This window comes from Streptomyces sp. NPDC002499, from assembly GCF_053595415.1.
This window is the reverse complement of sequence record NZ_JBSFXO010000001.1, coordinates 739,586-793,681: the sequence shown is the minus strand read 5'-3', so window position 1 is coordinate 793,681 and position 54,096 is coordinate 739,586. Positions and strand designations below refer to the sequence as shown.

Below are 54,096 nucleotides of genomic sequence, written 5' to 3'. Positions count from 1 at the left end.
AGGGCGGGGGAGACCGTGGGGTCGGACGGGGAGGGCTGCAGGCTCTCGGCGCGCAGGTACCCCTTCCCGTTGGTGTCGATGTCGAGGACACCGAGGGCGACCTGGGTCGTGGGTTCTTGCTTGACCGGGGGGTGTTCGAGTGTGGTGGTCATGATGGTGTGTCCTTTCGAGGACGGCTGGCATGTGACATGCGAAGGAAGGGGATGCCGCGAGAGGGAAGGCGGACGTGCGCCTTCGGCGGCGAGAGAAACAGCACCTCGGGTACGGCACAGCTGTGCCGGTCACGAAGTGGTGCTGGAAAGCCGGTGCGCCGGCCTGGTAACGGCGGGCGGTTCGGCGAACTGAAGGGGAACTGGCACCGGCGCCCGGAAGGGGGCGTACACAAGTGCTAGGAGGACCGTAGCACACGGCCCTCGGCGGTGTGAGCCGTCAGCGGGTGGCGAGGAGGCCGTACAGGAGCGGAATCCTGGGCTCAGGGAGCCGCCACCAGCCGGAGGGGGTGCGGACCATGTGCGGCCAGCGCGGCCACGGCAGCTCGTCGCTCTCCGTCAAGCGCTGGATCTTCATTCCTGCATCCGTCAACGCGTTGATGACCTCGCTTATTCCGTGCATCCACTCGTAACTGTCGGTGGCTTCCTCGAGCGCCGGGCCGTCGGTGTACGTGTGCGTGCCGTCTCGGTGCACCGCGCCCGCGCCGCCGAGGTAGTCGTGGCGCAGCAGCAGCTCGGGGCCCTCGCCCGGACCCGGCTTCGGGCCGAGGGAGTTGAGCAGCGGGTGGAACTCGCAGATGTACAACCGCCCGCCGGGGCGCAGGAGTTGAGTCATCACGCCCGCCCAGCGCGTCAGGTCCGGCAGGTAGCACAGCGCGCCCTTGCCGGTGTACACGACGTCGAACTGCCGCCCGTCCAGGGCCTCCACGGCGTCGTACACGTTCGCCTGCACGTACTCGACGTCCAGCCCGGCCTTCGCCGCGATGTCACGGGCGGCCGCCACCGACGCGGCCGAGAAGTCGAGCCCGGTGGCCCGGGCGCCGCGCTGCGCGAAGGCGATCGTCTCCGTGCCGAGGTGGCACTGGAGATGGAGCACGTCCTGTCCGGCCAGCTCACCGAGGTCCGCCCACTCGAAGGCGCCGAACCAGCGGGCCGGATCGAGGTCCTGGTCGAGGCCGTAGAACCGGCTGGCGAGATGGACGGGGGTGCGGGCGTCCCAGTTCGCCTGGTTGGCCCGCATGAACCGGGCCTGCTCGTCGGTGGTCATGAAGACCATCCAACCAAACGTCCCCGGCTCCGCGCCGCATACCAGCCATACGAACCCCCGATGCCCTTTCGCGGACCTACTTCTTGTTCCGGCCCAACCCCCTACCTACGCTGCCACCACCGCACTCCGGCGGGCTTGGACAAGGGACTTGGGCAGTCATGGGTCGACTGGCCGGGAAAATCGCTTTCATCAGCGGGGCTGGCGCATCGAGCTGCTCGCCCGCCCCGGACCCCCTGACCGCCGCCCTCACCGAGGGATACGGGCACTTCGCGGTCACCACCCCCGAACTCGACCCGGTCTACGCCGCTGTGGTGGCCCACGAAGCCGGTGAGGTCATGAAACCCGGCCCCTCTCCCGAACTCGGGGTGCGCATGGCCTGGGTCAGTGACCCCGAGGGAAATCTCATCGAACTCATAGAGAAATTCGACCCCGTAGCGAAGAACGCAGAGTGAGGGCACCGCGATGACGGAATCGATCTCCTTGAAAAAGCTCGACAAAGGGACGCTCATAGCGTGTTGTCTCGCGGTGGCCGCGGCACAGCTGTGCATTACGGTGCCCTCACCGATCAACGGCAATATTCAGGCGGCTTTCGGCGCCTCTGGCTCTCAGGTCGCCTGAGTCACGTCCGCGTTCATTCTGCCCACCGCGATTCTCGAGCTGAATTTCGGCGTACTCGGTGACCTGTTCGGCCGTAAACGCCTTCTGGTACTGGGCGGGTTCATCCTGGCGCTCGGTGAACTCCTCAACGCCCTTGGCCTCACCGCCCTGCTGTGGGGCATCATCGAGGGCGGTGACCGCGGTTGAGGCAGCGAGGCGATCGTCGGCTCGCTCACCCTGGCCGGCATGTTCGGCTTCATCGGCACCGCGTACTGCGTCTCCATCCGGCTCGGCGCCGTGATGCACCTGAGCCCGCTGAGGGCCGGAATGCCGTTCGTGATCCTGTAGTTGATCCCGCTCCTGCTGGCCCCGGTGCTGAGCAGGATGCTGACCCGGGTCGAGCCGCGCTGGCTGCTGATGGGCGGTCTGCTGCCGATGGCCGCCGGTCAGTTCTGGATCGCCGCGCTGCCCATCACCTCGACGTCCCTCGCGGCCTTCATCGGCCCGGTGCTGCTGCTCGGCGTCGGCTTCATCTGCGTCGTCTCATCGCTCACCTCCGCGGCCGTGAACGCCGTACCCATCAACATGACCGGCATGGCCAGCGGAGCGACCAGCCTGGTGCGGGAGTTCGGGCAGGCGCTCGGCCCGGCGGTCATCAGCACCGTCGCGATGAGCGCCGCCTCCTCGGTCCTGGTGGGCAGGCTCAGCGGCGCGGACGCCGGCATGGAGGCGGCCGCGGGTCCGCTAGCCGTGGTGAACGCGGGCAGCGACAACGCCCGGGCCGCCGCCCGGACCGCGCTCGGTCACGGCATGGCGTTGGGCGTGGTGATCTGCGGCTGTGCCTCCCTGGTGCCGGACGGGCATGACAGAGGGGCCGGGGTACCTGACCCCGGCCCCTCTGTCATGGGTGGCTCACGCGTACGGGTCGAAGGGGATCCCCGCCGGCTTCGCGTAGTTGAGGTTGTATTGGAAGTCGCCGTCGTCGATCTTGAGCGTCGCCGAGCCGAAGTCGGCGCTCATGAGCTTGTCGCGGAAGCCGGCCGGGTAGCCGTTCCAGCCGACCAGACGCGGGTAGAACCAGTTGCCCGTGGCGTTCTCCGCCGGCTCGTCGTTGCTGTTGGCGAAGCGGAAGCAGTGCGTCGAGACGCCGTCCTTGTGGTACACGATCTTCGGGTGGGTGCCGTCGAACCGGATCGAGGAGGCGGCGGCCGTCGCGTAGCTGCTGTGCTGCGACGCCGACACGTACTGGACCTGGTTGTTGTTGATCCACACGATGACGTGTTCCCAGTCGTGCGTGTGCCCGATCGCGGCCGGACCGAGGGTGGCCTGGTCCTTCTCGAAGTAACTGGCGTACATGACGGCGCACCAGTCGTTGTTGCACTTCTCGCGCGAGTACGTGTTGGCGTTGGCCAGTTGGGCGTAGTCGTGGCAGTGCCCGTTGACGTCGCCGCCGAGCTTCAGGCCCGGGTTGAGCGTGCCGTCGGCGCCGATGGCGGCGGTCGCGTAGCAGCCGTCACCGTCGTAGTCGTAGGCCGGCGAGAAGGTCTGCTCCAGGCCGTCGGCGTTCTGGGGGAGCAGGGTCAGGACGCTTGCGTGGGCACTGGCCGGGATCGCCACGACGAGTGTCATGGCGCCGACCGTGCCGAGGAGGACCTTGGCGAGAGATCTCAACTTGTTCATGTTGCTTCCTTGTCGCACGTACGAGCGTCAGCAGTAGAGGTTGCTGCCGGGGGTGACTCCGAGGACGGAGGTGATGCGGTTGTAGGCATCCACGCGGCTCTGGACCTGGGCGGGGTTGCGGCCGTCGCACTCAAGAGAGCCGTTGATGGAGCGGATGGTCTGGCCGAAGCCGGCGCCGTTGACCATCGCGTTGTGGGGGGTCATGGTCCCGGGACCGGTCTGGGTGTTCCAGTACCAGAGGCCGGTCTTCCAGGCCACGGCCGAGTCGTTCTGCACCAGCCAGGGGTTGTTGAGGAGGTCGATGCCCAGGGCGTCGCCGGCTGCCTTGTAGTTGAAGTTCCAGGACAGCTGGATGGGACCACGGCCGTAGTAGGCGGCCTGTCCGGCGGGGCAGCCGTAGGACTGGCTCCAGTCGCAGTACGTGGGGTAGTTGGCGGTGTTCTGCTCCACCACGTACACCAACCCACCCGTCTCATGACTGACGTTGGCCAGGAACGCGGCGGCTTCCTGCTTCTTGGTGGTGTCCGAGCCGGTGTTCGCGAAGCCCGGGTAGGCCGACAGCGCCGCGGTCAGGCCGCTGTAGCTGTAGAAGGAGTTCCGGCCCGGGAAGATCTGGTTGAACTGCGCCTCACTCACCACGAAGCCCGAGGGGTTGGTACCGCCACCGCCACTCGCGGGCGCGCTCCACTTCTGGTTCGCCCCGCCCCCGCAGGTCCAGATCTGCAGCCGGGTGCCGTTGGCGCTGTTGTTGCCGGTGACGTCCAGGCACTTGTTGGCCTGCGGGTTGACGATGTCGTTGGCCGAACTGACGACCCACTGCTGCGCGGCGGAGCCGTTGCAGTCGTACAGCTGGACGGTCGTGCCGTCCGCGGTGCCGGCACTGGTCACGTCCAGACACTTGCCGAGCGCGCGCAGGGTGCCGTCGCCGGGGTTGGACCAGGTCTGGGCGGCGGTGCCATTGCAGTCGTAGAGCTGGATGGCGGTGCCGTTGGCGGTGTTGGCACCCGCGACGTCGACGCACTTGCCGGCCAGGCCGGTGATCCGGCCGTCCGCCGCGTGGGCGGGCATGACGGAGAACAACGTTGTCATCGCGGCCGTCAGCACGAACGTGAGCACGAGCCAGACCAGAGATCTGCGTCTGGGCTGAACCATTCCGAAGGTGGGGGAGAGCATCGGATGTCGCTCCTTGGCGGTGAGTGGGGGGTTGGGGGTGAGTCCAGAGGGCACCACTGATGCGAACTGGTCCAGACCTTGGCAGGTCGGAATGGGTGCGTCAACACTTAAGGAAAGACGCGAAGTTGACGACTGGATATCGTGTCGGCATGCGGCAAAAGTCCTGCGACGGCGAGGAGGCCGACGGGCGTGAAGTGGACGGGTGCGCGCTACACCGACAAACCCACCGTCGAGGTGCGGACGTGGATCGACGCCCCGCCCGAGCGGGTGTGGGCGCTCGTGTCGGACGTCGGACGGATGCCGGGCCTGAGCGACGAACTCCAGTCGGTGGAATGGCTCGACGGCGCCACCGCACCGGCGGTCGGTGCCCGGTTCCTCGGCCGCAGCAGGCATGAGGCGCTCGGGGACTGGTCCACCACCTCGTACGTCATCGAGTACGAACCGGGCCGCGTCTTCGCGTGGGCGGTGGAGGATCCCGCGGACCCGTCCGCCGTCTGGCGCTTCCGCCTGCACGCGGGCGACGGGGGCACCGAGTTGTCGGAGTGGGTGCAGTTGGGGCCCGGTCGCTCCGGACTGTCCGTGGCCATCGGCCGGATGCCGGACAAGGAGGAGAAGATCGTGTTCGTACGGCTGCGGGAGTTCGAGCGGAACATGACGGCCACCCTGGAGCGGATCAAGCGGCTGGCGGAGACCGGCTGATGCGCACCGCGACCACCGTCGAGGCCTCCGGCGGCCACCATTGGTCCGAGCAGACCGACTTCGTCGTGGAGGCCGAGAAACTCGGACTCGACGTCTGCTGGGTGGCCGAGGCCTGGGGTTCCGACGCGCCCTCCGCCCTCGGCTACTACGCCGCCCGCACCGAGCGGATGCTGCTGGGCTCCGGCGTCATCCAGATCGGCACCCGCACCCCGGTCGCCGTCGCGCAGACCGCGATCACGCTCTCCAACCTGTCCGGCGGACGCTTCCTGCTGGGCCTCGGGGCGTCAGGCCCCCAGGTCATGGAGGGACTGCACGGCGTTCCCTTCGCCCGGCCGCTGGCCCGGATGCGGGAGACCGTGGAGATCGTGCGCCGCGTCCTCGACGGCGGCAAACTCTCCTACGCGGGCACGGAGTTCCGTATCCCGCTGCCCGACGGCGACGCCGTCCCGATGCGTCTGTCGACGCGGGCCGAGCACGCCGTCCCCGTCTACCTCGCCGCCCTGTCACCGGCCATGCTCCGGCTCACCGGTGAGGTCGCCGACGGCTGGCTCGGCACCAGTTTCGTGCCCGAGGGCGCCGCCGACGCCTACTTCGCCCCGCTCGACGAGGGGCTCGCCCGCGGCGGGCGCGAGCGGGCGGACCTCGACGTCTGCCAGGGAGCGGAGGTCGCCTTCGCCCCCGACGAGGACGCCCTCGGCGCGATGGTCGCCGGTCGCAAGAAGGAACTCGCGTTCAGCCTCGGCGGCATGGGCTCCGCCTCCACCAACTTCTACAACCGGGCGTACAGCCGCCAGGGTTGGGCCGAGGTCGCCGCCGAGGTGCGCGAGCGCTGGCAGGCCGGCGACCGGGACGGCGCGGCGGCCCTCGTCACCGACGAGATGGTCCTGGGCACGACGCTGATCGGCACCGAGGCGATGGTGCGACGCAGGCTGCGGGTGTGGCGGGACGCCGGGGTGGACACGGTACGGCTGTATCCGGCCGGGGAGACCCTGGACGCCCGGCTCGCCACGCTGGGGCGGGCGATCGAGCTGGTGCGGGAGGTCGGGGACGGGGCGTGACCCGGCATCGGTAGCCCACGAGAGTGCCCCGGGGGTCGGCTTGCCGATCGCGGTCGCCTCCCGATCACTTTCCGATCGCGTCCAGTTCCGCGATCGCGTCCGCCGGGAGCGTCAGCTCGGCCGCCGCCACGTTCTCGCGCAGGTGGTCGACCGAGGACGTACCCGGAATGAGGACGATCGAGGGCGAGTGCTGCAACAGCCAGGCCAGCGCGACCTGTTGGGGTGAGGCGTCGAGGCGGGCGGCGACCGAGTCGAGGGCGTCGTGCTGGAGCTGGGAGAAGCCGCCGAGCGGGAAGAAGGGGGCGTAGGCGATGTTGTCGGCCGCGCAGCGGTCGACGAGGTCGTCGTCCTTCCGGTTGGCCAGGTTGTAGAGGTTCTGCACGGTCACGACCGGGGCGATGGCCTGGGCCTCCGTGAGCTGGGCGACGGAGACACCGCTCAGGCCCAAGTGCCTGACCAGTCCCTCCTGTTGGAGCTCCGCGAGGGCGCCGAACCTCTCGGCGATCGACTCGTCCCCGTCGCTCTCCACCGAGCCGAGCCGCAGGTTGACGGCGTCGAGGGCGTCGACGCCCAGCCGTCGCAGGTTGTCGTGCACCTGTGCCTTGAGCTGGTGCGGTTCCTGGGCCGGCAGCCACGCCCCGGTGCCGTCGCGGCGGGCGCCCACCTTGGTGACGATCCTCAGGTCCGCCGGGTACGGATGCAGGGCTTCCTTGATCAGCTCGTTGACGACGTAGGGGCCGTAGAAGTCGCTGGTGTCGATGTGCGTGATGCCCAGCTCGACCACCTCTCGCAGCACCGCCAGCGCCTGGTCGCGGTCCTTGGGCGGTCCGAACACACCCGGCCCCGCCAGCTGCATGGCGCCGTAGCCCATACGGCTGAGGGTGAGGTCCGGGGCGAGGGTGATCGTTCCGCCGGGAGCTGAGGTGGCCATGGTGGCGCCCTTCGTGTGGTCGTCCGATGCGATCACCACTCTCCTACGGTCGCGGCCGGGTAGGCAGTACCTCCTGCTTCCTGGGACCGCCGGTACCAGGAAGCAGGTCCGAGGAGCCGGTGCCAGGAGCGCGGGCGCGGAAATCCCGTCCGATTTTCTTCCGGCGTGGTGTCGATTCGCGTCGGTGCCGTTCGTCGGCGGGGTGTAGGAAGCAAGAGACGACCGGGAGGACCCCATGAAGTACATGCTGCTCGTCTGCGGCGACGACACCGCCGACGGCTCGGGAATGGCACCCGTCGAACCCTGGGTGGAGGAGCTGGGCGACAGCCGCGTACGGCTGCACGGCCACCGCCTCGCGAAGCCCGCCGAGGCCGTCACCGTGCGGGTCCGCGGCGGCGAGGTGCTGCGCACCGACGGGCCGTTCGCGGAGACCAAGGAGTACGTCGCCGGATTCGACGTGCTGGAGTGCGACAGCCTGGAGGAGGCCGTCCAGGCCGCGGCTCGGCATCCCGTGGCGACGATCGGGGCCATGGAGGTACGTCCGTTCTGGCCGATGGAGGGGGAGGAGGACGGGGAGACACAGATCCGTCGCCTCGACGCCGAGCTGACCGAGGCGGCCCGCGAGCGCGACGTCGAGCGGATGCTGGCCTGCTACGCACCGGACGTCACCGCCTTCCACCTCGCCGACGGCCGGGAACTGCACGGTCTGGACAGCTTCCGGAAGGTCGTGGAGGACTTCTTCGGGAGCGTGACCGGCCCGGTGACCCGCGAGGTGCTGGACCTGCGTGTCCACGGGGACGAGAGCGTCGCCTTCGCCCACTCCCTCGTACGGATCCGAGCCACTCGTACGGACGGCGAGCCCCTCGACGATGTCCTTCGCGTCACCACCGGCTACCGCGACGCCGGCCTGCGCTGGCTGATCACCCACGAGCACGTGTCGCTCCAGGCCGGGTGACGACCGTGAAGTACGTCCTGTTCGTCTGCGCACCGGCGGACGACGAGGAACCCGTCCGGACAGCGGTCACCGTCCGCCTCCGCCCGCCCTCCGACGCCACCACCGTGCGCGTCCGGGGTGACGAAGTCCTGCTGGACGACGGGCCGTTCGCCCGCACCGAGGAGTACGTCGCGGGTGTCGACCTGGTCGAGGCGGCCGACCTCGACGAGGCCATCGCGCTCGCCGCGCGGCACTCCGCGGCCGGCGGGGGCGGACCGGTCGAGGTGCGGCCGGTGCGGGGGTGACCGACGGTGCCTGACGAGGAGTCGCCTGAGGTGGGGGCGCCCGATGCGGACGTCGAGGAAGCCGTCGCCGTCGCCTTCCGCGCGGAGTGGGGCCAGGTAGTCGCCACCCTGATCCGGGTGACCGGCGACTGGGACCTCGCCGAGGAGTGCGCGCAGGACGCCTTCGCCCAGGCCCTCGACCGGTGGCGGCGCGACGGCGTGCCACGCCGCCCCGGCGCCTGGCTCACCACGACCGCCCGCAACCGCGCTCTCGACGTACTGCGCCGGGAGGCGGTCGGGGCGGCCAAACTCCGGGAGGTGGCGGTGCTGGCCGGCGACGAACCGTACGACGACAGGGACAGGGCCGGATCGCCGTACGAGGACGACGACGCGAGCGGTGTGCAGGACGACCGGCTGCGGCTGATCTTCACCTGCTGCCACCCCGCAGTGCCCATCGAGGCGCGGGTCGCCCTGACCCTGCGCACCCTCGCGGGGCTGACCACCCCCGAGATCGCCCGCGCCTTCCTCGTGCCGGAGGCGACCATGGCGCAGCGTCTGGTGCGGGCCAAACGGAAGATCCGCAACGCCGGCATCCCCTACCGCGTACCGCCCGCGCACCTGTTGCCCGAGCGCACGGCGGGTGTCCTCGGTGTCCTCTACCTCCTCTTCAACGAGGGCTACACGGCCTCGTCCGGCGCGGAGCTGGTCCGGCGGAACCTGTGCGCCGAGGCCATCCGGCTCGCCCGGGTCCTGGCCCGGCTCATGCCGGACGAGCCCGAGGTGCTCGGCCTGCTCGCGCTCCTGCTGCTGCACGATTCCCGTCGGCACGCGCGCGTGGACGGCGCGGGTGAGCTGATGACCCTGGAGGACCAGGACCGCGGTGCCTGGGACCGCGCCGAGATCGCCGAGGGCGCCGCCCTGGTGGAGACGGCACTGCGCCGGGGCAGCCCCGGGCCGTACCAGATCCAGGCCGCCATCGCCGCGTGCCACACCACCGCCCGTACGGCCGAGGAGACCGACTGGGCCGACATCGCCGCGCTCTACGGAGAGTTGGCCTGCTACGTGCCCTCCGCCGTGGTCCGCCTCAACCGCGCGGTGGCCGTCGGCATGGCCGAGGGCCCGGAGGCGGGCCTCGCCCTGGTCGCGGAACTGGAGCGGGAGGGCGAACTGGCCGACTACCACCTGCTCCCGGCCACCCGCGCCGATCTGCTGCGCCGCGCCGGCCGCCTGAAGGAGGCGGCCGAGGCGTACCGGCAGGCGCTGGAGCTGGTGGAGAACGAGGCCGAGCGGAGGTTCCTGGAGAAGCGGCTCGCGGAATGCGGGGTGTAGAAGCGGTTCGCGGGGGTGGGCGCGGTCGTAAGAGCCCTCTGTGGGAGTGCGGGTCGTAGGAGTTCTACGACGGTCAGGAACCGTCGAGCGCGTTCGTGATCGCCTTCACCCCGCCGTGCGCCGCGCGGAAAGACGGTGACGATGACCGTCGACGGCACCGCGACCGCGATCACGCTCGGCACGAGTCACACCGGTGCCATCACCCTCACCGTCGCGTAAGGGCGGGCGGAGGCGCGGCCGTTCAGACGGACCGTGCCTCCGCCTCCTTGGCGATCTGCTCGAACTGGGCGCCCATGGCGGCCGCGAGGGCCTGCACACCCGACAACGGGCGGACCATGACCGTGAGTTCGTCGATCAGGCCGTTCTCGTCGACGTGGATGAAGTCGCAGCCGGTCAGCTCCCGGTCGCCGACCCGGGCCGCGAAGACCAGGGCGTGGTTGCGGCCGTCGGGGCCGGCGAGCTCGTTCTCGTAGCGGAAGTCCTCGAAGACCCGGCTGACCGCGCGCAGGATCGCCGCGGTGATCGCCTTGCCCGGGTACGGCTTGAAGACCGCCGGGCTGGTGAAGACGACGTCCTCGGCCAGCAACGCCTCGACGGCGTCCAGGTCGCCCGCCTCGACCGCCTCGCGGAACGCGCGCATCGGATCACCTCATAGTCAATTTGTTGAGTAGATGTGGATGAGAGTAATGAGCCGTTGTTGCGGTGTCCACCGGCGCGGCCCGTTCACCTAGGCTGAGCCGCATGTTCAGCCCCGAGGGACCCAGCCTCCGTGAACTCGCCGTCCAGGCGCTGTCCTCCGTCGAACGCGGGTACGACCTGCTCGCTCCGAAGTTCGACCACACGCCGTTCCGGACCCCGGACTCCGTGCTGGACGCGGTCGCGGCGGCACTGAAGCGGACAGGTTCCTACGACACCGGACTCGACCTGTGCTGCGGCACGGGGGCCGGGATGGAGGTGCTGGCGTCGGTGTGCCGGCAGAGCATCACCGGGGTCGACTTCAGCGGCGGGATGCTGGACGTGGCGCGCAAGGACCTGCACGGCATCGGCGTCCCTGAGGTGAACTGGGTGCGCGCGGACGCCCGTGCGCTGCCCTTCCGCCCCGGCTCCTTCGGTGTGGTGGTGAGCTTCGGGGCGTTCGGGCACTTCCTGCCCTCGGAGCTGCCCGGTCTGTTCGCGCAGGTCCACTCCGTGCTGCGGCCGGGCGGCTGCTTCGCGTTCCCCGTGCTGGCCCCGCCCCGGCCCACCTCTCCGGTGTTCTGGATGCTGCTCGGGTTCGACGGGGTGATGCGGGTGCGCAACGCCGTCTGGCGCCCGCCGTTCGTCATGTACTACCGCGCCTTCCGGCTCGGCGAGGTACGGCGGGAACTGGAGCGCGCCGGATTCGCCGTGGACCTGCACGCGCTCCCGGAGTTCGGCGAACGGAGCGACGGCAGCCCCCGCGTGCGGATGGTCGCGGCCCGGAAGCTGCCGTAGGACGTCCCGCTCGCCGGAGTCCGGGTGGAGCGTCGGTCGGAGGTCAGGTCCGGGGCCTGTCGGAGGTGCCGGTCGGCAGGGCGGTCGGGGCGCCGGAGTCCAGGCGGAGCGCCGGTCCGAGGCCGGCCAGTGGCCAGGTCCGGGGCCGGTCACAGGTCCGGGTCGGCAGGGGGTCCCGTTCGCCGGAGTCCAGGCGGAGCGTCGGCCGGAGGCCGGTCGAAGGCCAGGTCCGAGGTCGGTCGGCGTTCCGATTCAAGGCCCGTCAGAGATCCAGTTCGACCGGCACCCCGCCCAGCGCCAGCGCGACCCCCGCCTCCGGGGTCAACTCCCCGCCCTCGCGCACCGCTTCGCTGAACCGGGCGTGGCCGAGGGCGGCACGCAGTCGGCGCTCGTACTCGCGGTGGAAGACCGTCCGGTCGGGTCGGCCGAGCTGGGGCAGGCCTGCGGTGAGCCACAGGCGCCGGCTGACGCCGAGCAGGCGCGCGGCCAGTTCCGCCTCGCCCCGCGTGGCCTGTGCGGCGACCAGCAGGTCGGCGACCGCGGCGGCGCCGATCCGGTCGTGGACGCGCCACTTCGCGGTCAGGGCGGCGCGCGCCGACAGCAGCGCCTCGTCCGCGTGGCCGAGACCGATCCCGGCCAGTGCGACGAAGAAGTCGCCCCACGCCCGCATCCACAGCTCGCCGCGCTTGGCGCAGTCGGCGCGCAGCCGCTCGGCGACCGCCGCGCACCGCTCGAACGCGGCCTGGCCGGCCAGCAGATACGCCTGAAGGGCGAGTGTCAGCAGTTGGAAGAACTCGGCCCCGCCGTCCCCCGCGGGCGCCTGGCCGACGGCCCCGTACAGCACCGCCGAACGCGCCGACTCGCCCCGCACGGCCAGGCTCGCTCCCGTCAACGGCAGTGCGGGCACCGGCAGTCGACGTTCCTCCGCGAGCCAGACGTACGCGGCGCTCACCGACTCGGCGGCCTCCAGATCGTCCGGTACGACGGTGACCAGCCGGTGCGCCCAGACCGCGAGGGTCTGGTCGGGCCCGCCGGCCTCGGGCGCGCGCTCCAGCGCCCGCTCCAAGTAGCCACGGCCCTCCTCCGTGAAGCCGCAGGCGAACCAGAAGAACCAGAGGGAGCCGGTGAGTTCGAGCGCCGTCTCGGGTTCCGGCGCGGTCAGGCACTCCTCCACCGCGAGCCGCAGATTGGCGTGTTCCGAGGTCAGCCGCTCGGCCCACATCCGCTGGCCGGGCCCGAGCCACTCCGCCTCGCCCTGCCGGGCGATCCACCGGAAGTAGTCCCGGTGTCTGCGCCGCACCGCGTCCTGTTCGCCCAGGCCGGTCAGCCACTCGGCGCCGAACGAGCGGACCGTGTCCAGCATCCGGTAGCGCGTGCCCACCGCCTCGCCGTCCCGCGTGACGATGGACTTCTCGGTGAGCGAGGCCAGCAGGGCGAGGATCTCCTCGGCGTCCAACGGGCCGCCGTGGCACACGAATTCGGCCGCCTCGACGTCCCAGCCACCGGCGAACACCGACAGCCGCGCCCACAGCAACCGCTCCAGCGGGGTGCACAGTTCATGGCTCCAGCCGATCGCGGTGCGCAGCGTCTGATGCCGGGCCAGCCGTGGCCGCGCGGGCGAGACGAGCAGGTCGAACCGGGAGTCCAGGCCCTCCAGCAGACGGTCGAGCGGAAAGCCGCGCAGCCGCACCGCGGCCAGCTCCAGGGCCAGCGGTATCCCGTCGAGCCGGGCGCAGACCGCGGCCACGCACGCCCGGTTGGCCTCGGTGAGCGCGAACGACGGGACCGCGGCCGCCGCCCGGGCCGCGAACAGAGCCACCGCGTCGTCCCGCTCACCGAGCGGCAACGGCGCCACCGCCAGCAACTGCTCCCCGGGCAGCCCCAGCGGCTGCCGACTGGTGGCCAGCACCCGCAACTCCGGCACGCTCGCAAGGAGTTCGTGCACCACCCGCGCACACTCCTCCAGCACGTGCTCACAGGTGTCGAGGACGAGCAGCAACGGCGCGCCCGTGAGGTGCTCGGCGACCGCCTCGAGGAGCGGGCGCAGGGTCTGTTCGGTCAGCCGAGTGGCCTGGGCCACGGCATTGGTCAGCAGGTCCGGGTCCCGCAGCTCGGACAGCTCCACCAGCCACACCCCGCCCGGAAAGCCGGCCCGCGCCGCATGCGCGGCCCGCAGCGCCAGCCGCGACTTGCCCACCCCGCCCGGCCCCGTCAGTGTCACCAGCCGCGTGCTCCCCAACAGCCCCGCTATCTCGGCGAGTTCACCCCGACGGCCGATGAACGCGTTCGCCTCGGCGGGAAGGTTGCCGGTCCTGCCGCCCTGTACCGAGGCCGCCATGGTCCCCCCTCACCCAGCCGAACGCCGACACCATAACCCCTCACGGAAGGCCTGATCCCGGCGTAGCGTGGAAGCGGTCCGCCCACCGAGGGAGGTGTGGGGATGACCGTCGTACCGGCCCTGAGAACCGTGGGACAGATGCGCCAGGGAGACCATCTGCTCCTGGGCTACGACACGGACGAGGAGCGCGACACCGTACTCGCCGCCTTCCTCCTCGACGGCCTGGCCAGCGGCCATCGAGGGCTCGTCCTGCCACCGGCCGACATCCCCGCCGGCGTCGCCCTGTCCTTCCTGGAGGCGCACGGCTGCCGGGTGGACGAGGAGATCGCCACCGGCCGGCTCTGCGTAGACCCCCAACTGGCCGTCCCCGAGGGGCTGTGGGACCTCGACGAGGCGATCCGCCGTGAGGCCCGTCGCGCGGTCGGCGACGGTTTCCTCGGGCTGCGCGTGTGCACCGAGGTGCTGCGCGCCCAGGCCGGCAAGGGCCTGAAGACCCTGCACGACAGCGAGTTGCTGCTGGACCCCGTGTTCGCCTCGCTGCCGGTGCTCGGCATCTGCCAGTACGACCGTCGGCTCTTCGACGAGGCCGAGCTGGTGCCGATCGCCGGACTGCATCACGGCCGGGTCGGCGCCGACGCCGTGTGGCGCGACGAACTCCTCACCATCACCCGCACCTTCGCACCCCCGGGCCTGGCCCTCGCCGGAGAGGTCGACGAGACCAACGTCACCGCCGTCGCCCGCGCCCTGCACGCCGAGACGGCCCGCGCCCGCGCCCGCACGGCCGGCGGCGCCCGCATCCGACTCGACCTGCGCGAACTGCACTTCATCGACGTGGGCGCGCTGCGCCTGCTGGTCTTCACGGCGCTGGGCCTGTACGCGTCCGACGGCACCCTCGTGCTGACCGGCGTCGCCCCGCACGTGCGGCGGGTGATGCGGGTGGCCGGCTGGGACCGGGTGCCCGGTCTGCGCTTCGAGCCCCCAGGAGAGCCCCCAGGAGAGCCGTCATGACCCGCACAGGCTTCGTCCACCAGGCCCTGCGCTACGGCTCGGACGACGAGTTCCTCACCGGCACCGCCGAGCACGCCCGCGCCGGCCTCGACGACGGCGACACCGTCCTGGCGGTGGTGAGCGCCCACAACATCTCCCTGCTCGCCGGGGCCCTCGGCAGCCGGTCCGGGGAGGTCGAGTTCGTCGACGCACGCGACTGGTACGACTTCCCGTCGCGCACCCTCGGCCGCTACCACGCGTACTGCGAGCGGCTCGGCCCCGACCGGCGGGCCCGCGTGATCGGCGAGCCCGTCTGGACCGGCCGCAGCGCCTTCGAGACCCACGAGTGGCTGCGCTACGAGTCCCTCCTCAACGTCGTCTTCGCCGGCACCGGCCACCGGATCCTGTGCCCGTACGACACCCGGGTCCTCCCGGAATCCGTGGTGCGCGGCGCGGCCCGCACCCACCCCGAACTCGCCGGGGAGGGCGGTGCCGCGTACACGGACCCGGCGGACTTCTGCGCCGAGTGCGACGAGCACCGCCCCGCCGCACTCCCCGCCGGACCGCGCGACATCCGCTTCACCCGGGGCCGCTCGGCCGCCGTCCGCCGCACCCTCACCGCGTACGCCCGCGGCCTCGGCCTGCCCGAACAGCGGACGCACGACCTGGTGGCCGCGGTGCACGAGACCGTCGTCAACTCCGTGCGCCACGGCGGCGGACAGGGTGTCGTGCGGCTGCACAGCGACCCCGACTACGTGATCTGCGAGATCCGCGACGACGGCTCGCACACCTCCGCACCCCGACCCCGCTTCCCCGGTCAGTTGCCGCCGCGCCCACGGGCCGCGAACGGCCACGGGATGTGGCTGGTACGGCAGTTGAGCGACCTGGTCGCAGACGACCTCGACCCAGCAGGGTCGGTCGTACGGCTGTACTTCCGCCACCGGAACCCGGTCAGCCCGCCGCGGGAAGGGTGAACTCGTAGACCAGGGCGTCCTGTTGGGCGTCCACGAGCAGGTCGGTGATCTCCAGGGGGCGGGCGTACTGATCGTGCACGCGCCGGGTGACCAGGACCGACGGCGCGTCCGCGAGCCGGGTGATGGAGTCCCGGTGGTGCAGGGTCAGGCCCGCCTTGCGCATCCAGTCGTAGGTACGCCGGAGTTGGGCCGAGGCGGCGCCGTCGGCACGGTCGCGGTAGCGGCCCAGCTCCTCGACCTCCGAGAGCGCGACCGCGGAGAACGACGTCACCGCCGTACGCCGGCCGCGACCGTCCGCGTCCGCGGACTCGTAGCGGTGCACCAGGGTGGGCCGGTGCGGGGCGAGCCCCAGCGCCTCGGCGTGCGCGGGCGGGGGAGTCTCCCAGGTGACCGAGGTCCGGTCGGCGCCCGGCTCCGCGGCCCGGGCGCCGACCGGGAACGTCAGCGCGGCCGGCGTCTCGACCGGCAGCCCCGGCAGCGTGGTGTGACTACCGCGCCGGTCGGTGGCGACCAGCCCGTCCCGGCGCAGCACCTCCAGGGCCTGCCGCACGGTCTCCCTGCTGACGCCGAAGCGTTCGGCCAGCCGCCGCTCGCTGGGCAGCCGCCCGCCGGGGGGCCCGTTGCGCAGCTCTTCGAGCAGCTCCGTCGCGACGCGCCAGTACAGCGGCTGTGTTTCGGAGACCGGGTGATCGGTGCGGGCCATGCCGCGCCTCCTGTTGGTGACGTTCCGTAGCCGTGCGGGCTCATTGCGCCACAAGGTCTAGCATTGGTCTAAACCAGCAGGGAAGGGCGGTCGGCCGGTTCGGCCGAAACAAGCCCGCGCGGATCACCGTTCAGAGGGCGCTGTACAGGGCGTCCACCAGTGCCATCTTCCGCGGGTCGTCCGCGATATGAGGCCCCATGCGGTTCATGACGTAGCCGAGGGACACCCCCGCGTCCGGGTCGGCAAGTCCGCAGGAGCCACCGAAGCCGTCGTGTCCGAAAGCGCGCGGGTTGGGTCCGTAGGAGCCGTTCGGGCCGCTCAGCCACAGCCCGAGCGCGACCTCCGTCTCGTGCTCGAACCCGGCACCGAGCACCAGATCGCGGCAACTGCCCTGCCCCTCCCGGACCCGCTCGGCCGCCTCGGCGGACAGCACCCGGTGTCCGCCGTACGAGCCTCGGCCCGCGAGGACCCCGTAGAGCGCGGCGACGGCCCGTGCCGTGCCGTGGCCGTTGGCGGCCGGGATCTCGGCCGCCCGCCACTCGGGCGAGTTCGCCTCGGTCGCGCCCGCCAGGGGGTTGGTCAGCGCCGCGATCGCCACGGGCGTCAACTGGCTGAAGATCGCGGCCTGTTCGCTGGCGGACGCGACCGGCGGATGCATCAGCTCGGCGGCCCGGCCGGCCTCCTTCTCCGGCAGCCCGATCGTGAAGTCGACACCGAGCGGCCCGGTCACCTCCCGCTCCAGGAACGCCCCCGGCAGCAGCCCCGAGACCCGGCGCACCACCTCACCGACCAGGAAGCCGTACGTCAGCGCGTGGTACCCGGACACCGTGCCCGGCTCCCACCACGGCTCGGTCGCCGCGAGCCGCCGCGTGGTGAACTCCCAGTCGTAGAGCTGCTCCAGCGAGTGCGGCTCACGCAGGCCGGCCAGCCCCGCGCGGTGGGACAGCAGGTGCCGTACGAGGACGTTCTCCTTGCCCGCCGCGGCGAACTCGGGCCAGTACGCGGCCACCGGGGCGTCGAGGTCGAGCAGGCCCCGGTCGGCGAGGATGTGCGCGCACAGCGCGACCGGACCCTTCGACGTCGACCACACGTTGACCAGGGTGTCGCGCTCCCAGGGCCGCGTGCGCGCCCCGTCGGCCCACCCGCCCCACAGGTCCACCACGACCTCGCCGTCGACGGTGACCGTGACGGCGGCGCCGAGTTCGTCCCGGTCGCGGAAGTTCTCCTCGAAGGCCGTCCGCACCGCCGCGAACCGCTCGTCGCAGTCGCCGTGCACCGTGGGTTCGCGCTCCGCCATGGGGACCTCCGTCGTCCGCGCAGCCCCGGACCGCGACGCTGCGACCCGGGCGAAACCGAACGTACCGACTGGTCGGACTGGACGGAAGAGTGACGCGACGACTACCTCTCGGCGTGGCGAAAGCCGCCGCTCAGCCGAACGACCGCAGCCAGCGCAGCTTCGTCGCCTCCTGGTAGGGACCGCCGCCCTCGTGGTCGTTGAAGTCGTACACCTCGATCGCCTTGTCCTCGTGTGCCCAGGCGTTGAAGGCCGCGAACACGGTGGAGGGCGGGCAGGTCTGGTCCTCCAGGGCCGCCGAGAACAGGGCCGGCGCGCTGCCGCGGGCGGCGAAGTGGACGGCGTCGAAGTAGGAGAGCGTGCGCAGGGCGTCCTCGCTGCGGCCCCGGTGGGTCTTGAGGAACAGGCCGATCTCGCGGTAGGGGTGACGGTCCGTCAGCGTCGCCGCGCGCGGGTAGTCGCACAGGAACGGCACGTCCGGCGCGATCGCGACCAGGTCCGGGACCAGCCCGCCGACGGCGATCGTGATCCCGCCGCCCTGGCTCGCGCCGAGAACCGTGGTGCGTGAGGCGTCGGTCAGCGGGTGCGAGCGGGCGGCCTCCACGGCACGCACGGCGTCGGTGAACACCCGGCGGTAGTAGTAGTTCTCGGGCGCGTCGATGCCCCGCGTCATGAAGCCGGGGTACGCGGGCGCCCCGCCCACCGGGTCCGGGGTGCCGCCCCCGCCGCCCCAGGCGCTGCCCTGGCCGCGGGTGTCCATCACGAAGTGCGCCCGGCCCGTCGACGCCCACAGCAGGTTCTCGTGCGGCAGCCCGCGCCCGCCCCCGTAGCCGATGAACTCCACGACCAGCGGCAGCGGCTCGGTCGCGCCGGCGGGCAGCCGCAGCCAGCCCTTCACCGGGTGCCCGCCGAAGCCGGCGAACGTCACGTCGTACACCTGGACCGTGGAAAGTCCCGTGTCGACCGGCTCGAACCGGGCGTCCAGGTCGTGCTCCCGGGCCTCCTGCAAGGTCTTGGACCAGAACACGTCGAAGTCGTCGGGCTCGGCGGACTCGCTGCGGTACTCGTGGAGCTCGTCGAGGGGGAGGTCGAACAGGGCCATGCAGGACCGCCTTTGTGAAGGGACAGCGTGGATGATCACACCGTACGTGTGACCTCGGAGGACTCGCCAGGCCTTTGTCGTACCCCCTGTCTACGATGGCGCCATGACGTCAGCCGTGGATCTGCTGGTCAAGGACGCCGGACTGCTGGTCGTGGACGGGGAGCGGGAGATCCCGGGCGGCTGGGCGGCCGTCATGGGCGGTCGGATCACCGCCGTGGGCACGGCGGGCAGCGAGCCCGAGGCCCGTGCGACCGTCTCCGCCGCCGGACGGCTGGTGACGCCGGGGCTGGTCAACACGCATCACCACATCTACCAGAACCTCACCCGCTCCTACGCCCCCGCCGTGAACGGCACCCTCTTCGACTGGCTGACCACGCTCTACCCGCTGTGGGCCGCCCTCGACGAGGAGGCCGCCTACGTGTCCGCGTACGTCGGCATGGCCGAGCTGCTGATGGGCGGCTGCACCACGTCCTCCGACCACCTGTACGTCCACCCGCGCCCGAACCTCGTCGACGCCGAGATCCGCGCCGCCCGTGACATCGGCTTCCGCTTCCACGCCACCCGCGGCTCGATGACCCGCTCCGTCGAGGACGGGGGACTGCCGCCGAGGAGCGTCACCCAGACCACCGACGAGGTGCTCGCCGACAGCGAGCGGCTGATCAAGACCCACCACGATCCGAGGCCCGGCGCGCTGATCCGGGTCGCCCTCGCGCCCTGCTCGCCGTTCTCGGTGACCAAAGAGGTGATGACGGCGACGGCCGAACTCGCCGAGCGCCACGACGTACGCCTGCACACGCACCTCGCCGAGGACCGCGACGAGGACACGTACTGCCTGGAGACCTACGGCTGCCGTCCCGTCGAGTACTTCGAGGACACCGGCTGGATGACCGACCGCACCTGGGTCGCGCACTGCATCTACCCGAACGACGACGAACTGCGCCGGCTCGGCGCCGCGGGCGTCGGCGTGGCGCACTGCCCGAGCTCCAACATGCTGATCGGCGGCGGCACCGCGCGCGTGAAGGAGATGCGGGACCTCGGGCTGCCGGTCGGCATCGGCTGCGACGGCTCCGCCTCCACCGACCACGCCTCGCTCTGGATGGAGACCCGCAACGCCCTGCTCCTGGGCCGCTATCGGGGCGGTCCGGGCGCCATGACCGCGCGCGACGCCCTCGACATCGCGACCCGCGGTTCGGCGCGATGCCTCGGCCGCGCCGACGAGTTGGGGCATCTGCGGCCGGGCGCGTGTGCCGACCTGGTCGTCTGGGACCTGCACGAGGTCGCCCTGGCCGGCGCGTTGAGCGATCCCGTCGAGGCGTGGCTGCGCTGCGGACCGGCACGGGCGTGGACGACGGTGGTCGGGGGCCGCGTCCTGGTCGACCGGGGCGAACCGGTGCTGCCGGGATTGTCGGACGCGCTGCGGGACCATGGGCGGATCGCGCGGCGGATGCAAGGGGTCGGCTGAGGCGGTGGCTTGGTCGCCGGGGGCGTCTACACCCCGCGCCGCGTCCACTCCGGCTCGGTGCGTGCCCACTCCCGTTCCCACTCCAGCAGGCGGTTGTGCTGGGCCCTGTGACGTACCAGCGTGCCGCCGAGCAGCGTCAGGGCCAGTGTGCCGCCCGCCGCGCAGATGCCGAGGCTCACGGTGTGCTGCCAGATCTCGCTCACGCCCGGCGGTGGGGCGACGGCCCGGCCCTCGGAGTCGAACCACACCTTGACGGTGTCCCCGTGCCGGGTGCCCGACGGGACCCGGGCCGTGGCCGTGTGGACTCCGGTGACGGGATCGCTCCAGCGCACGTCCACGCGGTACGGGTGCTCCCGCCCGCTCTGCGTCGTGGGCAGCGTGGCGGGCGTCTTCCCCACCACCTCGGCCCGTACCTGCCGGCGTTCGGCGCGCTGGGCCGCCGCGACCGACCGTGCCTCGTCGTGCGCCCACCAGCCCACGAGCGCTCCCGCGAGCGGGGCGCCGACGAACAGCAGGACCGCGACCGCCAGTGCCGTCCACGCCTCCACGACGTCCGACCGGCGGCGCAGCGTATTGCGCCGCCACCGCCAGCCGCGCACCCGGGTTCGCATGCCGACCTCCTCGACGTGACCTGAGCCGGAGGAGCCGTACCGTGTCCGGTCCGTATCGTCCCTCGGCAGCGCCTGTGCGTACGCGTGCGTACACGCATGCTGTTACCCCGAAGTCCGCACAACGTTCAGTGCCGGACCGGCCGGAAATCGCCAAGTAGATGCTGACTGAAGGAAAATCGGCCGAGAAGCGTCAGCCGAAGCGCTCGATCCGGATCCGGTCCACCGGCTGCCCGGCTTCGACCAGCAGCCGTGAGGCATGTTCGGCGAACGCGTTCGAGCCGCACACGTAGGCCTCCCACCCACCGGGCGGCAACTCGGCCAGCAGCGGCGCCACATGGGCGGCGGCCAGCCGCCCCACCGGCACACCACGCGGCGCGCTCCGCGTGAACACGGGCGTCGTCTCGGTGCCGAACTCCCGCGCATAGATGAGCTGTTCAGGGTCGCGTGCAGACACCAGCAGGCGCAACGGCACCGACAGTCCTTGCGCCCGGTGGTGCCGGACCATCGACATCAGCGGTACGACCCCGGAGCCGGCGCCGAGCAGCAGTGCGGGCCGGTCGCCCGGCCAGGCGAAGAAGCCGCTCACCGGGCCGCGCACCTCGACCCGGTCGCCGGGCCTGGCCTCGGTGTGGAACCACCCCGAGACCTCGCCGCCCTCGACGTGGTCCAGGGTCAGTTCGATGTGCCCGGAGTCGTCGGGCGCGGACGCGATCGAGTAGTGACGCTGGGCCGTGTAACCGTCCTCGGCCGTCAGCCGCAGCATCAGGTGCTGGCCGGGCAGATGGCCCGTCCAGGCGGGCACCGCGAACCGGAAGGTGGCGGCCCGCGGAGTCTCGCGGCGGATCGCGGTCAGCGTGGCGGTCTGCCAGTCGGCGGCGGCCTGCTCGCTCACGGCGATCCGGCCGGGCACGGCGAATCGCGTCGCGGGCGTGAAGGTCGTACGACGCGTCGAAGGCGCGGAGGTCTCAGTCACCGGCGTACCGCTGCTCGGCCCAGGGGTTGCCCCGCGCGTGGTAGCCGTTGCGCTCCCAGAACCCCGGCTCGTCGTGGTCCAGGAGCCGGATGCCGGCGATCCACTTGGCGCTCTTCCAGAAGTACAGGTGCGGCACCAACAGCCGCGCCGGGCCACCGTGTTCGGGAGCGAGCGGCTGACCCTCGTACTCGAACGCGATCCAGGCCCGTCCGCCGGTCAGGTCCGCGAGCGGGAGGTTGGCGGTGTAGCCGGTGTGCGAGTAGGCGACGGCGTGGGTGGCGGAGGCGTGCGGGCGCACCACGTCGAGGAAGGCGTCCAGGGACACGCCCCCGAGCCGCACTCCGAACTTCGACCAGCTCGTCACGCAGTGGATGTCACCCGCGTACGCCGAGGCGGGCAGCGCGTGCGCCCGCTCCCAGTCCCAGGTGTGCGCCCGCTCGACCAGGCCGTCGATCCGGAACGTCCAGTCGGCGGGCGCCAGCTCGGGCGTGACCTCGGCGGACAGGACGGGCCAATCGTCGCCCGCGTCGTACTGGCCCGGTGGCAGGCCGGGATTGTGAACGCGGGGGCGTCCGGTGAAGCCTCGGGTGACGTTCATGCGGATCCAGCGGTGCGGGTGCGGAGTGCTTGCGTGTTCAACCGTACGTCCCTGTCAGGTGTGGCCCGACCACGGGTGCCCCGCGATCATTAAGGCTGTGTGAAGTGTCCCGGCCTCCGGGAATAGCCGTCCGGCGATCTTCCTTGGACGAGACGTGCCGGTTCCGGTGGCCCGGACGACCGCCGGACCGGTGACCGTGAAGGGAGAGTGGGAGCAATGCCGAAGGCGTACGTCTACACGCGGCACGGCGGCCCGGAGACCGAGGCGCTCGTCGACGTCGAGCGGCCCCGCCCGGGTGCGGGCCAGATCCTGGTGGCGGTGCGCGCCGCCGGAGTGAACCCCGTCGACTGGAAGCTGCGCGGGGGCTACCGCCGCCCCGGCGAGAGCGAGAAGACGGCCTTCCCCGTCGTGCTCGGCGGCGAGGTCGCCGGTGTCGTCGAGGAGACCGGTGAGGGCGTGACCGGATTCGCCGTCGGCGACGAGGTCTTCGGCAACACCGTGGCCGGGGGATACGCCGAGTACGCCCTGCTGCCCGCGGCGGTCACCGCGCACAAGCCCGCCGACCTGAGCTTCACCGACGCCGCCACGCTGCCGATCGCCGCGGCCACCGCGTACGACGGTGTCCGCCAGCTCGACCTGCCCGCGGGCGCCACCCTGCTGGTCACCGGCGCGGGCGGCGGCGTGGGTGCCGCGGCCCTGCAGATCGCCCGGGCCTTCGGCCTGCGGACCGTGGGCCTCGCGAGCGAGGGCAAGAAGGACTTCGTCGAGGCGCTCGGCGCCGTGCACGTGCCCTCCGGTCCTGGCTTCGCCGAGCGGGTGCGCGCCGCCGCGCCGGACGGCGTGGACGGTGTGTACGACCTGGTCGGCGACCCGGTCCTCACCGAGGCGGCCACCCTCCTCACCGACCGGTCCAAGCTGATCACCGCGGGCGCCCCGCCCCAGACCGTGGCCGACCTGGGCGGCTCCCGCGTCGAACGCGCCCGCACGTCCGCCGTCCTCGACGAACTCGCGCGGCTCGTCCTGGCCGGCGAGTTGGACCCGCATGTCACACAGACCTTCCCGCTGGCGCAGGCCGGTGAGGCGCTGCGCACGGTCGAGGACGGCCACGCCCGGGGCAAGATCGTGATCGAGGTCGCCGGATGAGCGACGTGAACGGTACGGACGCGAGCGGCGCGACCGGTTCGGGCGCCGGTGGCCCGAGCACCGCGGTCGGCACGGCCCACGTCCTCGACAACCCCGCCCTCGGCGCCCTGACCGGCCCGCACGCGCACTTCGCCGAGCGGCAGGGGCGGGTGCTGCGCTACCCGGCCGACGTGTCGCCGTGGCTGGCGCTGCCCGAGGACCCCGACGCCGAGGACTGGGCGGATGTCGCGGCCCTCGCGGGTCCCGGCGCCGAGATCGCGCTGCCGGGCTTCCGGGGCGAGGTCCCGGAGAGCTGGGAGGTCACCTTCCGGATCGACGGCGTGCAGTTCGTCGACGACGGCCTGGCCACCGCGCCGGAACCGGAGGCCGTCCTGCTCGGCCCCGCCGACGTGCCCGAGATGCTCGACCTGGTCGAACGGACCAGGCCAGGACCCTTCCTGCCGCGGACCATAGAGATGGGCACCTACCTGGGGATCCGCCGTGACGGCGCGCTCATCGCCATGGCGGGGGAGCGGCTGCACCCGCCCGGCTGGACCGAGATCAGCGCCGTCTGCACCGACCCCGCCTTCCGCGGCGAGGGCCTGGCGACCCGGCTGATCCGCGCCGTCGCCCTCGGCATCAGGGAGCGCGGCGAGACGCCCTTCCTGCACACGGGAGCACAGAACACCACCGCCATCCGGCTGTACGAGGCCCTCGGCTTCCGACTGCGCCGCAGGATCGTCTTCCTCGGGGTCCGGGTGCCCCAGACGCTGGGTCAGTCCGCGGCGGTACCTGCGTTGTAGCGCTCCAGATAGCCGGCGAACCGCTTCAGGTCCTCCTCCGGCCAGTCCGCCAGCCGCTCCCGGAAGGCGGCGCGGCGGCTGCGGGTGACCTGGGCGAGGATCTCCCGGCCCGCGTCCGTCAGGTGCAGCGTCTGGACCCGGTGGTCGTCCGGGTCCGGGTGCCGCCCGATCAGCCCGGCCCGCTCCAGCGCGGACACCTGCCGGCTGACCGTGGACTTGTCCAGCGCGTAGTGCGCCGCCAGGTCGGTGGCCCGGCAGCCGCCGCTCTCCTCCAGATGTCCGAGCAGCGTGTACGAGACCAGCGACAGCTCGGGGTGCATCCGCCCGGCGGAGGCCCGGGCCCGGCGGGCGAACGCCGTCATCTCGTGCTGGATGACCTCCACGGCCTCGGCCGCGTCCATGGGACCTCCCTCATTCGCTCACCTGGTTGCACAGTACAACTGGGCCGGTGGCCGCCGCCCTTCGGCCGTTCCCGACGCTGGGGTAGGGTGTGCGGGTCCGGCCGGGGTCCGTCCCGGCCGCCGTTCCTTGGAGGTGAGACCCATTACCGCTGTTCAGGTCGGGTGCTCTCGCCTCGTAGCGACGACACGGATCACCGCTCGCCGGTGACCGCGGGAGCGCCCTTCGGATCACCGAAAGGCTCTCGGCTTTCATGCCCCTTCACGCTTCCCCCGCTCTGCTGTCCACAGTGGTCACCGCCCTGCGTTCCGCCGGCTGTGTCTTCGCCGAGGACGAGGCGGAGCTGATACTCGCCGGCGCGCGCACACCGGACGAGGTCACCGCCCTCACGGACCGCCGGATCGCCGGCGAGCCCCTCGAACAGGTCCTCGGCTGGGCCGGCTTCCACGGACTGCGCGTCACCGTCGAACCGGGCGTCTTCGTGCCCCGCCGCCGCACCGAGTTCCTCGTCGACCAGGCGGTGGTTCAGCACCCGCACGCGGCGGTGGTCGTCGACCTGTGCTGCGGCTCCGGCGCGGTCGGCGCCGCCCTGGCTGCCGCACTCGGCGCCGTGGAACTGCACGCCGCCGACATCGACCCGGCGGCCGTGCGCTGCGCCCGCCGCAACATCGCCGCGTACGGCGGTCACGTGCACATCGGCGACCTGTACGAGGCCCTCCCCGCCTCGCTGCGAGGCCGGGTCGACATCCTCGCCGCCAACGTCCCGTACGTCCCCACCGACGAGATCGCCCTGCTGCCCGCCGAGGCCCGCGACCACGAACCGCGCACCGCGCTGGACGGCGGCTCCGACGGACTCGACCTGCTGCGCCGGGTCGCCGCCGAGGCGTCCGACTGGCTCGCCCCCGGCGGCTGCCTGCTCGTCGAGACCGGCGAGCACCAGGCCGACGCGGCACTCGCCGCTTTTGCCGGCGGCGCATTGACGGCTCGGCTGGCAACGGACGAGGAGTTGTACGCCAACGTCGTCATCGGCGTCATGGGCTGACAGACCGGGTCCTGTGGTCGTGCGTCTTCGACGGTCGCGCCCCTGGTGGCTGCCTGCACGTCGATGCGGTCGAACATCAAGCCGACGCGGCACTCGCCGCCTTCGGCGAGGCGGGCCTGACCTCCCGCCTCGCCACGGACGGCGAGTTGTACGCCAACGTCGTGATCGGCGTCAGGACCTGACGGGGCGGGTCACGTCGTGGCGCCGCTGTTCGACGGGGAGGGCGGCGCGGAGGGGGAGGGCGGCAGCCAGCTGTGCGGGCCGCCTCGGTCCGGGCCCCCGCGCCGGTCGCCGTCCGGGCCGCCCTTGTGGTCCCAGGTGCCCATGAGGGCGTTGGTCGCGGTCCTGGTGCCGTCGTCGGCGCGGGTGCCGGCCAGGAAGGCGGTCTCGCCCTTCTTGAGGTCGTCCGCGCCGGAGCCCTTGGTGCCGTCGTGGAACACGGTGGCGTCCGAGGGCACCGTCCAGACCCACGCGGCGCCGTCGCCGCTCTTCACGGTCACCTGGTCGCCGTCGACCTTCTCGACAGTGCCGCGCTGCCAGACCCGTACCACCCACTTGCCGGTGTCCTGGTCCTTGACGGTCGCCTCGCCGTGCGCGCCCATGCCGCCGAGCCCGAACCAGCGGCCGCCGCCGTGCCGCTCGCCGGGACCGTCCGGCGACGGGGACGCCGAGGCCGACGCGGCCGCCGGCGAGGCGCTCTCGCCGGAGCCGCCGGACGTGGCCGCGAAGGCGACCGTGCCGCCGACGGCCAGGACCGCGACGGTGGTCGCCGCGATCACCGCCCGCGCCCGGCCGGACCGGTGCCGCCAGACCCGGTCCCAGGTGGGACCCGGTGAGCGCTCGGCGCCGCCCGGGCCCGTCATCACTTCCCAGTCGGATGTCTCACCGAAAGGCCGCTCGGGCGGCTCGCCCCCGGCGGTGGGTTGCTGGTCCGGTTCGTGCGTCACGGCAAGCTCCCATCGGCCCGGCACCCCTGTGCCACGCCTAGCTGTGATTGTGGGATGCGCCCGATAAGGAGCAGGTAATCAAGAGCTGTGAGAACGGCTCCGCGGTCACTCACGTCCGTCCTGTTTCTGCACGCGCGCGATGAGCAGAGCCACGTCGTCGGAGTTGTCGGGCTGGTGGAGCGTGCGCAGCAGGAGGTCGCAGACCTCCTCCAACGGTCGGTCGGGGCCCTCGAGCAAGGACAGCAGCGCGTCCAGGCGTTCGTCCAGGGGATGTTGGCGGGTCTCCACGAGTCCGTCGGTGTAGAACACGAGCCGGTCGCCGGGTTCGAGGTCGATCTCGGTCGTGGAGAAGGCCACCCCGCCCACGCCCAGCGGCGCTCCGGTGGGCAGGTCGAGCAGTTCGGGGGGCCGCCCCTCGCGCAGCCGGACCGGTGGCAGATGCCCCGCGTTGGCGATCCGGCACTGCCGCAGCTCCGGGTCGTGGACGGCGTACACACAGGTCGCGATGGAGTGGTCGAGGTCCTGTGTGATGCGGTCGAGGTGCTCCAGGAGCCGGGCCGGATCCAGGTCGAGGGAGGCCAGTGTGGTCGTCGCGGTGCGCAGCCGGCCCATGGTCGCGGCGGCGTTGATACCGCTGCCCATCACGTCGCCCACCACCAGCGCGGTCTTGCGGCCGTCCAGCGGGATCACGTCGAACCAGTCGCCGCCGACCTCGGTGGTGGCGCCGGCAGGCTGGTACCGGGAGGCGACCTCCAGGCCGCCGATCACCGGCGGGTGGCTGGGCAGCAGGCTGCGCTGAAGGGTCAGGGCGGTGTCGCGGGCGTTCTGGTACCAGCGGGCGTTGTCGATCTGCACCGCCGCCCGCGCCGCCAGCTCCCGCGCGAGCAGCAGGTCGTCGTCGCTGAACGACAGCGGATTGCGGGTGCGCTTGAGGTCCAGGGCGCCGAGCACCTCGCCCCGCGCGATCAGCGGCACCGCCAGATAGGAGTGCACGCCCGCCCGGGACAGCAGTTCGGCGGCCTCCGGGGAGCGGGCGATCCGGGGCAGGTCGTCCGCCCCGACCCGCGCCACCAGCACCGGGGCGCCGGTCCGTACGCACTCGGTGACCAGCCGGTCGGGTCCGTACCGCGCCACCTGCCCCGGCGGGTCGGCCGCCCGCAGGGCCTCGGGCGCGTCCTCCGCCTGCACGGCCAGAGCCCGGATCACCGCATGCTCGGCGGGACCCAGGCTGCTGCGCCGGCCGTCGACCACCGCCTCCAGCAGGTCGACGGCCGCGATGTCGGCGAGTTCGGGCACCGCCACGTCGGCCAGTTCGCAGGCGGTGCGGTCCAGTTCGAGGGTGGTGCCGATACGCGCGGAGGCGTCCGCGATGAGCGCCAGCCGCCGGCGCGCGGCCTCGGCCTCGACGCCCGCGCGGTGCTGCTCGGTGATGTCCACGACCGATCCGGCGACGCCGATGACCGTGCCGACCGCGTCCTCCAGGCGGTAGAGCGAGATCGTCCAGACGTGCTCGTCGTCCGGATCGGCCGGCGTACGGCCGACGGTCTGCCGGTCGACGATCGGACAGCCGGTCTCCAGCACCCGCCGGGCCGCCGACTCGATCGCCTCGACGTCCAGATGCGGCAGCACCTCGCGGAAGGTGCGGCCGATGTGCGCCGCGGCCGGAATGCCGTTGATCCGCTCCAGCGCCGGATTGACCGAGACGTACCGCAGATCGGTGTCCAGCACGGCGAGCCCGACCGGCGACTGCGCGACCAGCCGGGTGGACAGGGCCACGTCCCGCTCAAGGCGCCGTACGGTCGACTGGTCGGCGCACAGGCCGAGCGCGAAGATGTCGCCCTGCTCGTCCAGGAGCCGCATGTTGCGGAACTCCACGAGCCGCGTGCTGCCGTCCTTGCGCCGGATGGGGAAGGCACCGGCCCAGCTCTGCCCCGTGAGCATGACGTCGGCGAACAGCTTGACGACCAGGTCGAGATGCTGCTCGTCGACCATGATCCGGGCCGCGTACTTCCCGAGCGCCTCGTCCGCGGAGTAGCCGAACAGCTCCTCCGCCAGGGGGCTCCACAGCACGATGTGGCCCTTGGCGTCCAGCACCACCGAGGCCACGCGCAGCACGTCGAGCAGCCCGCTCGGTCCTACCGACCCGTCACTCCCGGCCGGTGGAATCCCAGGTGCTCTCATTCCACGCACCGCCTTCGCCCCTTCGACGCGGCACGCCGTCCCCCGTGCCGACACCCCTGTTCTACCGCGCTCAACCGTCTCTGTGACGCTTTGGCCGCTCTCCTCCACCATCTCTCAACACGGCCACGGACGTCCGGTGAAGCCGTGACGACAGTACCCGCGAGGGGCTGTCGCCGACTGGACGGCCGCCGTTCTCCTATTGGTCTGTACATGCCTACGTCGGCCCGACAGACTGTCCGGCGATCTGTTTCCGCCCCCCCACGGAGGAGCACTCCCTATGCCCCTGCGCGCCCGGAGACGTTGCCACGCGACGCTCACCGCCCTGCTCGCCCTGGCCACCGCGGCCGTCCTGTCCGCCGCCCCGCCCGCGTCGGCCGCCGACACCTGGACCGAGGTGGGCTCCGACCGGGCCGACCCGCTGACCGAGAGCCAGGGCCTGACGTCGGTGGAGGTCCCGGCCAACAGCGCCAACCGCTACACGGGCATCGGCACCATCCCCATCTCCCTCAGCGTCCGGGGCTGGAACCACGTCGGCGACCCCGACGCCTCCTACAACGGCTACTACGTCGAGCCGTACCAGGCCGACTCGGGCACCGCGAAGATGTACCGCGTGCAGGCACCGGGCGGGGCCTGGTCGGAGTACGTGCACACGCTCAGCCCCGGCGAGGCCCTCAACAACTCCTGGGTCGCGATCTCGCCCGACGGCCAGTGGATGCTGTCCGGCGAGTACGGCACCATGACCCGCTTCCTGGTCTTCCCGACCCCCGGCGTCAACGCGAGCACCTCGCCCTCGGCGAACCTCCCGCAGGTCTCCGTCGTCAACCTCGACCACCCCGTGCGTGACGTGCAGGGCTGCGACTTCTCCGGCGCGACCACGCTCCTGTGCTCCTCCGACGACCCGGCGGGCACGCTGTTCGGCATCACCAAGCCGCTCCTCCAGGTCGACCTCTCCGCCCAGCCCAGCGGCAGCGGGGACGTCTCCGGCCACGTCACGGCCCTGCGCCAGCTCCCGCTGCGCAGCGGCTGCTCCGGCACCTTCGAGGCCGAGGGCATCGACTACGACCGCCGTACCGGCACCCTGCGCGTGATCGTCGTGTCGCCCGGCTTCTGCGTGCTGACGGACAGCAAGACGTACCGCTTCACCAAGAGCTGAGCCGCTCGCTCTGAGCAAGAGCCGATCCGCTCGCTGGTCCGGTGCGGACGGGAGTGCTTGTCTGGTGATGTGGCGCGGTTCGCGGGGAACCCGCGGTGCCGCGCCACATTCACGAGAGGAGCGATCACATGGACCGGGAGCGACAGCACGAGGAACCCGTCTCCCTCGAGATCAGCGGGTGCAGCAAGGAGGACGCCCGGATCGTGTTCGACACGCTCGCCACGTGCTTCGAGTCCGACCGGGGCGCCGACGAGGCCCCGCAGCAGCTCCACGAGACCCGGCCGATGGTGTGGCTCGGCACGTTCGAGGTCACCGACAAGCACACCTGCCCACCGCCCGCCCGGCTCGCGTCCTCCGTCGAGGCCGACGCCCAGGGCGGCTACTGGGCGATCGAACGACTGCGCTCCACCCTCGACTCCCTGTTCACGGTCCGCGACCTCGCCTCGGCCTCCGGGGACCAGGAGCGCGAACTGCACGTACGGCTGGAGAGCCGCTGACCGGCCGGACATCCGCTATCCCTTGAGCAGGCCGAGCACGGCACGTCGGTAGACGGCATGAACGACGGGCAGGTCCGCGAGGCGGGCCCGCTCGTCGACGCCGTGCAGCCCCTCGTACCGCACCCCGAAACCGGCCGTCGCGGGGATGCCCTCACCCGCCAGCAGGTTGCCGATGTTCGAGGGCCCGGCCGTCTTGGCCCGGACGGTCAGTCCTTCCCGCGCGGCCGCGTCGAGCAGCGCGGCGGCGGGTTGATGGTCCGCGCCCAGTCGGTACGCCGGCCAGGCGGCCACCGGCGTGATCACGGACGGCCGCGGCGCCGGCAGCGACGCGTCCAGCTCGGCCACCGCGCGTCGGACCAGCGCCTCGGCCGCGCCGGCGGCGAACCCCGGCGTGGTGCGCACATCGACGCCCAGCTCGCACGAGCCCGGCACCACCGAGAAGCCCTCGCCCCCGTGGCAGAAGGTCACCGTCAGCTTCGGCGGCAGCGGGAACTCGCCCTCGACGCCGGGCAGTTCGGCCTCCTCCAGGAGTCGGACCAGCCGCGCCGCCCGAGAGACCGCACCCGGCGTCGTACGCCTCGCCCCGGAGTGCCCGGAGTCCGCGTGCACGGTGATCGTGGCCCGCCACAGCCCACGTCCGCCGACCACGACCTCGTCCGGCCCGGGATAGCCGATCAGCACCCCGGCCGGGCGCTCCGCCGCCGGGTCCGCGAGGTAGGCGCGGGCGCCGCCGAAACCGCCGGTGTGCTCGTCGGCGTCGAGCAGGACGGCGAGACCGCCGCGCAGGCCGTCGGCCTGTTCGCGCACTTCGACGGCGATACGGCAGAACAGGGCGGCCGCGAGTTTGGAGTCGGCCGCGCCCCGCCCCCGTAGCCAGCCGTCCACCACGTCCCCGCGGTCCGGAGGGAAGGACCAGGCGCTCTCGTCGCCGTAGGGGGCGGTGTCCACGCAGGCGTCGAGCGCCCACCAGGGACCCGGTCGGCCGCCGGCGACCTCCACCAGCAGGGCGACCGGCCGCCCGTCGTCGTGGAGTCGTCGGCACGGCAGGTCGTGGGCGCCGAGCCAGTCCTCCAGGACGCCGAGGACGGGTCCGTAGTCGTCGATGCCGCCCCGGCTCGGGCGACGGATCAGCTCCTGGGCGAGGTCGACCACCTCGGCGTCCGCGGTCCTCATGAGGCCACTGTGCCCCCGGGTGTCCGGTGTCACCCGCCCTCGTTTATGCAACTAGTTGCAAAACAAGCGGTGGGCCTCTACAAAAGAAGGCACCACACCCCGCACGGAGGGCCCGACGATGAGCCGCTACCCGCACCTGCTGAGCCCGCTCGACCTGGGCTTCACCACGCTGCCCAACCGCGTCCTGATGGGCTCGATGCACGTCGGCCTGGAGGAGGCCGAGCGCGGCTTCGAGCGCATGGCGGAGTTCTACGCCGAGCGGGCGCGCGGGGGAGTCGGGCTCATCGTCACCGGCGGCATCGCGCCCAACGACGCGGGACGGCCGTACGAGGGCGGCGCGAAGCTCACCACCGACGCCGAGGCCGAGCAGCACACGGTGGTCACCGAGGCCGTGCACCGCGCGGGCGGCCGGATCGCGCTCCAGATCCTGCACTTCGGGCGGTACGCCTACCACCAGGACCTGGTCGCGCCGAGCCCGCTCCAGGCGCCCATCAGCCCTTTCCCGCCGCGTGAGTTGACCGACGCGGAGGTCGAGGGGACGATCGACGACTACGTCCGCACCGCCCGCCTCGCCCGCCGGGCCGGGTACGACGGCGTCGAGATCATGGGCTCCGAGGGCTACCTCATCAACGAGTTCATCGCGGCGCAGACCAACCACCGCACCGACCGCTGGGGCGGCTCCTACGAGAACCGCATGCGCTTCCCGGTCGAGATCGTGCGCCGAGTGCGCGAGGCCGTCGGCGACGACTTCATCCTCGTCTACCGTCTGTCCATGCTGGATTTGGTCCCCGGTGGCTCCACGCTCGACGAGGTGATCACCCTCGCCAAGGCCGTCGAGGCGGCCGGGGCGACGATCATCAACACCGGCATCGGCTGGCACGAGGCCCGCATCCCCACCATCGCCACCTCGGTGCCGCGCGGCGCCTACACGTGGGTCACCAAGAAGCTCATGGGTGAGGTGTCGGTCCCGCTCGTCACCACCAACCGCATCAACACCCCCGAACTCGCCGAGGAGTTGCTCGCCGACGGCTGCGCGGACATGGTCTCCATGGCCCGCCCGATGCTCGCCGACCCCGCCTTCGTCAACAAGGCCGCGGCCGGCACGCCCGAGGCCATCAACACCTGCATCGGCTGCAACCAGGCCTGCCTCGACCACACCTTCAGCGGCAAGATCACGTCTTGCCTGGTCAACCCGCGCGCCTGCCACGAGACCGAACTGGTCCTGGCACCCACGAGGTTGCGCAAACGCGTCGCCGTCGTCGGCGCGGGCCCGGCCGGACTCGCGTGCGCGGTCTCCGCCGCCGAACGCGGCCATGAGGTCACTCTCTTCGACGCCGCGAGCGAGATCGGCGGACAGCTCAACGTCGCCCGACAGGTCCCGGGCAAGCAGGAGTTCGACGAGACGCTGCGCTACTTCCGCACCCGGCTCGCCGAGCACGAAGTGGACGTACGCCTCAACACACCGGTCGAGACAGGGGACTTGGCCGACTTCGACGAGGTGGTCGTCGCCACCGGCGTCACCCCGCGCACCCCCGACATCCCCGGCGTCGACCACCCGAGCGTCGTCGGCTACCTCGACGTCCTGCGCGGCGAGGCGACCGTCGGCGACCGCGTCGCGATCCTCGGCGCCGGCGGCATCGGCTTCGACGTCGCCGAGTACCTCACCGACGGCGGCGACAAGGCGAGCGAGGACCCGGCGACGTACTTCCGGCAGTGGGGCGTCGACATGGACTACCGCGCGCCCGGCGGACTGGCCGCCCCCGAGCGGACCGCCCCGCCCCGCACGGTGCACCTGCTCCAGCGCAAGGAGACCAAGGTCGGCGCGGGCCTCGGCAAGACCACCGGCTGGATCCACCGCGCCGAACTCAAGCACCGGGGCGTCACCATGGTCCCGGGCGTCCGCTACGACCGCATCGACGACGCCGGACTGCACGTCACCGTCGGCGAGGAGAGCACGGTCCTGCCCGTCGACACGATCGTGCTGTGCACCGGACAGGAACCGCGCCGGGGCCTGTACGAGGAACTGGTCGCCGCGGGCCGCGCCGCGCACCTGATCGGCGGTGCCGACGTGGCCGCCGAACTGGACGCCAAGCGGGCGATCAAGCAGGGCACCGAGGTAGCGGCCGCGCTCTAGCGGCCGTGCTGCAAGGGCCGTCCCTAGGATGACCGCATGTCACTCCCGCACGCGATCCTCACCGCCCTGCTCGAAAAGCCGTCCTCGGGGCTGGAGCTGACCCGCAGGTTCGACCGGTCGATCGGCTACTTCTGGTCGGCCACGCACCAGCAGATCTATCGCGAGCTGGGAAAACTGGAGGCCGAGGGACAGATCAGGGCACTGCCGACCGAGCAGCCCGCCCGCGGTCAGAAGAAGAGCTACGAGGTGCTGCCCGCGGGCCGCGCCGAACTGGCCCGCTGGACGTCCGCCGCCCACGACCCCAAGCCGCTGCGGGACACGATGCTGCTCAGGCTGCGCGCGGCGGCCGTGGTCGGCACGGCGGGCGTGGAGACCGATCTGCGCCGCCATCTCGACCTGCACCAGCGGCAGTTGGCCGAGTACGAGGAGATCGAGCGGCGCGACTTCCCGCCCGGCAAGGACGGTCCCCAGGACCGGTTGCGCCACCTGGTGCTGCGGGCGGGCATCGACCTGGAGACCTTCTGGACGCAGTGGCTCGCGCATGCGGTGGAGGAGTTCGCCGAACTGCCCGATGTCGAGCTGCCCGATATCGAACCGGCCGATGCCGAACCGGCCGGTGCCGAACCGCCGTCGGCCGGACTCCCGGGTGCCGGGCGGGCCTGAGCCCGCCCGGCCTCAGAGCCGGTAGGGCTTGGCGCGGCGGCGCAGCACCCAGGCCGTGGCGATGACACCCGCTCCCACCAGGGCGCTGCCCGCGGTCAGGGTGAGCGGCCCGTAGTCCTTGACCGCGCCGCCGATCCCGCCCATGACGCCGCGTGAGGGGGAAGCCGAGGCCGTGGCGGAGATGGTGGGCGTGGAGGCGGCCGACACGATCACGGACTGGGTGCCCGCGGTGCTCCTGGCGCCGCTCGCGCAGATGACCACGACGGTGTACGTGCCGGGGTTCACCGTCTGCCAGGCCGCGGACTGGAGACCGGTCGTGCCCGAGAGGGCCACCTGCCGGCCCTGGGCGAAGTTCGCCTGGCTGCTGTTGAGCAGCGAGGCCGTGCCCCAGCTGCCGCTGCTGCTGGTCTGTGAGCAGGTGGCGGTCGTCACCGAGACCGTGGACCCGCTCGTGCTCACGGAGATCCCCGATCCAGCGGCCGCGGCCGGGCCGGCAGTCAGGGCCAGGGGGAGCGCGACGGCGGCCGCCGCGGTGCGGAGGGGTGGACGAGTCATGCGCATGGGAGCCTCCGACGGCACGGTTGGCGGGACATCCCTAGCGCCGCCGAGGGTTGGGGAACGCCCGTGCTGCCTCAGGGGCAGCCAATGTGCTCCCGGCCCGTCCCGCATGCGGAGCGCCACCGGGCAGGTGACGGATTCCTTCGTCCGGCCCATGCGCGCTCCGCCGTCAGGAGGCCGTCGTGCAGGTGACCTCCGGTGACCAGCCGCCCCAGGTGCCGTCGGGCAGCTTGGCCCGGATCCGCACCCGATGGCTGACGCCCGCGTCCCTGCCCACGTAGAAGGAGTAGGTGGCCTTGTCGCGCGGCGGGTTCCCGCCGTACACGAGCGAGGTGGCGGTCTGTCCGTCGAGCCGGATCTCGTACTCCGTGACCACGCCGTCCGCGCGCGGCGGGACCCAGGAGAGGTCGATGTTGTACGCCCCGTCCGCGCGGTGGGTGCCCGCGCGGAAGGCGCTGGGCGCGGTGTTCCGGCCGTCGTCGGTACCCGGCGTGGTGAGGCGGACGGTCGCGCCGGGCGGCGAGAGGTTGTCGGCCGCGTCCCGGGCCCGGACGCTGAAGGCGTAGCGCGTGCCCGGCCGCAGCCCCGTCACCACGGTCGCCGTCTGGTTCCCGCCGACACTGTGGATCTTCGTGGTGCCCTGGTAGACGTCGTACGACAGCACCGCGCGGTCGTCCTTCGACGCGGACCAGGAGAGCTGGACGGCCCGGCTGCCGACCGCCTTGCCCTCGGTGGCGCCCGGGCGGGTGGGGGGCTTCGCGTCCGCCGCCACGGCCGCGGGGGTCGTGGCCCGGACCTCCCTGCTGCGCGGGCCGAGCAGGTCCCCGCTGCTGCGGGCCCGGACGGAGAAGACGTACCCGGTGGCCGGCTTGAGCCGGATGATGTCCACCATGCGCTCGGAGGCCGGCACCTCCTGGACCTTGGTGGTGCCCCGGTACACCTCGTAGGAGGTGACGGGCGGGTCCGCGGTCACCGCGTTCCACATCACGTGCACGCTCGTCGAACTGCCCGCCACCGCGGTGACGCCGACCGGCGCCCCGGGGAGCCGGCCGCCGTCTTCGGTGTCGGAGCCGCCCCAGGCGCAGGACGCGAGCAGGGTCACGGCCGCGCAGGCCGTGGCGGCTGTGCGCAGGAGTAGGACGACACGACGCACGACTCTGCCTCCCCGGACGGCGCGACGGCAATGGTCCGGACCAATATGACCCGGCTGACGTGGTCGCATCAAGAGGGCGTGCGGTGGGCGGACCGTTGGCGGGCTATGCGCGGACGACGGGCGGACCCGTTGGTGACCGCCCGCGAAGGTTACGTATGCTGAAGCCGCTGACGGCCGAATCTCCTTTGAGAGCTGGGGAGTTCGGGCCGGTGGCGCGGGCCGCTGTCGTCGCTGATCCCGCGCCTGACGTGGGCGGCCGGGCGGCCGGAGCCGATACGGGCTCAGGCGCCCGGCCCCTGCCGGAAGTTCGGGGACAGGGGCCCGCCGACGGGGTCGTGCACCGTACGGCCCCCCAACGGTGGCCGCGTGATCACATCGGCACCAGGGTGGGCTGAGTGTCCGTCAGTGTCCCCCAGGAGAGGCTCCCTTATCGTGCGTGTCCAGTCGCTGACACTGGCCGCGGCAAGCGCCGCCCTGCTCACCCCCACGACCGTGCCCGCCGCCGCGCACCACATCGAGCAGGAGCCGGTGGTGTGGCGCGAGGGCGCCGTGACCGCCGCGGACCTGCTGGCCAAAGCGCGTGACTGCACCCAGGTCTCCCGCGGCCGCTACCGCAGCGACGACGGCAAGCCCGCCGACATCCCGGTCTGCGGCACCCGGGACGCCGTCTTCTGGAAGGCCGACATGGACATCGACTGCGACGGGCGGCCCACCGCCCGCTGCAACCGCCGTACCGACCCGCTCTTCTCCGACATGACCGCCTACCAGCAGGCCGACGGGCGCCACCTGAGCGCGGAGCAGCTGCCCTACATCGTCGTGCCCATGGTGAGCCGGATCTGGAACCACCGCGACCACGGGGTGCGCGGGGGCTCGGTCGCCGCCGTCGTCTACCGGGACCGCGTGCAGTACGCCGTGGTCGGTGACGTCGGCCCGCACGACATCATCGGCGAGGCGTCCTACGCCACCGCCCGCGGCCTCGGCATCGAGCCGGATCCGCGCGGCGGCGGGACGGCCTCCGGCGTCACCTACATCGTCTTCAAGGACTCCCAGGTCAAGCCGATCGAGGACCATGCCGCGGCGGTCGCCACGGGGGAGCGGTTGGCGAAGATGTTCGTGAACGGCAAGTGAGCCGAGGCCTGTCGCGCTGAGGTGTGGTGAGGCGAGGGCGCCGGCGGACTCTTCCGGGTCCGCCGGCGCCGTCCGTTCATGCCTTGCGGTAGGTGTACGCCTCCCCGGCCGCCGCCTCCACCGCGGCCAGGTCGGCGCCCGTCGACGCCGTGACGACCGCGGCCACCGCGCCCTCGACGAACGGGGCGTCCACCAGGTGCGTGTCGGGCGGGAGTTCGTCGCCCTCGGCGAGCAGGGCCTTCACGGTGAGGACCGCGCTGCCGAGGTCGGTGAGGATCGCTACCCCGGCACCCCGGTCCACGGACGCGGCAGCGGCGGCGATCAGCTCCGAGCTGGTGCCCAGGTCGCCGCCCTCGGTGCCGCCCGCCGCGGCGACCGGCACATCGGTGCCACCGCCCGCCAGGCCCTTCGCCAGCTCGGCCACCGACGCGGCGACCTCCGCGCTGTGCGACACCAGCACGATCCCGACCAGCTTGCCGTCACTCACCGTCCGCCTCCGCCAGGGCCGCGATCAGCAGGGACGCCGAGGTGGCCCCGGGATCCTGGTGACCGATGCTGCGCTCGCCGAGATAGCTCGCCCGGCCCTTGCGCGCCTGCAAGGGCGTGGTCGCCAGCGCGCCCTCCTCGGCGGCGGCCCGGGCCGCGCCGAAACCGTCCGGGAGCGCGTCCACGGCCGGCACCAGGGCATCGATCATGGTCTTGTCGCCCGGCGCGGCACCGCCGAGCGCCATGACCGCGTCCACCCCGGCCCGCAGCGCCTGGGCGAACTCCGCCTCGCTCACCTCGCCGGCCTCCCCGAGCGCCTTGCCGGTACGGCGCAGCAGCGTCCCGTACAGGGGCCCCGACGCGCCGCCGACCGTCGAGATCAGCGTCCGTCCGGCGAGCGTCAGGACCGCCCCGGGCGTGTCCGGCGCCTCCTTCTCCAGCGTCGCGGCCACGGCACGGAAACCGCGCTGCAGATTGCTGCCGTGGTCCGCGTCCCCGATGGGGGAGTCGAGGGAGGTGAGCCGCTCCGCCTCACGGTCCACGGAAGCGGCGGTCGCCGTCATCCAACGGCGGAAGAAGTCGGCGTCGAGCACGGGATCTCCTTGCGTGGTAGGTGAGTTGCGGTCGCCGGTCCCCCTGTCACACGCCCCAGCGCAGCCCCGGCGTCTTCACCGGCGCGTCCCACAGCCGCAGCGTCTCCTCGTCGATCTGGCACAGGGTGACCGACGCGCCGGCCATGTCCAGCGAGGTGACGTAGTTGCCGACGAGCGTGCGGGCGACGGCGACACCGCGCGCGGCGAGCACCCGCTGCACCTCGGCGTTGAAGCCGTACAGCTCCAGGAGCGGGGTGCCGCCCATGCCGTTGACCAGGACGAGGACCGGGTTGCGCGGGGGCAGGTCCTCCAGGATCGCGTTGACCGCGAAGTCGGCGATCTCGCCCGAGGTCATCATCGGCCGCCGCTCCCGGCCCGGCTCGCCGTGGATGCCGACCCCCAACTCCAGCTCGCCGGCGGGCAGATCGAAGGTGGGCGTGCCCTTGGCGGGGGTGGTGCCGGCGGTGAGCGCGACGCCGAAGCTGCGGGAGTTCTCGTTGACCTGCCGGGCGATCGACGCCACCTGCTCGAGCGGCTGCCCCTCGTCGGCGGCGGCGCCCGCGATCTTCTCGACGAACAGGGTCGCGCCGGTACCGCGCCGGCCGGCCGTGTAGAGGCTGTCGGTGACCGCCACGTCGTCGTTGACCAGCACCTTGGCGACCTGGATGCCCTCGTCCTCGGCCAGCTCCGCGGCCATGTCGAAGTTGAGCACGTCACCCGTGTAGTTCTTCACGATGAACAGCACGCCGGCGCCGCTGTCCACGGCCGCCGCCGCGCGCACCATCTGGTCCGGCACCGGGGAGGTGAAGACCTCGCCGGGACAGGCGGCGGAGAGCATGCCGGGACCCACGAATCCGCCGTGCAGCGGCTCGTGCCCCGAGCCGCCGCCGGAGATCAGGGCGACCTTTCCGGCCACGGGCGCGTCCCGCCGTACGATCACGCGGTTCTCCACGTCGACGGCGAGCTCGGGGTGGGCGGCCGCCATGCCCCGCAACGCGTCCGCCACCACGGTTTCCGGGACGTTGATCAACATCTTCATCGGTACCTCCTGGTGTGCACGGCAGACGGGTGTCCGGCCTGTTCCTCACTGGTCAGAGTAGGCGAGATCGGGTGACGGACCAGGGGGTGGGCAGCGGTCGGAAGTAGGTCACCCGGCCGATGCACGATCATGACCGCGCGGCAGAGGGTTGATCGGGCACTCGGGGGCGCCCATGACCGTCGCGCGTCAACAGGAGAGCAGAGAGTCCTCACGATGATCAACCGTCGTACCGTTCTCAAGTCGTCCAGCGCCCTGGCGGCCGGCGTCGCGGGCACCCGGCAGTTGCGGACGCTCCTCCCGGCCGACGTGCAGAGCGTCCTGGACGAGTACGAGGCGAGGGGCGACTACACCGCGCCCGAATACCTCGACGCGGTGAACGTCTTCTACGCCAACTTCTTCTGCCGTCTCGACCCGTACCCCGAGGCCCTGCTGCGCAGTGCCGCGAACGTCGACGGCAACCAGGTGTACGCGACCATGAACGGCCCGAACGAGTTCGTGATGACCGGAAACCTCTCCTCCTGGGACCGCACCTCCGAGCTGCGCGGATCAGGTATCCCGTCCTGCTCACCCGGGGGCGCTACGACGAGTTCGCCGTGGACTGCACGGACACGCTGGAACAGCGTCTGCCCGCCACCGAGCGGTCGAGTTCCCCCACAGCGCGCACATGGCGATGTGGGAGGACCGGGAGGCCTGCATGCGGACGCTCTCGTCGTTCCTGTCGAAGTGGGACCGGGTTCGCTGATCCGCGTGAAGCCCGGGGAGTTGGGCACTCGGAGGACGCCGGTCACTGAGGCCGCATTTTCCGGAGGAGTTGTTTTCACGTGAATGAGAATGTTTGGGATTACCAGTCGACCGCGGACCGTCTTGCGAGTGTCGACCTCACTGGTTACAAGGTGGAGGCCACGGACGGCGGTATCGGCAAGGTCGACAAGCATTCCGACGAGGTCGGCGACGCCTATCTGGTGGTGGACACCGGTGTGTGGATCTTCGGCAAGGAGGTCCTGCTCCCGGCGAGCACGGTCATCAGGATCGACTCGGACGACGAGAAGGTGTTCGTCGACCGCACCAAGCAGCAGATCAAGGACGCCCCCGAATTCGACCGCGAGAAGCACCTCGGGGACCCGGGCTACCACGATGAGCTGGGCGCCTACTACGGCACCCACACCCCGCGCGGCGGCCCCGACCTGGGCACCCCGCGCAGCCCCATGGTCTGATCCGTCACACCTCGGCCCCGGGACTTCCAAGGAGTCCTGGGGCTTTCGCGTGCCCGCTGTCCTGCGCGGGCTCAGGCGTCGCTGCGGGGCAGCCGGACGACCTGGACGAAGAAGTCGTCGATCTGGCGGACGGCGGCGATGAACTGGTCCAGGTCGACCGGCTTGGTGACATAGGCGTTGGCGTGCAGCTTGTAGCTGCGCAGGATGTCCTCCTCGGCCGCCGAGGTGGTGAGGATGACCACGGGGATGTGGGCCAGCTCCGGGTCCGACTTGATCTTCTCCAGGACTTGCCGGCCGTCGTACTTGGGCAGGTTGAGGTCGAGCAGGATGAGGCCGGGGCGGGGCGCGTTCGTGTGGTCGCCGCGCTGGTAGAGGAACTCGAGGGCCTCCTCGCCGTCCCGTACGACGTGCAGCGTGTTGCCGATCTTGTTGTCCTCGAACGCTTCGCGGGTCATCAGCTCGTCGCCGGGGTCGTCCTCCACGAGCAGGACGTCGATGGTGGCGGCGGGGGGAGTGGTCATGTCAGGGCCTTCTTCTCGGTGCGGGGGTCGGAAGCGTCCGCCGGGACTGCGGCGAACGGGAGGGTGAAGCAGAAGCGGGTGCCCTCGGTGCGGCCGGTGTCGAGCCAGATCGTGCCGCCGTGGTACTCCACGATCTTCTTGCACAGGGCAAGGCCGATGCCGGTGCCGCCGTACGCGTCCCGGCTGTGCAGCCGCTGGAAGATGACGAAGACCTTGTCGGCGAACTCCGGGGGGATGCCGATGCCGTTGTCGGTGACGTACACGAGCCAGGTGTCCGGCCGGTCGGGGTCCACGGCGCAGGTGATCGTCACGTGCGGCGGGCGGTCCGGGTCGCGGAACTTGAGGGCGTTGCCGATGAGGTTCTGCCACAGCATGGCCAGCAGGGTGGGGTCGCCGACGATCTCGGGCAGGGTGTCCGGGCGGTCGACTCCGGCGCCGGACTCCTCGACGGCCACCGTCAGGTTCGACAGCGCCTTGTCGAGGGTCTGATCGAGGCCTACGGGCACTTGGGCGTCGTTGACGCGGCCGACCCGGGAGAACGTGAGCAGGTCGTTGATGAGGACCTGCATGCGCTTGGCGCCGTCGACCGCGAAGTCGATGTACTGCAGGCCCCGTTGGTCGAGCTGGTCGCCGTACCGCTTCTCCAGCAGCTGACAGAACGAGGCGACCTTGCGCAGCGGCTCCTGGAGGTCGTGCGAGGCGACATACGCGAACTGCTCCAACTCGGCGTTGGAACGGCGCAGTTCGACGGCCTGGGCGTCCAGGTCGGCGGCCTGCCGGGTCAGGATGTCGCGCTGCCCCCGTGAGGCCGCCAGCTCGGCGACGATCTGCTGCCGCATGCCCTCGACGTCGGTGGCCAGCGCGGTGAGGTCCGCCGGTCCGCCGCCCCTGATGACGTGGTCGAAGTCCCCGCCGGCCACCTGCCGGGACGCCTCGCGCAGCGCCTCCAGCGGGCGGGCGACGAGCAGGCGCACGATGATCGCGAGCGTGAGTCCGGTCAGCACGAAGAGAACCACGATGCCGGTGAGGACCGCGTTGCGGACGGTGCGCTCGTGCGCCAGTTTCCGCTGCCCGTCGTGGACCGCCTGCGTCAGGTCCCGGTCCTGTTTCGTCCACAGGGCGCGCAGGTCGTCGAACTTCTCCTTGCCGCGGTCGGCGGTGCGCTGGTCGATGGTCCGCGGGCGGCCGGGGGTGACGGAGGCGGCGAGCGGGTCCGCATAGGTGTCGCGCCAGTCGGCGGCGCCCCGCTGGACCGCGTCGAGGTCGGCGAGGAGCGCGGGCCGGTCGGCGACCAGGGAGCGCAGCCGGGCGGCCACCCGGGCCTCGTCCCGCTTGCCCTGGGTGTAGGGCTCCAGGAACCGCCGGTCGGCGGCGATCGCGTACCCCCGCACACCGGTCTCCTGGTTCACCAGGGTCGCCTGTAGCCGGTACGCCTCCGTCTGGGCCGGCTGGACCTGCCCGAGCAACTGGTCGGTCACCCGCGCCGTCCGGTCCAGCAGGCTCGCGCCCACCGCCGTGCCGATCACGACCACCAGCATCATCAGCGCCAGGACCAGATAGAACCAGCTCTGCACGGTGAGCCGGCGCCCGATCCAGGCCCCGCTCGCCCCGTCCGTCATGTCTCGGTCCCGCACCGCTCGCCCCACTCGTTCAGTTCCAGCACAGGTGCACCAGGGCCACGTCGTCGGCCAGGCCGCCCTGTGACTCGGCCAGGCCGCCGACCCGCTCGATCAGCCGGTCGGCGAAGGGTTCCGGCGCCAGCGCGGCCTCCTCCCGGGCGAGGGCCAGCAGTCCCGCCTCGCCCAGCCGCTCGGCGCCGCGGCCGACGTGTCCCTCGAAGAGGCCGTCGGTGAACAGCACGACTCCCGCGCCCGCCGGCACGTCCACCTCCGTCATCGGCCACGACGCTCCTCCGGGCACCACCCCCAGCGCCGGACCGCCGGGTGGCTCCACCCACTCCACACCATGATCGGTGCGCAGCAGCAATCCGTGGTGGCCGGCCCGGACCAGCCGGGCCCGCTCCTGGCCCGGTACGGCGGAGAGGCTGACGAGGGTCGCGAAGACCTCGTCGCGGGCGCGCTCGGCGAGCAGGATCTCCTCCAGGCGGCCGATCTGCTCCGGTCCGGTGACCCCGCACAGCACCAGGGTCCGCCAGGCGATCCGCAGGGCGACGCCCAGGGCCGCCTCGTCCGGTCCGTGCCCGGAGACGTCACCGACCACCGCGTGCACCGTGCCGTCGGCGGTCTGCACTATGTCGTAGAAGTCGCCGCCCAGGAGCGCCTGGGCCCGCCCGGGAAGGTAGCGGGCCACGACGTCGACGTCGTCGCACTGCAGCAACGGGCGGGGCAGCAGCCCCCGTTCGAGGCGGGCGTTCTCCTGCGCCTGCATCCGACTGGCCTGCAGCGCCACCGCGGACTGCTCCGCCTGCTTGCGCTGGATCGCGTAGCGCACCGCCCGCCCGAACAGCTCGGGTTCGACGCGCCCCTTGACGAGGTAGTCCTGCGCGCCGCCGGCGACCGCGGCGAGGCCGGTCAGTTCCTCGGCGAGCCCGGTGAGCACCACGATGGCGACCTGGTCGGCGTACGCCTTGACGCGGGAGACCGCCTCCAGGCCCTGGGCGTCCGACAGATGCAGATCGAGCAGTACGCAGTCGGGCAGTCCGGCGGCCAGGACGTCGGCGGCCTCCGCCATCGACCGCACCCACCGCAGCCGCATCTTCAGGGTGCTGTCGGCGACGAGTTCCTCCACCAGAAGGGCGTCGCCGGGGTCGTCCTCGATCAACAGGACGGACGGCTCCCGCCATTCCCATTCCGCGGCGCCGTCCTCCCGTGCACGCGACGGTGGTTCGGCGTCCCCAACGGACGTCGACATCATGGTTGTGACCTTCCTGCCCTCACACGCCGCGGATCTCGGCGCCGTCGCCGGACGACGACAGCCGAGAACATAACCACACCGAGCGGCCGACCCTCTCAGTTCCTTCACCGGATGTACAAGTTCACGCCGGTTCAAACCTGAGCCGGATCTCTCCGTGCGTCGGCTCAGCTGAACAGAGCCGCGATCAGCGCGATGTCGTCGTCCTTGTTGTGTCCGAAACGTGCCAGGAGGAGATCGCTCAGCTCCTCCAGATCCTCCGGTCCCTCGGCCACCGCGTCACGGAACTCGGTCAGTGTGGTGTCGAGATGGGCGGTGCGCACCTCCACCAGGCCGTCGGTCACCATGAGCAGGCGGGTGCCGGGCGGGGCGTCCAGGACGGTGGGCGGCGGATGGGGCAGGCCGAGGCCGAGGAGGGGGCCGTGCGCGTGGTGGAACCGCGGTCCCTCCCGCGGGTCGATCACCAGCGGGGGGATGTGGCCGGCGTTGGCGATGTGCAGCCGGTGGTCGTCCGGCGTGACGAGAACCAGGCAGAGGGTGACGGTGATGCCGGGCTGGGACTGGCCGAGGAGGGTCTCCAGGCGCTGCAGGACGTGGTGCGGAGGGTGGCCCTCGATGGCGTACGCGCGCAGCGCGTGGCGCACCTCGCCCATGACGGTCGCGGCGGTCACCGAGTGCCCCACGACGTCTCCGATGGCCAGCAGCAGTCCGTTGACCGTCTGCACCGCCTCGTAGAAGTCCCCGCCGATCTCGGCGTGTTCGGAGGCGGGGACGTAGCGGAAGGCCAGGTCGATGCCGGGGACCGTGGGCAACTCCTTGGGCAGGAAGGAGCGTTGCAGGGCCAGCCCGAGGGCGTGTTCCTCGTTGTAGGTCCGCAGCGCCTCCAGGGCCAGGGCACTCGCGTTGACCACCTGCTGAAGGAGCTGCTCGTCGTCCGCGCCGCTCAGGGCCGCCGCGGGCACGGCGAGGCAGACGGGCGGCCGGCCGCGTTTGGTGCGGGCGACCGCGAGCGCGATCTCGCCCTGGAGGTGGTCGGCCGGCAGCAGCGCCCGCCACTGGCCGTGCGGGACCCGGACGACCCTGACCCCGGTGTCCTGGTTCAGCCCGAGCGCCGCCAACTGGTCCAGCAGGCCCGGCTGGGCGGGATGGATGCGTACGGGGGTGAGCGGGTCGTCGATCATGCTGTGCACGGCCTGCGCCTGCGGCGAGAGGAACACGGCGCTGGCCGGACTGCCCAGGACACTTGCCGCGCCACCGGTCGCCGCCGACGCGAAGGAGTGGAAGCCGACGGCGCTGTAGACGTCCAGCGTCGCCGTGTTGAGCGCGATGAGGCGTTGCGCCAGCCGCTCGGCGCGCTGGCGGGCTCTGGCGTAGCGCAGGGTCGCGGTCACGGTGGCGAGGAGCTCGCCGGGGTCGATGGGCTGGTCGAGGTAGGCGTCGGCGCCCCGCCTGAGCCCTTCCGCGTGATCGTCCGGGCTGACGGCCGCGGCGGAGATCTGGATCACGGGGAGATGGGCCGTCCGAGGGCTGTCCTTGAGCCGTTCGCTGACCTCGAAGCCGCTCATGTCGGGCAGCCGGACGTCGATGATCGCGAGGTCCACCGGCGCGCCCTCGGCGGAGTCGAGACGCGTGAGCCCCTGCTCGCCGGTGGCGGCGCCGATCACCGTGTGTCCCGCGCGCCGCAGCCAGCTGGTCAGGACGTAGCGGTTCGTCTCGTTGTCGTCGATGACCAGAACGGTGGCGGGCGAAGGATCCTGGACGCTATCGGTCATGGCCCGACCCTTCGGTTTCCGGTTCGTCCGCGCGTACGTGGCCGAGGTCCGGCAGGCGCAGCCGCGCCCGGGTGCCGACGCCCACGGTGCTGGTGAGAGTGAGGGAGCCGCCGAGCAGTTCGGTGAGCGTGCGGGCGTAGGACAGGCCCAGGCCCGTGCCGGGCCGCCCGCTCTGGTGCGGGCCGCGGACCTGGTGGAACGCCTCGAAGACCCGGTCGAGTTCGGCGGCGGGGATACCGATCCCGGTGTCCGTGACGGTGAACAGGATTGCGCGGGGCGCGGGTTCGGGGTCGAGGGCGACGTCCAGGCGTACCTCGCCGCGCTCGGTGAACTTCAGGGCGTTGGACAGGAGGTTGCGCAGAATGCGGACCAGCAGCGTCTCGTCGGTCACCAGGGGTGGCTGCTCGTCGAGGCCGGGGGTGACCAGAGCGACCCGGTCCTGGTCGTGGCCGCTCAGCAGGAGGCCGCCGAGATGGGCCAGGAGCAGCCGCAGATCCACCGGCTGCGGATGGATGTCGAGGTGACCGGCCTCGGCCTTGGCGACGTCCAGCAGGTCGTTCACGAGCGCCAGCAGCGTCTGGCCGCAGGACGCGATGAGATCGACCTGTTCCCGCTGATCCGGGGTGAGGGACGGTGAACTGGGTGCCCGCAGCAGGGTGGAGAGCGCGACCACGGAGTTGACCGGGGTACGCAGTTCATGACTGATGTTGGTCCAGAAGCGGGTCTTGGCCTCGCTCGCCTCCAGCAACTGCTGCCGCTTGTCGTCCAGTTCCGAGTGCAGGGCCAGCACACCGCTGTTGGTGGTCTCCAGCTCCTGGGTCAACTCCGAGTACAGCGCGAGCACTCCGCGGTTGGTCTCCTCCAACTCCTCGTTCATCCGCCGGAGTTCCTCGCCCTGGGCGCGGGTCTCCTCCAGCGTGGCGACCAGGTCGCGGGTCTGGGCGCGCAGATCGTCCGCCTCGGTGGACCGCCCGCCGCCCGCGAGCACCTTCGCCAGGCGCGTGTGCAGCTCGGCCGCACTCGCCCCGTCCGCGGGCAGCTGCTGGGTGATGACGACACGGCTGCGGGACGGGCCGGCCTCGTGGTCGACGCGTACGAGCTTCGCCACCAGGTCGAGCGTGTCCCGCGCCGGCGGCGGCCCGCCGCTCCAGACGAAGGTGATGACCAGGGCCATCGGCTGCGCCGTCGCGTCCAGGCCGAAGGTGACCTCCAGGCCGTGGCAGCCGAGGCGGTCGCGGCCGAGTTCGCTCAGCGCGGTGGCCAGCCGCACCTGGTCCTGCCGCTCCAACGCCACGGCCGCCGCGGCCTGTTGAGCGCTGCGCCGGAGTCCGAACACGTCCTGGGGCGTCGACAGACCGAATGACGCCACCGGCTCGACCGGCGCCGACGCCGACGAGCGGTGGCGGCGGGGCGCACCGCCACGCGGGCCCGGCTCAAACGCGTCGGTCGGCACGCCCACTCCTGTTCCCACTCGTCCCACTCATCGCTTCGCTCACCAGGCGCCGTTGACCACGACCACGGAGGCGTCGTCCCGGCGCACACCGGCCTCGCGCAGCAGCTGTCCGGCCGTGACGAGCGGCGAGTGCCCCAGCAGACCGGGCAGCGCCGCCGGGTCCCAGCGTTCGGTCAGCCCGTCGGAGTGCATGACCAGGGCGCCGTGGTCGGGGAGCGGTTCCTCGAACGTCCGCAACCGGCGCATGTGCATGCCGACGATGCCGGGGGCCGACAACAGGGCGCGTCGTACGCCGTCGGCGACGAGGAACCCGCTGACGTTGCCGACACCGCAGTACAGCAGCCGCCCCGCGGCGGGCTCGATCCGGGCCACGGCGACGGCTCCGCCGCGCAGCCCCCGCAGTGCGAGGTGCACCGCGTTCAGGGCGCCCTCCGGACGGAGGTCGTGGGCGCCGCGGAACGCTTTGACCGCCGCCTGACTCGCGCGCGCCGCGAGCGGGCCGTGGCCCAGTCCGTCGCACAGCATGATCAGGAGCGCGGAAGGGTCACCGCCGCCGTCCCCCACGACCCTGCGGACGGCCCACGCGTCCCCGCACACGCTCTCCCCGCTGATGGGCCTGGTGACCCCGTCGGCGGTGGGCTCGCCCGGGGTGACGACGGCTCGGCCGTCCCCGGTGCGTGGCCAGAACCGGGCGGTCATGACCGTGCCGCGGCCGGGCACGGAGTGCAGGTCGAAATGGTCCGCGAGGCGGGAGACGGCGCCCAGGCCGATGCCCAACGTGCCCGCGCTGGAGGCTCCGTCGGCGAGTGCCGCGGCCACGTCGGTCATCCCGGGCCCGGAGTCGACGGTGAGGAACTCCACCCCGGCCTCGTCCCCGGAGCGCACCGTGCGCAGCAGCAGGGCCCCGTCCACGGCGTGCCGATGGACGTTCGTGGCGGCCTCGGTGACGGCGAGGGCGACCTCGGCCACCCGGTGGCCGTTGAAGCCGACGCGCCGGGCCAGTGCGGCGGCCGCGCCCCGGGCGGCCACCGACAGGGACGGCCCGTCCCGGAACCACGCCAGGTCCTCGCGCTCGAGGACGGTCGCGGTGTTCACCTCGCCCACTTGATGATGGTCACGGCCGTGCCCTCGCCGGGCGCGGTCCGCAGGCGGAAGTCGTCGACGAGACGTCGGGCACCGCTCAGGCCGAGGCCGAGGCCGCCGCCCGAGGTCCAGCCGTCCGTCATCGCCTGCTCGACGTCGGGGATGCCCGGCCCGGAGTCCTCGAAGACGGCGGCCACACCTCGTCTGCCGTCCACGTTCACCATGCCGGCGCTGACCGTGCCGCCACCGCCGTAGGTCAGGGTGTTACGGGCCAGTTCGCTGGCCGCGGTGATCATCTTCGTCTGGTCGACCAGGGACAGACCGCACCGCTGAGCCAGCGCCCGGATCGCCTGGCGGACGTGCACGAGATCACTGCTGCGCGCGACGGGTTGGACCAGCGGCTCTTCGCCGGCCGTCCAGGGCGCGGTCACTGCAAGGCCGAACTGGGGGACTGTCGCAGTTTCGCCAGCCCCTTCTCCAGGTCGAGGGCGGTGCTGACACCGCCGAGCGAGAGTCCCAGCTCGACCAGGGTGATCGCCACCGCGGGCCGCATGCCCACGACCACGGTCCGGGCGTCCAGCACGCGCGAGATGGCGGCCACCGTCGCGAGCATGCGCCCCACGAAGGAGTCGACGATCTCCAGCGCGCTGATGTCGATGATGACGCCGCGGGCCGACTTGGCCACGATCTGCTCGGCCAGGTCCTCCTGGAGGTTCAGGACGGTCTGGTCCTCCAGGTCGAACTGGACGGACACCAGCAGCGTGTCGCCGATCCGCAGGATCGGAATGCGCTCGCTCATCGCTGCCCGCCCGTGTGCGCGACCATGTCCACGCCCGACCTGCGCAGGGCGAGCTTCAGGGCGTCCGCCAGGCTGGCCTTCGTCACGATGCCGTCGAACTCGATGCCCAGCGCGACGATGGTCTGGGCGATCTGCGGGCTGATGCCGGACACGGTGCACTCGGCGCCCATCAGCTTGGCGGCGACGATGGTCTTCAGCAGGTGCTGGGCGACCTGGGTGTCCACCGCGGGCACGCCCGTGATGTCGATGATCGCCTGCTCGGATCCGGTGTCCACCAGGGCCTGCAGCAGCTTCTCCATGACCACCTGGGTGCGCGCCGAGTCCAGCGTGCCGACCAGTGGTACGGCGATGACCCCGTCCCACAGGCGCACCACCGGAGTGGACAGTTCGAGCAGTTGTTCCGCCTGCGCGGTGATCAGCTCGTCCCGGGTCTGCGTGTACGTCTCGATCGTGAACAGACCCAGGCCGTCCAGAATTCTGGCGAGCCGCAGATAGGCCCGGATCTCCTCGGCGGAGCCGGTCTCCAGCACGGGTTCGAGAACCCGTTTCAGCGCGAAGACGCTGACGGCGGTCTCACTCGGCGAGAATCCCTGCCGCGCCCGGTTCCTCGACAGCTCGTTCAACAGGGCGCGGACTTCGGACATCTGCTCCGAGTGGACATCGGCGGCGCCCTGTCGCAGCGCCTCCACCAGGGCTTCGTACAGTTCGCGCAGCTCGCGGTTGAGCTCCGCCGCGCTCACGCGACCGCCCAGCGACCCCGAGACCTCCGAGACCCATGACGCGGCCAGATCCCGTCCGTCGACCGACAGGAGCCCCACCAGGTCCACAGCGCTGTCTCGCTTCACCATTCGGGCGCTCCTCGATATTCGAATATTTGTGTCAGAACTGACGCGTGCAGACTACGGCACCCGTTCAGTGATCAGTCCTCCAGTGCCTGGCGGACCGTCGGGCGGCACGGAATGAGGGTGTCGATGCCGACGAGCTGCATCACGCGCAGCACGGGTGGCTGCGTACCGGCCACCCGCAGCCAGCCCTGAGCCTCCATGGCCGCACGGTGGGCGGCGATCAGCAGGTTGATGCCGCTGGAGTCCATGAAGGTCAGGCCGGAGAGATCGGCGACCGTCCGGGGCGACGCGCCACCGCCCGGTGGATTCAGCGCCTCGCCCACGCAGTCGTGCGTGGCCTGATCCAGTTCGCCGCGCAGGGCGACGACCCGGACGCCGCCGACGATGGACTGACTGACCGTCAAATGGCCTGGGTGCATGGGGTGTTCGTCTGTCACGATGTCCGGCTCACCAACAGGAAGGGAATCATGGTGTGACCTCCAGCCCGCCGAGTCCCCAGAAAGGACCGGACTAGGCCTCCTTGCTCCAGGTGCGGGTGTCGCGCGGCGGGAGGTAGGGCTCCTCGTCCTTCGGCAGTCCGCCGGCGACGGCACGCTGGCGGGCCAGCTCCGCGTCGAACTCCAGGCCGAGCAGGACCGCGATGTTGCTGATCCACAGCCACACCAGGAAGACGATCACGCCGGCGAGCGCGCCGTAGGTCTTGTTGTACGAGGCGAAGTGGGCCACGTAGAACGCGAAGCCCGCCGAGGCGATCATCCAGACCAGCAGGGCCAGCACGCTGCCCGGAGTGACCCAACGGAAGCCGCGGCCCTTCACGTTGGGCGCCGCCCAGTACAGGATCGCGATGACGATCGTGACGAGGACCACCAGCGCCGGCCACTTCGCGATCGACCACACCGTCAGCGCGGTGTCCCCGATGCCCAGCAGCGAGCCGGCCTGCCGGGCCAGGCCGCCGGTGAACACCACGATCAGCGCGCTGATCACGGTCAGCACCAGCAGCACCACCGTGATGCCCACCCGGATCGGCAGCACCTTCCAGAGCGGGCGTCCCTCGGGCATGTCGTACACCACGTTGGCACTGCGGATGAACGCCGCGATGTAGCCGGAGGCCGACCAGACCGCGAGGACGATCCCGACCACGGCCATGATCGAGCTGATGCCGCCGGGCGCCTGAAGCTCCCGCACCGCGTCGCCGATGATGTCCCGGGCCGAGCCCGGCGCCAGCTTCGCGAGGTTGTCCATGACCTTCTGGGTCGTCGACTTCCCGGCGATGCCGAGCAGCGAGACCAGGACCAGCAGGGCCGGGAAGAGCGCCAGCACGCCGTAGTACGTCAGGGCCGCGGCGCGGTCGGCGAGCTCGTCGGCCTGGAACTCCTTGACCGTGCCCCTGAGCACGGCCCACCAGGAGCGTTTCGGCAGTTTGGTGGGCCGATCCGGCGCGCGGTCCTGCACATCGTCGTCCGGTCCCGTTGTCCGTGGCATAGCACTGGGGTATCCCGGTCCGGCCCGACCATGCGTCGTCGGAAGGCACGTACGTGCCCGGACCTCCCGTCCGCGCCCATCCGGTGAGACCGTTTATATGTATCCGTCCTCATTGCGCCCGCGAGGGGGTGAGACCGATGCGGAAGGCCGGACGCGTCAGGGTCCTGACCTGGCGCTGGCGGAGCAATCCGCTGCGCAGGCGCAGCGATGTGGTCGAGGCGTGGATCCTGCTCGCCGCCTGGGTGGTCGCGACGGTCGGCGCGGTGCTCGCGGGGGTCGTCGGGACGCAGGCCGCGGAGCGGGCACTGGCCCGGGACCGGGCGGCCCGCACACCCGTCGCCGCCGTACTGGTCAGGATCGTCCCCGGCAGCACGCGCGATGTGGTCACCGGTATCCGGCACGACCGTGTGGTGGGCTCGGTGCGCTGGACCGACGCCGAAGGGACGGTCCGTACGGGACTGGCGCCGGTGCGGCCCGACACCGAGCCCGGCGGCCCGGTCCCGGCCTGGACCGACGGACACGGCCGCCTGGTGCCCGCGCCCGTGAACGCCGCCGAGGCCTCGGCTCGCGCGGCCCTGGCCGGCGCCGGCGCCGCGCTGGTCTCCGGGTCCGCGGTCCTCGTAGGCGGGTATCTGATCCGGCTGCGGGTGCAGAGGCGTGCCACCGAGCGGTGGGGCGTGGAGTGGGAGCGGGTCGGACGGCGGTGGGGGCACACCACCGGCTGACCCGCGGCGGCGCCGTCGCGCACGGCCCGCCCCGGACCGTCGGCGGGACTCCGCGCACCACGCGCGCCCCGTCGGCCGCCGCCTGGCTGGTCGCCGCCCTAGTTCTCGCGCCGCTCCTGCTCTGTCGGGTCGACCGGGGTGGAGGAACTGGTCATCTCGTGCGGGGTCCGGCGCCGGCCGTCCTGCGGTACCTCGTCGGACTCGCGGTGTTCCCGCTCCTCACGCACCGGGCCGCCCTCCGGCATCCGCGGCTGCTCGTCCGGGCGCGGCGGGGGCGGCTGCCGGCGTCGGGCCCGGGCACCCGCCCAGAAGGCGCCGAGCAGCAGGGCCACGACGACCACTCCGACCGCGACGAGCCCGATTCCGAGGGCTTTGCCCGCTGCCATGTCCATCCATGCGTTGTCCATGGCACGCGAGTACCCGAGGCCCTCGTCATGAACCCGATCGGGGTTTGACACGGTCGGTACCGGCAACTCGCGCCGTGTGACTACGACGACATCGCAGAGGGAGCTCATCCGGTTCCTGGAGGACCGCTTCTCGTGCGCGCTGGCATGCACCGAGTGCGCCCGGGCGTGTGCCCTGCGCGCGAGCATGGTGGATCCGGACGGGACCGAGGAGCAGGAACTCGTCCGGCGCAAAGGCGTCATGTGCGCGGAGGTGTGCGACGCCACCTGCCGGATGCTGTCCGAGCAGAACCAGCTCGACGAGGCCGGCATCCGCGTCCAGGTCGAGTGGTGCCGCAGCGTGTGCCTGGAGAGCGCGAACGTCTTCGACCGGTACCCGGGCGCGGAGGACACCGCGAAGATGTGCCGGGAGTGCGCGGACGCGTGCACCGACTTCCTGGCCCTGCTGGACTGACCTGTCCTTTTCCCTGTCCCTTTCCGCTTCTTTTCCGCAGCACCGCCATTCCCAATTTCTGGAACACGTTCTACCGTGTGCGCCGACAGGACCGGTCCCGGGAGCCTGGAGGCGCCGTGCATCTCGACCAAACCCCCGAGCAGCTCCGGCTGCGCACCGAACTGCGCGCCTACTTCGCGGAGTTGGTGCCGGACAACGCCTACGCCCGGTACGGCGACCCGGCCGTCCAGAAGCGTTTCTACCGCGAGACCATCCGACGGCTCGGTACGGACGGCTGGCTGGGCGTGGGCTGGCCCAAGGAGTACGGCGGGCGCGGGCTCACGGCGATGGAGCAGTTCATCTTCTTCGACGAGGCCGCGCAGGCCGGCGTCCCGCTGCCGCTGATGGCGCTCAACACGGTCGGACCGACCATCATGCAGTTCGGCACCGACGAGCAGAAGGCGTACTTCCTGCCCAAGGTCCTGGCCGGTGAGATCGACTTCGCCATCGGCTACAGCGAGCCCGACGCGGGCACCGACCTCGCGGCCCTCAAGACGCGGGCCGTGCGCGAGGGCGACGAGTACGTCGTCAACGGCCAGAAGATCTGGACCACCAACGGTGACACCGCCGACTGGGTGTGGCTGGCCACCCGCACCGACCCCGAGGCCCCGCCGCACAAGGGCATCACCATGCTCCTGGTGCCGACCACCGACCCCGGCTACTCCTGCACCCTCATCACCACTCTCGCCTCGCACGACACCACGGCCAGCTACTACGAGAACATCCGCGTCCCCGTCTCCCGCCGCGTCGGCGCCGAGAACCAGGGCTGGCGGCTGATCACCAACCAGCTCAATCACGAGCGCGTCACCCTCGCCGCCCACGGCACCATGGCCATCCGCGCCCTGCACGACGTGCAGCGCTGGGCGACGGAGACCAAACTCGCCGACGGCCGCCGCGTCGTCGACC

At 71.8% G+C, this 54,096-nt stretch carries 59 protein-coding genes (2 of these 59 only partly in view); 23 read left to right on the top strand and 36 right to left on the bottom strand.

The genetic code is table 11. The features are described from left to right. Positions 1-152 carry the 5' end (the start) of a transcription termination factor Rho gene (rho, locus tag ACWD5F_RS03595; protein WP_451250643.1) on the bottom strand. 988 nt of this gene lie to the left of the window's left edge, so only the first 152 of its 1,140 coding nucleotides appear in the window; its start codon is at positions 150-152; its stop codon lies beyond the left edge, outside the window. Between the two features lie 277 nt (positions 153-429). Next, positions 430-1,257 carry a class I SAM-dependent methyltransferase gene (locus tag ACWD5F_RS03590; RefSeq protein ID WP_451250641.1) on the bottom strand — a complete coding sequence of 276 codons (828 nt, stop codon included), beginning with the start codon at positions 1,255-1,257 and terminating at the stop codon, positions 430-432. Positions 1,258-1,415: 158 nt separating this feature from the next. Between ACWD5F_RS03590 and ACWD5F_RS03585 the strand changes: the two genes are divergently transcribed. Beyond that, positions 1,416-1,709 carry a VOC family protein gene (locus tag ACWD5F_RS03585; protein ID WP_451250639.1) on the top strand — a complete coding sequence of 98 codons (294 nt, stop codon included), beginning with the start codon at positions 1,416-1,418 and terminating at the stop codon, positions 1,707-1,709. Between the two features lie 106 nt (positions 1,710-1,815). Here ACWD5F_RS03585 and ACWD5F_RS03580 read toward each other — a convergent pair whose 3' ends face one another. From ACWD5F_RS03580 to ACWD5F_RS03565, 4 genes are all read right to left on the bottom strand, one after another. Further along, positions 1,816-2,160 carry a hypothetical protein gene (locus ACWD5F_RS03580; protein WP_451250637.1) on the bottom strand — a complete coding sequence of 115 codons (345 nt, stop codon included), beginning with the start codon at positions 2,158-2,160 and terminating at the stop codon, positions 1,816-1,818. Between the two features lie 140 nt (positions 2,161-2,300). Then, positions 2,301-2,579, bottom strand: coding sequence for a hypothetical protein (locus tag ACWD5F_RS03575; protein WP_451250635.1), 279 nt, complete (start codon positions 2,577-2,579; stop codon positions 2,301-2,303). A gap of 187 nt (positions 2,580-2,766) precedes the next feature. Further along, entirely contained in the window at positions 2,767-3,534 is a 768-nt protein-coding gene (locus ACWD5F_RS03570; protein ID WP_401723307.1) for an NPP1 family protein, read from the bottom strand. Between the two features lie 27 nt (positions 3,535-3,561). Beyond that, positions 3,562-4,623, bottom strand: a complete 1,062-nt coding sequence (locus tag ACWD5F_RS03565; RefSeq protein WP_451251034.1) for a glycoside hydrolase family 19 protein — start codon at positions 4,621-4,623, stop codon at positions 3,562-3,564. Between the two features lie 273 nt (positions 4,624-4,896). Between ACWD5F_RS03565 and ACWD5F_RS03560 the strand changes: the two genes are divergently transcribed. Both ACWD5F_RS03560 and ACWD5F_RS03555 read left to right on the top strand, forming a co-directional pair. Further along, positions 4,897-5,406 carry an SRPBCC family protein gene (locus ACWD5F_RS03560; protein WP_451250633.1) on the top strand — a complete coding sequence of 170 codons (510 nt, stop codon included), beginning with the start codon at positions 4,897-4,899 and terminating at the stop codon, positions 5,404-5,406. Then, positions 5,406-6,464 (top strand): LLM class flavin-dependent oxidoreductase, encoded by a 1,059-nt coding sequence (locus ACWD5F_RS03555; protein WP_451250631.1) that lies wholly within the window; start codon positions 5,406-5,408, stop codon positions 6,462-6,464. Before ACWD5F_RS03560 ends, ACWD5F_RS03555 begins: the two co-directional genes overlap by 1 nt. A 64-nt stretch (positions 6,465-6,528) precedes the next feature. On the opposite strand, the gene ACWD5F_RS03550 is transcribed toward ACWD5F_RS03555, so the two are convergent. Next, on the bottom strand, positions 6,529-7,395 hold the full coding sequence (locus ACWD5F_RS03550; RefSeq protein WP_451251033.1) for an oxidoreductase: 867 nt from the start codon (positions 7,393-7,395) through the stop codon (positions 6,529-6,531). 235 nt (positions 7,396-7,630) lie between these two features. Between ACWD5F_RS03550 and ACWD5F_RS03545 the strand changes: the two genes are divergently transcribed. The 3 genes from ACWD5F_RS03545 to ACWD5F_RS03535 are packed head-to-tail and all read left to right on the top strand — an operon-like array spanning position 7,631 to position 9,942. Then, on the top strand, positions 7,631-8,350 hold the full coding sequence (locus tag ACWD5F_RS03545; RefSeq protein ID WP_451250630.1) for an SgcJ/EcaC family oxidoreductase: 720 nt from the start codon (positions 7,631-7,633) through the stop codon (positions 8,348-8,350). A 5-nt stretch (positions 8,351-8,355) separates the two neighbouring features. Beyond that, positions 8,356-8,634, top strand: a complete 279-nt coding sequence (locus tag ACWD5F_RS03540; protein WP_451250628.1) for a YciI family protein — start codon at positions 8,356-8,358, stop codon at positions 8,632-8,634. A gap of 30 nt (positions 8,635-8,664) precedes the next feature. After that, a complete protein-coding gene (locus tag ACWD5F_RS03535) occupies positions 8,665-9,942 on the top strand; it encodes an RNA polymerase sigma factor (RefSeq protein ID WP_451250626.1) in 1,278 nt (425 codons plus the stop codon). A 241-nt stretch (positions 9,943-10,183) separates the two neighbouring features. Here the strand turns inward: ACWD5F_RS03535 and ACWD5F_RS03530 are convergent, their stop codons facing one another. Then, the gene (locus ACWD5F_RS03530) at positions 10,184-10,582 is read right to left on the bottom strand and encodes a nuclear transport factor 2 family protein (protein WP_451250624.1); all 399 of its coding nucleotides are present in this window, start codon (positions 10,580-10,582) and stop codon (positions 10,184-10,186) included. A gap of 101 nt (positions 10,583-10,683) precedes the next feature. Between ACWD5F_RS03530 and ACWD5F_RS03525 the strand changes: the two genes are divergently transcribed. Beyond that, positions 10,684-11,415: a class I SAM-dependent methyltransferase gene (locus ACWD5F_RS03525; RefSeq protein ID WP_451250622.1), complete on the top strand. Its 732-nt coding sequence runs from the start codon at positions 10,684-10,686 to the stop codon at positions 11,413-11,415. Between the two features lie 262 nt (positions 11,416-11,677). Here ACWD5F_RS03525 and ACWD5F_RS03520 read toward each other — a convergent pair whose 3' ends face one another. Continuing rightward, complete coding sequence (locus tag ACWD5F_RS03520) at positions 11,678-13,753, bottom strand: ATP-binding protein (protein ID WP_451250620.1); 2,076 nt, start codon at positions 13,751-13,753, stop codon at positions 11,678-11,680. Positions 13,754-13,855: 102 nt separating this feature from the next. Between ACWD5F_RS03520 and ACWD5F_RS03515 the strand changes: the two genes are divergently transcribed. Together ACWD5F_RS03515 and ACWD5F_RS03510 are read left to right on the top strand one after the other, a co-directional pair. Next, positions 13,856-14,761, top strand: coding sequence for an MEDS domain-containing protein (locus ACWD5F_RS03515; RefSeq protein WP_451250618.1), 906 nt, complete (start codon positions 13,856-13,858; stop codon positions 14,759-14,761). Beyond that, on the top strand, positions 14,758-15,714 hold the full coding sequence (locus tag ACWD5F_RS03510; RefSeq protein ID WP_451250616.1) for an anti-sigma factor RsbA family regulatory protein: 957 nt from the start codon (positions 14,758-14,760) through the stop codon (positions 15,712-15,714). The genes ACWD5F_RS03515 and ACWD5F_RS03510 overlap by 4 nt, the downstream gene beginning before the upstream one ends. On the opposite strand, the gene ACWD5F_RS03505 is transcribed toward ACWD5F_RS03510, so the two are convergent. The 3 genes from ACWD5F_RS03505 to ACWD5F_RS03495 form a co-directional block, all read right to left on the bottom strand. Continuing rightward, on the bottom strand, positions 15,692-16,417 hold the full coding sequence (locus tag ACWD5F_RS03505) for a GntR family transcriptional regulator (RefSeq protein WP_401723359.1): 726 nt from the start codon (positions 16,415-16,417) through the stop codon (positions 15,692-15,694). The two genes, ACWD5F_RS03510 and ACWD5F_RS03505, sit on opposite strands and share 23 nt — an antisense overlap. 130 nt (positions 16,418-16,547) lie before the next feature. Next, complete coding sequence (locus ACWD5F_RS03500) at positions 16,548-17,714, bottom strand: serine hydrolase domain-containing protein (RefSeq protein ID WP_451250613.1); 1,167 nt, start codon at positions 17,712-17,714, stop codon at positions 16,548-16,550. A 130-nt stretch (positions 17,715-17,844) separates the two neighbouring features. Next, positions 17,845-18,813: an acetylxylan esterase gene (locus ACWD5F_RS03495; protein ID WP_451250611.1), complete on the bottom strand. Its 969-nt coding sequence runs from the start codon at positions 18,811-18,813 to the stop codon at positions 17,845-17,847. Positions 18,814-18,916: 103 nt separating this feature from the next. On the opposite strand from ACWD5F_RS03495, the gene ACWD5F_RS03490 reads away from it, so the two are divergent. Beyond that, the gene (locus ACWD5F_RS03490; protein WP_451250609.1) at positions 18,917-20,275 is read left to right on the top strand and encodes an 8-oxoguanine deaminase; all 1,359 of its coding nucleotides are present in this window, start codon (positions 18,917-18,919) and stop codon (positions 20,273-20,275) included. Between the two features lie 26 nt (positions 20,276-20,301). On the opposite strand, the gene ACWD5F_RS03485 is transcribed toward ACWD5F_RS03490, so the two are convergent. The 3 genes from ACWD5F_RS03485 to ACWD5F_RS03475 form a co-directional block, all read right to left on the bottom strand. Further along, positions 20,302-20,886 (bottom strand): Rv1733c family protein, encoded by a 585-nt coding sequence (locus ACWD5F_RS03485; RefSeq protein WP_451250608.1) that lies wholly within the window; start codon positions 20,884-20,886, stop codon positions 20,302-20,304. A 190-nt stretch (positions 20,887-21,076) separates the two neighbouring features. Next, complete coding sequence (locus tag ACWD5F_RS03480) at positions 21,077-21,859, bottom strand: ferredoxin reductase (protein WP_451250606.1); 783 nt, start codon at positions 21,857-21,859, stop codon at positions 21,077-21,079. Next, positions 21,852-22,457: a sulfite oxidase-like oxidoreductase gene (locus ACWD5F_RS03475; protein ID WP_451250604.1), complete on the bottom strand. Its 606-nt coding sequence runs from the start codon at positions 22,455-22,457 to the stop codon at positions 21,852-21,854. Before ACWD5F_RS03475 ends, ACWD5F_RS03480 begins: the two co-directional genes overlap by 8 nt. 216 nt (positions 22,458-22,673) lie before the next feature. On the opposite strand from ACWD5F_RS03475, the gene ACWD5F_RS03470 reads away from it, so the two are divergent. After that, positions 22,674-23,600, top strand: a complete 927-nt coding sequence (locus ACWD5F_RS03470; protein WP_451250603.1) for an NADP-dependent oxidoreductase — start codon at positions 22,674-22,676, stop codon at positions 23,598-23,600. Next, positions 23,597-24,382 carry a GNAT family N-acetyltransferase gene (locus ACWD5F_RS03465; protein ID WP_451250601.1) on the top strand — a complete coding sequence of 262 codons (786 nt, stop codon included), beginning with the start codon at positions 23,597-23,599 and terminating at the stop codon, positions 24,380-24,382. The genes ACWD5F_RS03470 and ACWD5F_RS03465 overlap by 4 nt, the downstream gene beginning before the upstream one ends. Here ACWD5F_RS03465 and ACWD5F_RS03460 read toward each other — a convergent pair. Further along, positions 24,355-24,783, bottom strand: a complete 429-nt coding sequence (locus tag ACWD5F_RS03460) for a MarR family winged helix-turn-helix transcriptional regulator (RefSeq protein WP_451250600.1) — start codon at positions 24,781-24,783, stop codon at positions 24,355-24,357. The genes ACWD5F_RS03465 and ACWD5F_RS03460 overlap by 28 nt on opposite strands. Positions 24,784-25,034: 251 nt before the next feature. Here ACWD5F_RS03460 and ACWD5F_RS03455 point away from each other — a divergent pair, with 251 nt between their 5' ends. Beyond that, positions 25,035-25,823: a putative protein N(5)-glutamine methyltransferase gene (locus ACWD5F_RS03455; RefSeq protein WP_451250598.1), complete on the top strand. Its 789-nt coding sequence runs from the start codon at positions 25,035-25,037 to the stop codon at positions 25,821-25,823. Between the two features lie 191 nt (positions 25,824-26,014). On the opposite strand, the gene ACWD5F_RS03450 is transcribed toward ACWD5F_RS03455, so the two are convergent. Together ACWD5F_RS03450 and ACWD5F_RS03445 are read right to left on the bottom strand one after the other, a co-directional pair. Further along, positions 26,015-26,770 carry a hypothetical protein gene (locus ACWD5F_RS03450; protein WP_451250596.1) on the bottom strand — a complete coding sequence of 252 codons (756 nt, stop codon included), beginning with the start codon at positions 26,768-26,770 and terminating at the stop codon, positions 26,015-26,017. Between the two features lie 105 nt (positions 26,771-26,875). Next, entirely contained in the window at positions 26,876-28,951 is a 2,076-nt protein-coding gene (locus ACWD5F_RS03445) for a SpoIIE family protein phosphatase (RefSeq protein WP_451250594.1), read from the bottom strand. A gap of 277 nt (positions 28,952-29,228) precedes the next feature. Here ACWD5F_RS03445 and ACWD5F_RS03440 point away from each other — a divergent pair, with 277 nt between their 5' ends. Both ACWD5F_RS03440 and ACWD5F_RS03435 read left to right on the top strand, forming a co-directional pair. Continuing rightward, the gene (locus ACWD5F_RS03440; RefSeq protein ID WP_451250592.1) at positions 29,229-30,104 is read left to right on the top strand and encodes a hypothetical protein; all 876 of its coding nucleotides are present in this window, start codon (positions 29,229-29,231) and stop codon (positions 30,102-30,104) included. Between the two features lie 128 nt (positions 30,105-30,232). Continuing rightward, positions 30,233-30,601: a hypothetical protein gene (locus ACWD5F_RS03435; RefSeq protein WP_401723392.1), complete on the top strand. Its 369-nt coding sequence runs from the start codon at positions 30,233-30,235 to the stop codon at positions 30,599-30,601. A 15-nt stretch (positions 30,602-30,616) separates the two neighbouring features. Here ACWD5F_RS03435 and ACWD5F_RS03430 read toward each other — a convergent pair whose 3' ends face one another. Further along, the gene (locus ACWD5F_RS03430; RefSeq protein WP_451250590.1) at positions 30,617-31,774 is read right to left on the bottom strand and encodes a M20 family metallopeptidase; all 1,158 of its coding nucleotides are present in this window, start codon (positions 31,772-31,774) and stop codon (positions 30,617-30,619) included. A gap of 118 nt (positions 31,775-31,892) precedes the next feature. Between ACWD5F_RS03430 and ACWD5F_RS03425 the strand changes: the two genes are divergently transcribed. Continuing rightward, positions 31,893-33,908, top strand: coding sequence for an FAD-dependent oxidoreductase (locus ACWD5F_RS03425; protein ID WP_451250588.1), 2,016 nt, complete (start codon positions 31,893-31,895; stop codon positions 33,906-33,908). 36 nt (positions 33,909-33,944) lie between these two features. Further along, positions 33,945-34,571 (top strand): PadR family transcriptional regulator, encoded by a 627-nt coding sequence (locus ACWD5F_RS03420; protein WP_451250586.1) that lies wholly within the window; start codon positions 33,945-33,947, stop codon positions 34,569-34,571. A gap of 12 nt (positions 34,572-34,583) precedes the next feature. Here ACWD5F_RS03420 and ACWD5F_RS03415 read toward each other — a convergent pair whose 3' ends face one another. Together ACWD5F_RS03415 and ACWD5F_RS03410 are read right to left on the bottom strand one after the other, a co-directional pair. After that, entirely contained in the window at positions 34,584-35,132 is a 549-nt protein-coding gene (locus ACWD5F_RS03415; RefSeq protein ID WP_451250584.1) for a hypothetical protein, read from the bottom strand. Between the two features lie 166 nt (positions 35,133-35,298). Next, complete coding sequence (locus tag ACWD5F_RS03410) at positions 35,299-36,282, bottom strand: fibronectin type III domain-containing protein (RefSeq protein ID WP_451250582.1); 984 nt, start codon at positions 36,280-36,282, stop codon at positions 35,299-35,301. 432 nt (positions 36,283-36,714) lie between these two features. Between ACWD5F_RS03410 and ACWD5F_RS03405 the strand changes: the two genes are divergently transcribed. Beyond that, a complete protein-coding gene (locus ACWD5F_RS03405; RefSeq protein ID WP_451250580.1) occupies positions 36,715-37,410 on the top strand; it encodes a glycoside hydrolase family 75 protein in 696 nt (231 codons plus the stop codon). A 76-nt stretch (positions 37,411-37,486) separates the two neighbouring features. Here the strand turns inward: ACWD5F_RS03405 and ACWD5F_RS03400 are convergent, their stop codons facing one another. The 3 genes from ACWD5F_RS03400 to dhaK are packed head-to-tail and all read right to left on the bottom strand — an operon-like array spanning position 37,487 to position 39,528. Next, positions 37,487-37,897, bottom strand: a complete 411-nt coding sequence (locus ACWD5F_RS03400; protein ID WP_451250578.1) for a PTS-dependent dihydroxyacetone kinase phosphotransferase subunit DhaM — start codon at positions 37,895-37,897, stop codon at positions 37,487-37,489. Then, positions 37,890-38,489: a dihydroxyacetone kinase subunit DhaL gene (gene dhaL, locus ACWD5F_RS03395; protein WP_451250576.1), complete on the bottom strand. Its 600-nt coding sequence runs from the start codon at positions 38,487-38,489 to the stop codon at positions 37,890-37,892. Before dhaL ends, ACWD5F_RS03400 begins: the two co-directional genes overlap by 8 nt. A gap of 46 nt (positions 38,490-38,535) precedes the next feature. Then, entirely contained in the window at positions 38,536-39,528 is a 993-nt protein-coding gene (dhaK, locus tag ACWD5F_RS03390; RefSeq protein ID WP_451250574.1) for a dihydroxyacetone kinase subunit DhaK, read from the bottom strand. Positions 39,529-39,741: 213 nt separating this feature from the next. Between dhaK and ACWD5F_RS03385 the strand changes: the two genes are divergently transcribed. Together ACWD5F_RS03385 and ACWD5F_RS03380 are read left to right on the top strand one after the other, a co-directional pair. After that, the gene (locus ACWD5F_RS03385) at positions 39,742-40,353 is read left to right on the top strand and encodes a hypothetical protein (RefSeq protein ID WP_451250573.1); all 612 of its coding nucleotides are present in this window, start codon (positions 39,742-39,744) and stop codon (positions 40,351-40,353) included. After that, complete coding sequence (locus ACWD5F_RS03380; protein WP_451250572.1) at positions 40,350-40,742, top strand: PRC-barrel domain containing protein; 393 nt, start codon at positions 40,350-40,352, stop codon at positions 40,740-40,742. The genes ACWD5F_RS03385 and ACWD5F_RS03380 overlap by 4 nt, the downstream gene beginning before the upstream one ends. 71 nt (positions 40,743-40,813) lie before the next feature. Here the strand turns inward: ACWD5F_RS03380 and ACWD5F_RS03375 are convergent, their stop codons facing one another. The 11 genes from ACWD5F_RS03375 to ACWD5F_RS03325 all read right to left on the bottom strand — a co-directional run bounded on the left by ACWD5F_RS03375 (position 40,814) and on the right by ACWD5F_RS03325 (position 51,568). Beyond that, positions 40,814-41,263, bottom strand: coding sequence for a response regulator (locus ACWD5F_RS03375; RefSeq protein WP_451250570.1), 450 nt, complete (start codon positions 41,261-41,263; stop codon positions 40,814-40,816). Further along, entirely contained in the window at positions 41,260-42,882 is a 1,623-nt protein-coding gene (locus ACWD5F_RS03370; RefSeq protein ID WP_451250568.1) for a sensor histidine kinase, read from the bottom strand. The genes ACWD5F_RS03375 and ACWD5F_RS03370 overlap by 4 nt, the downstream gene beginning before the upstream one ends. A 31-nt stretch (positions 42,883-42,913) precedes the next feature. Beyond that, positions 42,914-44,134, bottom strand: coding sequence for a PP2C family protein-serine/threonine phosphatase (locus ACWD5F_RS03365; RefSeq protein WP_451251031.1), 1,221 nt, complete (start codon positions 44,132-44,134; stop codon positions 42,914-42,916). A gap of 167 nt (positions 44,135-44,301) precedes the next feature. After that, positions 44,302-45,906, bottom strand: coding sequence for a SpoIIE family protein phosphatase (locus ACWD5F_RS03360; RefSeq protein WP_451250566.1), 1,605 nt, complete (start codon positions 45,904-45,906; stop codon positions 44,302-44,304). Then, entirely contained in the window at positions 45,896-47,275 is a 1,380-nt protein-coding gene (locus ACWD5F_RS03355; protein ID WP_451251029.1) for a sensor histidine kinase, read from the bottom strand. The genes ACWD5F_RS03360 and ACWD5F_RS03355 overlap by 11 nt, the downstream gene beginning before the upstream one ends. 123 nt (positions 47,276-47,398) lie before the next feature. Continuing rightward, complete coding sequence (locus ACWD5F_RS03350) at positions 47,399-48,463, bottom strand: ATP-binding protein (protein WP_451250564.1); 1,065 nt, start codon at positions 48,461-48,463, stop codon at positions 47,399-47,401. Beyond that, positions 48,451-48,840, bottom strand: a complete 390-nt coding sequence (locus ACWD5F_RS03345) for an anti-sigma regulatory factor (protein WP_401723893.1) — start codon at positions 48,838-48,840, stop codon at positions 48,451-48,453. Before ACWD5F_RS03345 ends, ACWD5F_RS03350 begins: the two co-directional genes overlap by 13 nt. A 29-nt stretch (positions 48,841-48,869) precedes the next feature. Continuing rightward, the gene (locus ACWD5F_RS03340) at positions 48,870-49,241 is read right to left on the bottom strand and encodes an STAS domain-containing protein (RefSeq protein ID WP_124001251.1); all 372 of its coding nucleotides are present in this window, start codon (positions 49,239-49,241) and stop codon (positions 48,870-48,872) included. After that, on the bottom strand, positions 49,238-50,089 hold the full coding sequence (locus tag ACWD5F_RS03335) for an STAS domain-containing protein (protein WP_451250562.1): 852 nt from the start codon (positions 50,087-50,089) through the stop codon (positions 49,238-49,240). The genes ACWD5F_RS03340 and ACWD5F_RS03335 overlap by 4 nt, the downstream gene beginning before the upstream one ends. Before the next feature lie 71 nt (positions 50,090-50,160). After that, the gene (locus tag ACWD5F_RS03330; RefSeq protein ID WP_451250560.1) at positions 50,161-50,505 is read right to left on the bottom strand and encodes an STAS domain-containing protein; all 345 of its coding nucleotides are present in this window, start codon (positions 50,503-50,505) and stop codon (positions 50,161-50,163) included. 91 nt (positions 50,506-50,596) lie between these two features. Then, complete coding sequence (locus tag ACWD5F_RS03325) at positions 50,597-51,568, bottom strand: YihY/virulence factor BrkB family protein (protein WP_451250558.1); 972 nt, start codon at positions 51,566-51,568, stop codon at positions 50,597-50,599. 137 nt (positions 51,569-51,705) lie between these two features. On the opposite strand from ACWD5F_RS03325, the gene ACWD5F_RS03320 reads away from it, so the two are divergent. Next, positions 51,706-52,293: an Rv1733c family protein gene (locus tag ACWD5F_RS03320; RefSeq protein WP_451250556.1), complete on the top strand. Its 588-nt coding sequence runs from the start codon at positions 51,706-51,708 to the stop codon at positions 52,291-52,293. 98 nt (positions 52,294-52,391) lie between these two features. On the opposite strand, the gene ACWD5F_RS03315 is transcribed toward ACWD5F_RS03320, so the two are convergent. Next, positions 52,392-52,700 (bottom strand): DUF6479 family protein, encoded by a 309-nt coding sequence (locus tag ACWD5F_RS03315; RefSeq protein ID WP_451250555.1) that lies wholly within the window; start codon positions 52,698-52,700, stop codon positions 52,392-52,394. Positions 52,701-52,776: 76 nt separating this feature from the next. Between ACWD5F_RS03315 and ACWD5F_RS03310 the strand changes: the two genes are divergently transcribed. Together ACWD5F_RS03310 and ACWD5F_RS03305 are read left to right on the top strand one after the other, a co-directional pair. Further along, a complete protein-coding gene (locus ACWD5F_RS03310; RefSeq protein ID WP_451250553.1) occupies positions 52,777-53,151 on the top strand; it encodes a ferredoxin in 375 nt (124 codons plus the stop codon). Between the two features lie 116 nt (positions 53,152-53,267). Further along, positions 53,268-54,096, top strand: partial view of an acyl-CoA dehydrogenase family protein gene (locus ACWD5F_RS03305; protein ID WP_451250551.1) — the 5' portion only. Its footprint extends 350 nt past the window's final position; only the first 829 of its 1,179 coding nucleotides appear in the window; its start codon is at positions 53,268-53,270; the stop codon falls past the right edge of the window.

Bases quoted from the DNA above. Each gene is read 5' to 3' on its own strand.
- ACWD5F_RS03590 (WP_451250641.1), bottom strand. From the start codon at position 1,257: ATGACCACCGACGAGCAGGCCCGGTTCATGCGGGCCAACCAGGCGAAC.
- ACWD5F_RS03585 (WP_451250639.1), top strand. From the start codon at position 1,416: ATGGGTCGACTGGCCGGGAAAATCGCTTTCATCAGCGGGGCTGGCGCA.
- ACWD5F_RS03575 (WP_451250635.1), bottom strand. From the start codon at position 2,579: ATGCCGGCGTCCGCGCCGCTGAGCCTGCCCACCAGGACCGAGGAGGCG.
- ACWD5F_RS03570 (WP_401723307.1), bottom strand. From the start codon at position 3,534: ATGAACAAGTTGAGATCTCTCGCCAAGGTCCTCCTCGGCACGGTCGGC.
- ACWD5F_RS03565 (WP_451251034.1), bottom strand. From the start codon at position 4,623: ATGACAACGTTGTTCTCCGTCATGCCCGCCCACGCGGCGGACGGCCGG.
- ACWD5F_RS03555 (WP_451250631.1), top strand. From the start codon at position 5,406: ATGCGCACCGCGACCACCGTCGAGGCCTCCGGCGGCCACCATTGGTCC.
- ACWD5F_RS03550 (WP_451251033.1), bottom strand. From the start codon at position 7,395: ATGGCCACCTCAGCTCCCGGCGGAACGATCACCCTCGCCCCGGACCTC.
- ACWD5F_RS03545 (WP_451250630.1), top strand. From the start codon at position 7,631: ATGAAGTACATGCTGCTCGTCTGCGGCGACGACACCGCCGACGGCTCG.
- ACWD5F_RS03530 (WP_451250624.1), bottom strand. From the start codon at position 10,582: ATGCGCGCGTTCCGCGAGGCGGTCGAGGCGGGCGACCTGGACGCCGTC.
- ACWD5F_RS03525 (WP_451250622.1), top strand. From the start codon at position 10,684: ATGTTCAGCCCCGAGGGACCCAGCCTCCGTGAACTCGCCGTCCAGGCG.
- ACWD5F_RS03520 (WP_451250620.1), bottom strand. From the start codon at position 13,753: ATGGCGGCCTCGGTACAGGGCGGCAGGACCGGCAACCTTCCCGCCGAG.
- ACWD5F_RS03515 (WP_451250618.1), top strand. From the start codon at position 13,856: ATGACCGTCGTACCGGCCCTGAGAACCGTGGGACAGATGCGCCAGGGA.
- ACWD5F_RS03510 (WP_451250616.1), top strand. From the start codon at position 14,758: ATGACCCGCACAGGCTTCGTCCACCAGGCCCTGCGCTACGGCTCGGAC.
- ACWD5F_RS03505 (WP_401723359.1), bottom strand. From the start codon at position 16,417: ATGGCCCGCACCGATCACCCGGTCTCCGAAACACAGCCGCTGTACTGG.
- ACWD5F_RS03500 (WP_451250613.1), bottom strand. From the start codon at position 17,714: ATGGCGGAGCGCGAACCCACGGTGCACGGCGACTGCGACGAGCGGTTC.
- ACWD5F_RS03495 (WP_451250611.1), bottom strand. From the start codon at position 18,813: ATGGCCCTGTTCGACCTCCCCCTCGACGAGCTCCACGAGTACCGCAGC.
- ACWD5F_RS03490 (WP_451250609.1), top strand. From the start codon at position 18,917: ATGACGTCAGCCGTGGATCTGCTGGTCAAGGACGCCGGACTGCTGGTC.
- ACWD5F_RS03485 (WP_451250608.1), bottom strand. From the start codon at position 20,886: ATGCGAACCCGGGTGCGCGGCTGGCGGTGGCGGCGCAATACGCTGCGC.
- ACWD5F_RS03475 (WP_451250604.1), bottom strand. From the start codon at position 22,457: ATGAACGTCACCCGAGGCTTCACCGGACGCCCCCGCGTTCACAATCCC.
- ACWD5F_RS03470 (WP_451250603.1), top strand. From the start codon at position 22,674: ATGCCGAAGGCGTACGTCTACACGCGGCACGGCGGCCCGGAGACCGAG.
- ACWD5F_RS03465 (WP_451250601.1), top strand. From the start codon at position 23,597: ATGAGCGACGTGAACGGTACGGACGCGAGCGGCGCGACCGGTTCGGGC.
- ACWD5F_RS03460 (WP_451250600.1), bottom strand. From the start codon at position 24,783: ATGGACGCGGCCGAGGCCGTGGAGGTCATCCAGCACGAGATGACGGCG.
- ACWD5F_RS03455 (WP_451250598.1), top strand. From the start codon at position 25,035: ATGCCCCTTCACGCTTCCCCCGCTCTGCTGTCCACAGTGGTCACCGCC.
- ACWD5F_RS03445 (WP_451250594.1), bottom strand. From the start codon at position 28,951: ATGAGAGCACCTGGGATTCCACCGGCCGGGAGTGACGGGTCGGTAGGA.
- ACWD5F_RS03440 (WP_451250592.1), top strand. From the start codon at position 29,229: ATGCCCCTGCGCGCCCGGAGACGTTGCCACGCGACGCTCACCGCCCTG.
- ACWD5F_RS03435 (WP_401723392.1), top strand. From the start codon at position 30,233: ATGGACCGGGAGCGACAGCACGAGGAACCCGTCTCCCTCGAGATCAGC.
- ACWD5F_RS03430 (WP_451250590.1), bottom strand. From the start codon at position 31,774: ATGAGGACCGCGGACGCCGAGGTGGTCGACCTCGCCCAGGAGCTGATC.
- ACWD5F_RS03425 (WP_451250588.1), top strand. From the start codon at position 31,893: ATGAGCCGCTACCCGCACCTGCTGAGCCCGCTCGACCTGGGCTTCACC.
- ACWD5F_RS03420 (WP_451250586.1), top strand. From the start codon at position 33,945: ATGTCACTCCCGCACGCGATCCTCACCGCCCTGCTCGAAAAGCCGTCC.
- ACWD5F_RS03415 (WP_451250584.1), bottom strand. From the start codon at position 35,132: ATGCGCATGACTCGTCCACCCCTCCGCACCGCGGCGGCCGCCGTCGCG.
- dhaK (WP_451250574.1), bottom strand. From the start codon at position 39,528: ATGAAGATGTTGATCAACGTCCCGGAAACCGTGGTGGCGGACGCGTTG.
- ACWD5F_RS03385 (WP_451250573.1), top strand. From the start codon at position 39,742: ATGATCAACCGTCGTACCGTTCTCAAGTCGTCCAGCGCCCTGGCGGCC.
- ACWD5F_RS03375 (WP_451250570.1), bottom strand. From the start codon at position 41,263: ATGACCACTCCCCCCGCCGCCACCATCGACGTCCTGCTCGTGGAGGAC.
- ACWD5F_RS03370 (WP_451250568.1), bottom strand. From the start codon at position 42,882: ATGACGGACGGGGCGAGCGGGGCCTGGATCGGGCGCCGGCTCACCGTG.
- ACWD5F_RS03365 (WP_451251031.1), bottom strand. From the start codon at position 44,134: ATGTCGACGTCCGTTGGGGACGCCGAACCACCGTCGCGTGCACGGGAG.
- ACWD5F_RS03360 (WP_451250566.1), bottom strand. From the start codon at position 45,906: ATGACCGATAGCGTCCAGGATCCTTCGCCCGCCACCGTTCTGGTCATC.
- ACWD5F_RS03340 (WP_124001251.1), bottom strand. From the start codon at position 49,241: ATGAGCGAGCGCATTCCGATCCTGCGGATCGGCGACACGCTGCTGGTG.
- ACWD5F_RS03335 (WP_451250562.1), bottom strand. From the start codon at position 50,089: ATGGTGAAGCGAGACAGCGCTGTGGACCTGGTGGGGCTCCTGTCGGTC.
- ACWD5F_RS03330 (WP_451250560.1), bottom strand. From the start codon at position 50,505: ATGCACCCAGGCCATTTGACGGTCAGTCAGTCCATCGTCGGCGGCGTC.
- ACWD5F_RS03325 (WP_451250558.1), bottom strand. From the start codon at position 51,568: ATGCCACGGACAACGGGACCGGACGACGATGTGCAGGACCGCGCGCCG.
- ACWD5F_RS03320 (WP_451250556.1), top strand. From the start codon at position 51,706: ATGCGGAAGGCCGGACGCGTCAGGGTCCTGACCTGGCGCTGGCGGAGC.
- ACWD5F_RS03315 (WP_451250555.1), bottom strand. From the start codon at position 52,700: ATGGACAACGCATGGATGGACATGGCAGCGGGCAAAGCCCTCGGAATC.